Source organism: Arthrobacter sp. 05T45, assembly GCF_056395875.1.
In genome coordinates this window covers 56,447-112,104 of record NZ_JBFTKI010000009.1, presented here as the reverse complement: position 1 = coordinate 112,104, position 55,658 = coordinate 56,447, and the positions used below count along the sequence as shown (strand labels likewise).

The window sequence follows — 55,658 nt, the reverse complement described above, 5'->3', positions numbered from 1 at the left end:
GCCTCGGCGGGGTCGGTGGTTCCGCCTACGGACATCCTGCTGGCCGGAACGGTGGGGTCGATGCCGATAACGGCGGACACCTCCGCTGGATACTTGTTCGCGTAGTACAGCGTGGAAAAGCCGGCGATCGAGTGGCCCATGAGAGTGTAGGGCGCCCTGATGCCGAGCTTTGACAGCACTTCATGAAGTTCTTCGGCGATGTTTTCAACGGTCCTTGGCCGGGCAGTCATGTCGCTTAAGCCGTAGCCGAATCCCTCAACAACCACTGTTCGGAAGCCGCGCATTTCCCGGACCAGGGGGGCAAAATCGAGCCCCGGGGCAGGGGTCCCGAGTCCACTGAGCAGCACGACCGTCGGCCCGGTCTCGCCGGTGCGGGTGACATTGATGGTTCCCTCATTGAGGTGAACCATTTCGCCGTATGCGAACGGGTGGGACTTTTCGATCTGTTCCAGGATGAGATTGGCCGACGTCGAGGCGGCGAGCAAGCCGGCAATGCTCAGCGCCACCACCCCCGCCATGCGATGGCCCCGCCTCCACCGACGCTTGCGGGGCGGATTGTCCAGGACTGGGAGGGTAGGGCGCGGCATCATGGCAAGACTCCAGGACGAAGGAACTGAGGTAGGCGGTGCGACGTCTCCGCGCTGGGACCGGTCCGGTCAGGCACTTTTGCTGACCAAAATAAATTATACAGCGCTGTTTGAGATAAAGTTCTGGTTGATCATGCCCAAGCTTTTTACAACCCCCGCCCACTAGGGTCGGCGGATGACCTAAGCCCGCGTCTCGACTCATGGCCGCAGCCGGAGCGGACATACTCAAGGTCGCGGAGCTCTCCTCCTCTGACCATCAAACCGCGAGGATCGCCATGAGAATTAACTCCGTTCGCTCAGCCGTAACCACCCTGATCCTGACGGCCGGCTGGTTGGCGGTGGGCCTCCCGGCGCCGGCCCAGGCCGCGGGCACTACGTACTTCGTCAGTGCCTCGGGGAGTGACACCAATCCGGGAACCTCCAGCGCTGCGCCGTGGAAGTCACTGTCGAAGGTCAACTCGATCGTCCTCAAGCCCGGCGACACGGTCAGTTTCCGCAGGGGCGACACCTGGGCCGGAGGCATTGTGACCACCCAGAGCGGAACCGAGGCCGCACCCATCACCTTGACCGGCTACGGGACCGGCAATGCCCCGACGATTACCGGCGGCAAGTCTGGAAACTGCATCAGGATCAACGGCAACTTCACCACCGTTGACGGACTTCGGGGCGTCTCCTGCGGCTACGCGGGCATCAGCGTCACCGGCGACCGCAATACGGTCCGGAATTCCAGTGCCTCCAACAACGCTGTCGGCATCAAAGCAGGGACCGGGTCTGACTTCGGGAAATACACCGGCAACGTCCTGACCAGCAACAACGTCATGAACGTCCTGACGCAGGGCACGAACTGCGGGACACCCCAGGCCGTGAACTGCAATGACGACTCGGGCGCTTCCGGCGTGCTGATCAACGGCAACGACAACGAACTTTCCGGCAACACGGTCAGCGGCTCCACTGCGTTTTCCTACGATTACACCCGCGACGGCGGTTCTTTCGAAATCTACAACGGCAGCCGGAACTACATCCATCACAATGTGTCCTTGGACAACAACAACTTCTCCGAGATCGGAAGGTCCTCCGGGACGGCCGACGGCAACACCTACCGCTACAACCTGGTCCGGTCGACCTGTGGTGCCAACTGTGCCCAGGCCAAGGGCTTGATCGCCCGCGGTGCAGGGACGTCCTTCGGGCCGACGAACGGCACAGTCTTCGAATTCAACACCGTGTATCTGAACGGGCCACAGTCCCAGGCCGTTGTCTGCCATGCGGGCTGCCCTGCATCGACCGTGATCCGCGGCAACATCCTGGCGGGCGTCAGGAACTCCTTATGGATCAACGGCTCGGGTTGGACCGAGAACCAGAACGTCCTCAATGGCCCGGTCAACTTCGTACCGAACAGCACGTCCACCACTGCGTCTGCGCGCTTCGTGAACGCACCGGCCGATCTCCGCCTGACCGGCACCAGCCCGGCCATCGACCGCGCCGGAACGAGCCTGTCCGCCGTCGACCTCGCCGGAAGTCCGGTGCCCCAGGACGGGGACTGCAACGGGACGGCCGCTGCCGATTCGGGGGCCTACGAGTTCGACTCGCCCAGCTGCTGACCTACGTTGCGCCCGCATCCGGTCAGCTGGTGCCGGCGTGGCTCCAGCGCTGCTCGATCCGGCCAAATTTCCAGACGGCGAGCGCGATCAGCCAGATGATGACGAAGAGTCCGACGACGATGTACCCGACGTTTTCGAGGTCCAGCGAACCGATGGCGGCCGCGGGCCCCGATTCGAGTCCCAGTTTGTCCGCCACGAGCCCAAGCAGCACGGTGACACCGACCACCAGCGCCACAATCACCGAGAGCACCGTGACTGTGAGGTTGTAGAAGACCTTGCGGACCGGCTTCAGGAACGCCCACCCATAAGCCCGGGACATGAACACGCCGTCGGCGGTGTCGAAAATGCTCATTCCGGCGGCAAACAGCACCGGGAGGACCAGGATGGCGTACCAGGGCAGGGAGAAGGCCGCCGAACCGGCGGCGAGCACGAGCAGGGCTACCTGGGAGGCGGTGTCGAATCCCAGGCCCATCAGCAGGCCGACGGGATAGATGTGCCATGGCGTGGTGATCCGCCGGATGGTTCCGCCGAGGAGCCTTGCCAGGAAGCCCCGGTTGTTGAGCTGGTGCTCAAGCTCAGCCTCGTCCAGTTCCCCGGTCCGCATCCCGCGGAACACCCGGGCGATGCCGACCACCGAAACGAGGTTCATCAGACCGATCAGGATCAGGAACGTTCCAGCCACGACGCTTCCCACCAGTCCCAGCGTCTGCACCAGCGCCGAGTCCCCGTCCCGCACGGTGCCGGCCATGGCCCTCGCGCCGAGGGCCAGGAGCAGCGCCGCGCCGAACACCACGGTGGAATGGCCCAGCGAGAACCAGAAGCCCACCCCCAGCGCGGCCTTTCCCTCGCCGACCAGCTTGCGGGTGGTGTTGTCGATGACGGCGATGTGGTCGGCGTCGAACGCGTGCCGCACCCCCAGCAGAAAGGCGGTAACTCCCAGCCCCACCCCGTACACGCCGGAGCGGCCCAGCGCGAAGTTCTGCGGAGCCACGGCCAGGGTCAGCACACTCCAGCCGACCACGTTGAGCAGGAGGACGAAGCCGGTGATGCCGGCGAGATGGAACTTGTCCCGGCGTTCCCAGCGACTGGACGTCGCCCGAACCGGCTGCGCTACAGGCAACAAGTTGCTCATAATCCGTAAGGGTAGGCGCGGGGGTCGCCGCTGCCAAGACCTCGCGGACTGCGGAACTGCGCGTGGCCGTGTTGCCCCCGTCATCGTCTCCGCGTGCGCCGTTGACACGGCGACGCCCGGCCCTATCCGCCGGTGCGGCCTCCATGCAAGCATGGGGATCACCGATCATGCAAGCACTCCGATCATGCACAGGGAGGGGACTCGATGAAATCCAATGAACTGCTGCTGGATGCCTTCGGCCGGATCCGTGAGACGGTGGCCGCGGCCCTGGCCGGGGTTGATGATGCCACCCTGCTCCGACGGCCCGGAGGCAACGGGAATTCAATGGCCTGGCTCATCTGGCACCTCAGCAGGGTCGAGGACGCGCAAGTCGCCTCCGCCGCGGGCCTGGACCAGGTGTGGACCTCGGAGCGGTTTGCCGCCCGCTTCGGCCTGCCGCTCTCCCAGCGGGACACCGGCTACGGCCATACGAGCGGCCAGGTGGACGCGGTGCAGGCACCGCCGGAACTGTTGCTCGAATACTACGAAGCTGTCCACCGGCAGACCGTGAATTTCCTGGAGCACCTCGGCGACGACGACTTCGACCGCATCGTCGATACCCGCTGGGACCCGCCAGTCACCCTCGGGGTGCGGCTGGTCAGCACGATTACCGACTGCCTCCAGCACGTGGGGCAGGCGGCCTACGCAAGGGGCCTGGACTCCGCGCGCGGGCACGGCTAGGCGGTCCGTGCCATGCAGGCGGCCGAAATTCGCGGACTCTTCCCGGGGCTACAGGAGACCATCTATCTCAACACCGCCTCGATGAACGTCGGCTGCGCACCCGCCCGAGAGGCCTACGAGCTGGCCGTCAAGCGATGGTCCGCCGGCAGGTTCGACTGGATGGATGCCGAGCGGGCAGGGGAGGAGGCACGCACCATGTTCGCGGAGATCGTCGGGGCGACGGCGGGGGAGATCGCGATCGTCCCGGCCGTGAGCTCCGCCGCCGGGATAGTGGCCGCCAACCTGCCGCCGGCGAAGCGCGGCGAGAACGTCGTGGTTGCCGGGAACGAATTCGCCTCGAACTATTACCCCTGGCTCCTGCTCCGTAACCGCGGTTACGAGGTCCGCGCCGTGGCACCGGGCGGTGACGGCGTGACGGCCGAGGAATTTGGCCAGGCGGCCGACGGCGGCACCCGCCTGATCGCCGTGAGTGCCGTCCATTCGGCCAACGGCTACCGGGCGGACCTGGCCGCGCTCAGCCGGGTCGCGGCCCGCTCCGGCGCCTGGTTCTTCGTCGACGCATGCCAGGCCGCGGGCGCGGTGCCCCTGGATGTGGTGCGCGACGGCGTGGATTTCCTGGCCGCCGCGAGCCACAAGTTCCTGCTCGGCTCCCGGGGCATGGGCTACCTCTATGTCCGCAGCGGACTGCTTGACCGGATCCAGCCCGTCGGTCCCGGCTGGAAGGCCGCGCGCAACCCGGCCGGGAGCTTCTACGGACCGGCCATGGACCTCTCACCCACGGCCTCGAAGCTCGACACCTCCTTGGCCTGGTTTCCCGCCCTGGCCGAGCAGGCGGCGCTCGGCATCTTCCGCAGGTTTGGCATCGGGGCCTTGCTCGATCGCAACGCCCGGCTCGCTCTTCACCTTCAGCAGGCCCTGGCGGCGCAGGGCTCCGCGTTCCGGCCGTTCGCCGAGCAGCACCGCTCCACGATCTTCTCCGTGCCGGTGACAGACACTGAGGCGGTCCTGGCGCGGTTCCGCCAGGCCAACGTGGTGGCATCGGTCCGGGAGGGCAGAATCCGGCTGGCGGTACATTTCTACAATCTGGATGAAGAACTCGATCGCGTGGCCGGGCTGATCGGGCGAGGGTGAGCGTCGGCCGTGCCTCCTCACGGAAAACTGGGGCCGCCCCAGCACCGTTACTATTCGCGCCCGTGGTCCTTGTCGTCGCTGGCGTAGGCGAGGCCGATCTGGCGCCGAACTTCGTCCATGGCCTCCATGACCTGAACGCTCTGCCGGGGCGGCAGGATGTCGTTGGCAATGGAGCCGGCCGCAATGAGCCGCTCCATTTCCCGCGCCTGGTATTGCATGCCGCGGCCGGTGACGGGTTCATCGAATCGCTCGACGATGTTTCCGTCGGCGTCGTACCTGGTGAAGGCCGACGGCGTGTACCAGACTGACGGGATCTCGATCCGGCCTTCGGTTCCGATGATCGACGCCTGGTTTGGTCCTGCCGTGTCCAGCGCGCAGTGCAGCACGGCCTGCTGCCCCCCACCGTATTCGAAGATCATCGCGGTCTGCCGGTCAACTCCGGTTTCAGTCATGCTGGCCGCTGCCCGGATCCCGGTCGGCGCCCCGAAGACGTCGAAGGCGAAGGAGACGGGGTAGATGCCCAGGTCCAGGAGCGCTCCGCCGCCCAGCGCCGGGTCGTTGAGGCGGTGCGCCGGATCCTTGGGCAGATTCTGGTTGTGGTCAGCGATCACTGTGCGGACCTCGCCCAGGGCGCCGGACCGAATCAGCTCACGGATGCGGACCATGTGCGGAAGGTAGCGTGTCCACATGGCCTCAAGGGCGATCAGCCCCTTCCTCTCGGCGAGCTCCACAATCTCCCGGGCCTGCCAGGCGTTCATGGCGAAGGGCTTTTCGATCAGCACGTGTTTACCGGCGTCCAGGGCCAACAGCGCATTCTCGTGGTGGAACGGGTGCGGCGTAGAAACGTAGACAACGTCGACGTCCGGGTCGGCCACGAGATCCGCGTAGCTTCCATAGGACGTGGGGATCTGAAACCGGGCCGCGAAATCGGTCGCGGATGCCCTGGTCCTGGAGCCGACAGCCTGGACCACTGAGCCGTTGTCGATCAGGTCCGGCGTTTGCAGCCCGGCGATGAACCCGGTGCCGAGAATTCCCCATCTGGCCCGCGGCGTGGAGGGACCTGCGGTGCCGGGTGTGGCGTGCTCTGACATGCGTTTGGGTTCCCTTCGAACATGCGGTCACGAAAGCATCGGGCGGCTCGTGGAGCGTCCACGGCTTCGCGGGACGTGTTCGTATCCTAATCCCGATGCCGGAACTCATGGTGTGAGCGGACCCCGAAGCACACGCAGGGCCGCGGCGGCGTCACCTTCAATGACGGCGTTCTCTGCCAGGTTGGATCGACCCCAAAGACCCAGATACATCACCGGCAGCGGGGCGGAAATCAAGGCCACGGCGGCGCCAGGTCCCAGTGTCCAGCTGGCGGCCCCTGGCACCTGGAAGGTCACAGCTTTGTCCGGGGGCGGCATCCGGTCCAGTCGCAGCTGCCGCGGCGCGAACATCGCCAGGACCTCATCAACACCGTCGAGCATGAAATTGTCCGCCAGCACGGGGATCTCCAGGCCAAGCGCCTGGCAGGCGTCGACCAGGTGGATGGCATGTTCGTGGGCCTGTCGCCGAAGCCAGAACCGGGCGGTGCGCGGAGGCGGCCCAAAGTTCCAGCATTCGCTCTCCGGATCAAGGCCCGTCATCGTCTCGAGGAAGGGTGCGGTGCCCGCGAGAAACCAGGCCGCGGCGCCCTCGGCCGGCGGTGCAGGTTCCTGGACAAAGGTGCCCGTCCGGACCACCCCGGCTGCCCACCTCTCGATTGAGCCGAGATGCCCGAAGAGCTGCTCGAGCGTCCAGGCGGGGCACGCCGGAACGGCGCCGGCAAGCGTGTCCCGCGGCTGCCGGGCGAGCGCGCCGAGGTGGTCCAGGGAGTGGGCCAGTTCGGCCAGGAATCGATCGGGCGACATGGGAGGAGCCTAACGCGACGCCGGGGCAGTCCGCGGTCCGGGCCGGAGTGCTGCGGCGATTCCGCGCGCCCGGCAAGTAGGCACTCGGGCGCGCCCGCGGACGGTGCAAGTAGCACTCGGAAGAATTCGGGAATCGCACGCGAAAAGTCAAGTAGCCTCCACTCGCGCGCTCATCACCCCCCGCTTCTAGGCTCCAAAGTACTGGGTTAATAAAGTCAATGTAGTGGTCAGAATCGGGTCTCAGCCATGCATGATCAAGCAAAATCTCGGGTGCTGTCCGGCCATTTTCAGGGTCGGCTACGCGGTGGACCGACGGGTGGGGCACCGAATCTCCGGCGGCAGCAGGCGGCCGCGATCCACGCCACTGAGCCCCGACGACGGCCGTGGTCCCGAGGCGCCTGGGCTTCGCTGTTGTCGGCAACACTCGCCCTCGCCACGCTGACCGTCGGCGAGACCGCCGTTGCGGACGTGGGGACCATCGCCAACGATTCGCTGCGGACCGGATGGGACAAGGATGAGCCCGGGCTCTCGCCGTCGGCGGTAGCATCCTCGAACTTCGGCAAACTGTTCTCTGCAACCGTGGACGGGCAGGTCTACGCCCAGCCGCTCGTAGTAGGCAGTACGGTGATTGCCGCGACGGAAAACAATGCCGTGTACGGGCTGGACAGCGCCACGGGTGCGGCAAAGTGGACACGCAAACTCGGGCCAGCGTGGCCGGCGTCGACTGTTCACTGCGGTGACCTCACGCCCAACATTGGAATCACGTCCACTCCGGTCTACGACCCGGCGACGAAAAGCGTCTTCCTGCTAGCGAAAACGAATGACGGGGCCAGCAAGCAGTTCCCGCACTGGTACATGCACTCCCTGGATGCGGCGACCGGCGCGGAGAAACCAGGATTCCCTGTCACAATCCAAGGCACCCCGACAAATGACCCCACCCGCCCGTTCAACCCGATGACGGCGATGCAGCGCCCAGGGCTGCTGCTCTTGAACGGCGTGGTCTACGCAGGGTTCGCCAGCCACTGCGACTACACCCCCTTCGTGGGTTATGTCGTCGGCGTATCGACCGCCGGCCGGCAGACGACGATGTGGGCGACCGAATCGGGCAACGCCAACGCCGAGGGCGGGATCTGGCAATCCGGCGGTGGACTGGTGTCCGACGGTCCGGGTCAAATCCTGCTCACCACGGGGAACGGCATTTCCCCCAAGCCCGGGCCGGGATCGAAGCCCCCCACCACTCTGGCGGAGGCGGTGGTCCGGCTCCGGGTCGGCAGCGACGGCAATCTGAAACCCACCGACTTTTTCAGCCCGGCCGACAACGCGAAGCTGAACCGAAACGACGCCGATCTGGGCTCCGGCGCTCCCGTCGCGATCCCGGACGGCTATGGCACCGCGGCACACCCGCACCTGCTGGCCCAAATCGGTAAAGACGGCACCATGTACCTGCTGGACCGGGACAATTTGGGCGGCATGGCGCAGGGGCCAGGCGGAACCGACGCCGTCCTGGACAAAGCCGGTCCGTACAGCGGAGTGTGGGGAAAGCCCGGGTTTCTCGGGACCACCAACGGTGGCTACCTCTACGTCGTCGAGAGCAACGGGTACCTTCGCGCGTTCAAGATCGTGACGAGCGCTGCGGGCGGTGTCAGCCTTGCCGCCGTCGGGACCTCCGCCGGCATGTTCGGGTTCAGCTCCGGTTCGCCAGTGGTGACGTCCACCGGCAAAGACGGGTCCTCCGCACTTGTCTGGGTGGTCTATGTCAGCGCTGGCACCGGGGCCGATGCGGAACTGCGCGCCTACCGGGCAATCCCGGACAATACGGGAAACCTCAAGGAAGTGTTTAGCGCCCCCCTGGGTATTGGGGCCAAGTTCTCTTCGGTGGCCACTGACAAGGGCCGTGTGTACGTGGGCACCCGGGACGGACACGTCATGGGCTTCGGCGCCCCGACTACATCAGCGGTAGGGGCAAAGGACACCGACCTCGGTATCGCCAAGGTGGGCACCTCCGTGACGGGGAGCGTAACGATCACCGCGTCGCGGGCGGTAACAGTCAGCTCCATCACGACGCGCGCCCCGTTCAAAATCGGAACCGGGCTCATGATGCCCCGGAAGTTGGCCAAGGGCGCGAGCATGACCGTACCAGTCACGTTTGCACCGACTGTTCCGGGCCAGGCCGATGGCACGCTCACGGTCAAAACGGCCGACGGCGAGACCGACCTCCTCGGCGTCCACGGCGTCGGCACGAAGGAGGGCCTGGGTGCGACTCCTGCCGTGGTCCAGTTCACCGACGTCCCGACAAAGACGGTCAGCCGGCAGACGGTCAACATCGTCAACACGGGCACAACCGTTGCCAAGATCACCGGAGTCGCGTTGCCGGCTAACTCCCAGCTCAGGGTCGATCCGGCCACGATTCCGGTCGTGGGCCAGACCATCCAGCCCCTCGCATCGATTGCGGTGTCCATGAGCTTCAGCCCCACATCGGCGGCTCCGGTGACCGATACGGTCGCGGTCTCCAGCGACCGCGGGAAGGTGACCGTCAAGGTGGCCGCGACCGCCGTCTCCGGCGCGGCGCATCTGGAGATGCCGCGCTCACTGGATTTCGGTGACGTCCCCGCCGGGACGTCGGTTACCAGGGCCTTCGAGATAAAGAACACCGGCAACGTCCCGATGACTATCACGAAGGCGAAAGCGCCGCAGGGGGTCTTCTCCACTAAGGATCCGATCTCCGAGGGCTTGAAAATTCCCGCCGGTGAAACCGCCTACCAGACCGTGACCTTCGCGCCGACGGCCGTCGGGCAGGCCGGGACAACAGAAACCTATTATTTGATCACCGCGGATGACGGCCAGGGTGCAAAGAAGGTCATGCTCACCGGGAACGGTACCGATGACCCCATCGCTGCCTACGGGTGGAAGATAGACGCAGGCCGCCCCGGGTCGAGCCTCGGCCGGTCGCTGACCGCGGAGTACGCCGTGGGCGAAGGCAAGTGCCAGGACTACACCAGAGGAGTGATCTGCTGGTCACCCAAGACCGGGGCCCATGCAGTCCTCAATGAGATCTACAAGCGTTACAGGGCCGAGGGCGGCGCCGGAGGTGCCTTCGGCTTCCCGACCACAGACGAGAAAGTGTCGCCGGACACGGTGGGACGGTACAGCGACTTCTCTGGTGCGGGCGGGACTTCGATCTACTATTCGCTGACCACCGGGGCGCACTCGGTGACCGGCGCGATCCGGTCCAAATGGAGGGCCCTGGGCGCGGAGACAGGACCCCTGGGGTATCCGATCACCGACGAGACGCGCAGTCCGGACGGGGTGGGACGGTACAACCACTTCTCCGGTGCCGGCGGGGCATCAATTTACTGGTCTCCGACAACCAGGGCGCACTCGGTGACGGGTGCGGTCCGCGCCAAGTGGGCGTCCCTGGGCTGGGAGACCGGGCTTGGCTATCCGACTTCCGACACTACGGCGTCGGCGGACGGGGTGGGCCACTACAGCCACTTCTCAGGTGCAAGTGGAAACTCGATCTTCTGGTCGCCGACGACGGGGGCGCACTTTGTCTTAGGTGCCATCCGGTCCAAATGGGCGGCACTTGGCTGGGAAACCGGCCCGCTGCGTTACCCGATCACGGACGAGAAGGGCACCCCGGATAAAGTGGGGCGCTACAACCACTTCTCCGGTTCGGCATCGATCTACTGGACGCCGGCTACCCTGGCGCACCCGGTGACCGGTGCGATCCGGTCTAAGTGGGCGTCGCTTGGCTGGGAGACGAGCCGGCTGGGATATCCCACGAGCGACTCGTACACGGTATCCGTCGGCCGGGCAACGGATTTCCAACATGGGCGGCTGACGTGGAACGCAACAATGAAGAAGGTTACCGGCTAGCGGTGCCCGCGTCAGTTCAGGAATTCCCGGACCGATTGGCGCCTGGACCTCACCGGTCTGGGCCCGATCGGTCCGGACCTGTGCGGCCAGACCTAATCGGTCTGGAACCGGGCGACGGCGGAGGCGTAGATTTACGATGCGGGCTGGCCGGATCCCGGCCCTAGTGGGGGCCCGTTAATGGGCCTGTGCATGAAACAGAGCACGAGCTCCGCCACACCGAGGAGTGATCACATGAGCCAATTTATCCAACGCCTACTTGCTGCGTTCAATGACCACGACCTTGAGGCAGCGGCCGCGTTGTTCCATGAGTCGTACAAAAGCGTGCAGCCGGTCCACCCGGGCAGGGCATTTGTGGGACGGGCGCAGATGCACGCGAACTGGGCAGCGATGTTCGCTGGCGTTCCCGATTTCACGCCGAAGTGCTCCGCTCCGTGGACGACGGTAATACCACGTGGAGCGAATGGACCTGGGCCGGCACCCGGACTGATGGGCGGCCCTTCGATGTGCGCGGGGTGACGATTTTCGAGATCGAGGACGGCCTCATTACGAGCGGAAGACTCTACATGCAAGAGATTCAACGAGGGGATGAGGGCATCGCAGAGGCAGTCCAGACGCTGTCGGGGCGCCGGCCTGCCAGGCCCTCGGAACCCGAGGACTGAAATGGCTGGCCTCAGGCGGCTGGGAGAAGGCTGCGCGGGGGTTTGACCGTTGTGGCCTGGTGCCGGGGCTGCGTCGAGGCGTCGTCGTCGTTGTTGGGAAGTGGCGCCGTCGGGCCGGCCTGTGCAGGACCCTTGCCGGACATCTGACTTCGGAGGAGGATGATCGGCACACTGAGGAGGCCCGCCATGACCCAGCTTGGCAAGTTTGAGAAGTACCTGATTGAGGAATTCTTCGACGACTACCGCTCCGGCGCCATGAGCCAGCACACGTTCACGCGCCGGGTGGCGTTCATCACCGGCAGCATGGCGGCGGCCTCGGCAGCGATGCTCCTGGTGGGCTGCACGCCCGAGGAGGTTCCCCGCAGTACCGATCCCATGCCGACGCCGACGTCGTCCGCGCCGGGGTCCGGCACAGCGTCCGCGGGCGCGGTGCCGGGGGCCAAAAGCCCGTTATCGGTCCCGGAACGCGCGGCCGGACTGACGACGGCGAACCTGCAATTCGCATCGGGCGGCACCGACATCAGTGGCTATCTCGCACGGCCCGACCACGGGGCCGCAGGACCGGCCGTGCTGGTCTGCCACGAGAACCGCGGGCTGACACCGCATATCCAGGATGTGGCGCGCCGCTTCGCCAAAGCCGGATACGCGGCTCTGGCCCTGGACCTGCTGAGCAGGGAAGGCGGTACCGCTGGCATGGACCCGGATGCTGTCCCGGGAGCACTGACCCAGGCCGGGGCGCAGCGTCACGTTTCCGACTTCACGGCCGGCTTTGACTACCTGAACGCCCAGGACTTCGTTGATCACGGGCGGATCGCCATGAACGGCTTCTGCTTCGGTGGCGGCATCACGTGGCAGTCGGCGACGGCGATCCCGGGCCTGTTGGCGACCTCGGCGTTCTACGGACCCGCGCCTGACCTGGACAAGGTCCCGGCCATCAAGGCGGCCGTCTTCGGCGTCTACGCCGAACTGGACCAGCGGATCACCGGCGCCATGCCGGCGCTCCGGGATGCTCTGGCCAAAACCGGTGTCCGGAACGAGCTCAAGATCTATCCCGGCGTGGACCACGCCTTCCACAATGACACCGGGCCGCGCTACAACCAGGAGCAGGCCACGGCCGCATGGAACGACACGCTCGCCTGGTTTGGCAAGTATGTGTGAAGGCAAGCTTGTCTGAAGCATGGCCCGGACATGTCCCGACCGGATGGAGACGCGATGTTCGCAAACCGCAGGACCGCGGCGTTGAGCGCTGCAGGCGCCTTGGCCCTTGCCGGGTGTGGTGCCGCACCAGTGTCCAGGGAACGGGCGCCGGCGATAGACCGTGCGGCCGCCGTGACCGCAGGGACGCAGGCCGCCGTCTCCGACGGGACGCAGGCCGCCGTCTCCGACGGGACGCAGGCCGCCGTCTCCGACGGGACGCAGGCCGCCGTCTCCGACGGGACGCAGGCCGCCGTCGTCCGCGGCTGGGGCCCAGTGGTGGCGGGGGACGAATTCAGTTACGCCGGGCCGCCTGACCCCGCGAAATGGAAGGTCTTCAAGGGGCCGGGGCACGCGGGCAAGGGGATCCGGAGTCCGGATGCGCTGGTTGTAGGCGGCGGGGTCTTGACTGTCAGCGGCGACGCCGCGGGCACCACCGGCGGCATGTCCGCCAGGTTTGCCCAACAGCGGTACGGCCGCTGGGAGGCCAGGATGAAAATTGGCCAGCGGGATCTGCAATATCACCCCGTCCTGATCCTGTGGCCGAACAACAACATCTCGTCCACGTGCGCCGAGATTGACTACGCCGAAGGGAGCGCTGACACCGCCCAAATCAAGTTCTTCCTGCACTACGCCTGCGGTGGCCCGAACTTCCAGACCACCGCGGCCAAGACGATCGACACCACACAGTGGCACAACTATGCGCTCGAGTGGACCCCCGCCGGGATCGAGGGATACGTCGACGGGTCAATGTGGTTTGTGGACACGAACCCGGCGCATCAGCCCACGGTAGGCATGCACCAGACGGTGCAACTGGACTGGTTTCCCAACGGGACGCCCACCAAACCCAGCCAGATGCAGGTCGACTGGATCCGCGTTTACAAGTAAGCGTTGCGCTTACTCGCCCGCGGCAAATTCCGGCCGGAACGGGCCGGCAGCCTCCGACGTCCCTTCGCGGTGCCCGTCCAAAGCCTTCAACGCCGCAAGGTGCTCCAGCAGGGCCCGTTCCGGATGTCCGGGATGCGCAGCCAGCTGCTGGCGCAGCAGCTCCCGTGCGCGGGCTTGTTCCGGGGCACTGTCGTCGAGGACGGCGTCAATGATTCTGGCGGCCTGATGTCGGATTCCGGCGGCAGATGCGGCATGTTCCGCACCGGATACCAGGTTCTCGGGATCCTGTTCTTCGAGGCGTCCTGGAGTGGACGACGGCTCCACCGACATGGCTGTTCCTTTGGTCATCGTTCCGGCTGAGTCCGGAACCGGCCTGCCGCCTTCCCCCAAATCCCGGGTACTGTACCCGGGTCCTAAGACGGGCCACCGTGACAAACCTACAGCGACGCCGGGCCGCCAACCCCACACGGGAGCGAAGTTTTCGCCAAGTTTCATACACAAGGCACGGTGACGCTGCCCGCGGAATGCTGACGGCCGCCAGCGCCACGGAGCGTATCCGCTGCAGCGCTTGTGTTGGTCATCTGCCCGAAAAGACGCGGAAATACTCGCCGGGTAGCCTCGCACCAACGAATCCGTTCGAAAGGTAGTACGCCATGCGTGTTGGACTGATCCGGGTGATGACGACGTCGGACCGACGCCTGCTCCACGCCCACGGGAAACTCCTCCAGGAAGCATTCGGATTTACCGTCACATCCCGCTGTATTCCGGACCAGCCGTCCGGCGTCTACGACCAGGCGTCGCTCGAATCTGCGGCCCCCAAGGTCGTCCGCCTGGCGAGGGACATGGCGGGGGACGCTGACGCCCTGATTATCAGCTGCGCCTCCGACCCCGGGCTGGCCGCCACCCGGGCAGCCATGGATATCCCGGTCATCGGAGCGGGCTCCGCAGCCGCGGCCGCGGCTCTGACCTTCGGCGGCCGGATTGGAGTTTTGGGTCTCGGCGCACACGTACCGGGCCCGATCGCGGATGCACTGGGCGAACGCATGCTGTTCATTGACGGGCAGGGAAGGATCGAAACACCCGACGCCTTCCTCATGCCTGCCGGGATTTTCGACGCCCTCGCCGCGGCCCACATGCTGGTTGACGCCGGCGCCGACATGATCGTCCAGGCCAGCACGGGCCTGAGCAGCATCGGCATGGCGGACGTGCTCCGCCGCCGGCTCGGGGTTCCGGTGATCGACGCCGTGACGGCAGCCGGTTCGATGCTGGTCTCAGCGGTAGCCGCCCGGGAACTTCAAGGGGTTTGAGTCCTGCCGCCTGTAGCGGCGCGTCCTCGGCCAACACCAAGGCAGCCCCGCGCCGCAGTACGGCGCGGGGCTGCCTGGCGATTTGCCGGTCCTACTTGTAGACGCGGACCCAGTCGACCTGCATCTGTGAAGGCTTGGTGGCCGACCCGTCGGGGAACCAGTCCAGCTGCAGTGTCTGGTGCATGCCCACGGAGGGCAGGTGCGCGGGGTTCGTGTCGGAGAAGGTCTTGACGCCGTCGATGTAACCGGTGATGCCGGCCGGGGTCCACTCCACTGCGTAGTTGTGCCACTGGGTGGTGTCGATCGTCTTGGCCGCCGTGGTCTGGAAGTTCGAGCCGCCGCAGGCATAGTGCAGGAAGAACTTGATCTGTGCGGTGTTGGTGCTGCCCTCGGCGTAGTCGATCTCGGCGCAGTTGGGGGAGGTGTTGTTGTTGGGCCACAGGATCAGCACGGGGTGGTACTCCGGGTCCCGGGCGCTGGTCCGCATGCGCGTCTCCCACTTGCCGTATTTCTGCTGCGCAAATTTAGCCGACATGCCGCCCGTGGTGCCGGCCGAGTCGCCGCTGACTGTGGCCACGCCATTGGCAACCGACCAGGCCTGCGGGCTCCTGACACCCTTGCCGGCATGTCCGGATCCCTTGAAGACGCTCCACTTGGTGGAGTCGGGGGCGCCGGCCTTGGAGAACTCGTCACCCGCGACAACCGAACCCCAGCCCCGTGCCGTGGCGGCCTGGGAACCGTCGCCGGTCGCGGCGACGGCGGCCTGGGCAGCGACGGGCGCCGTTACCGCCGTCGGCGCCGGAGCGGCTCCCGCTTGGGCGCCAGCCGCAGGCGCGACCGGCGCGGCGGCCCGTGCAGGTGCCGCATCGGTTCCGGGAGCCGCAGGTGCACCGGTGGTGCCGGTGGCAGGCTTGGGGGCCGAGGGGACCGCCGGGTTCGGCGCTGCGGCCACCGAGGCTGTGGCCTTCGCGGCAGGATGCGCGGCCTGGGTTGCCGCCGGGGACGTGGAGCCCGCAGCAGAATGCGCGGCCCCGGTGGCCGGTGAAACGGCTGCGGCGCCCGTCGTGGGACCGGCGCTGCAGCCGGTCAGGGACAGTGCGCCCAGGCTCAGCGCAATCGCTACTTTGTTGAGCTGTGGTGCCGTGGAGCGTGCCTTCGGCCGTGCATCTTTGAACGTTGATTTATTGAACAGCGGTGTTTTCTTGAACAACGGACCCCTCCGGGCTTTCGTGGCTGGCACGCACAACCGACGCTGCCTGGGCGGCGGATAATGCGGGAAGTTTCATCCGGCCCCTGCCGCAAGGCATGGGCGAGCAGACGCCGAACGGCGCAACGGGGCCCTGCAAAGGGGCGGTCCGGGGCCCTGCATTCGGGCCGGGCCTCACGGCCAGCCGCCAACGTTACCGGACCGTTACCTCAGCCCGCAAACCTCCCGGATCCGGGACGTTCCGCATGCCGCCTCCGCCCGGGGTGCCGCGCTACACGCAGCTGGGCTGATACGCCGGGTTGCCCGGGCGGCCGGCCGGCTGACCAAGAGCGTCGGACACGAGGCGCTGGGTGACGGGGTCGTTGGGCGCCTGGTCATGGTCAATCACGTCTGCCGGGCACTTGTCCTGGATGGTGATATTGGTGACCTGCTGGGCCGGGCCGGCGAGGAACTGGCTGGGGTAGGGCGTCACCACCTCGTCGTGCGTCGTGGAGATCACCGTGTAGGCCGGACCAGGAACCGTGTCGCCAATGGAGTTGAGCTCGGTGAGGAATGGTGAACCTGCCTGCTGGTCGGCGCAGGCCTGGCAATTCGACCCTCCCACTGAGGTGGCCGGCGGAACGGCGTCCGGTGTCGGCGTGATGAGCCCGCGGGTTCCGTGGTTGGACGGGGCGATGCCCACAAGGTGGTTCACCTTGTCCGCGCCTCCAAGGAAACCGAGGTAGTAGCGCGGCATCATGCCGCCCTGGCTGTGGCCCACGAGATCAACTTTCCTGGCACCCGTCGAGGCCAGTACCTTGTCGACAAACGGGGCGAGCTGACGGGCTGAGTCTGCCACCGGGCCCGTGGCGTCGACGCCGTTGGTCGCACCGTAGTTCAGCGCGAAAACGCAGTAGCCCTGGCTCCTTAGCGCCGGCGACATCGTCGCCCAGTTCTTCGCCATGTTTTCGAAGGTTCCCGGCACCAGGACCACCGGGTAGGGGTGGGCTGCCGAGGGCTTGCAGGACCAGTCATTCGCGCCGGGCGGCGAAACGTCAACGGTGTCGGCCTGGGCCGCCGGCACACCCATCAGGGATGCGCCGAGCAGCGCCGAGGTCGCAGCTGCCAGCGCCGCGAGTGCTGCGGGCGTTTTCGGGTATGGCACGGATTACCTCTTCGGTTGGACACGTCATCTGTGACGGTCTGTGGAAATGGAAGTGAGGTAGGGGATCAGCCCCGCTGTGATCCGACTCACGTCTCTCAATTCACGCTAGGGAAGGTGCTCCGCGGATCGCTCCAACATGCACGTTTGTGCATGCATTTTTCGACGGCGCTGGTGCCAGTTGGGGTTGCGTGGGGAGACTGCTGCACAGTTGTGCAGGTAGGGGCATGCCTCCCGCCGTCGCCCCCGGTCACCTCACTCTCCGGGCGGAAAATCGTAGGAGGCCTGGATCGTCGCCGGCGCGGTGCCGTAGGACAGGACGATCTCGTCGTGCGCCTTGAACGGTAGGTCCCGGATCCCGGCGTCGAACTTCCGGCCGTTCACGTAAACGGTCCAGCCATCCAGCGAACCCCCGCCGGTGCCGGGGGCGCCGTTGCCACCGAGGACGCCCCACTCCGTCAGGAGCTGCCCGAGTGTGAAGACCTGGCCGGCGGTGGGGGACTCGATGTGGACCACGCCCGTGGTGTCGTGGGTGTGCAGTGCTGAGATGCCGTTGGCCCTGTGGTCAGCTCCGGTGGTGATGCCGATATTGGCCGGCACCGCGATGGGCTTGCCGTCCTTCAGCACGTCCAGATGTGCGTGATAGTGGTCCACGTTGCCCTCCGCCGTCAGCACCGTGAGGCCGGCCTGGGCGATCCGGCCGGGCGCCCCCGTGATGTCTAATGCGAAATCAGGGGCCGGCGCCGCGGATGCCGCAGGTGACTCAGGCGACGGTGCGGTAGATGGCGCAGGGGCAGCGCATCCTGCCACCCCCAGCGTCATGGCGGAAAGTGCGATGGCGAGTGTCAGCTTGGTGTGCATGGCTGCGTAAACCGCTTTCGATCGGAGGCTTGCCAGTTCAGTCTAGGCAGATGGTCTGGGCCCACCTCCCAGGACAGCTTGGCACCGCGTTTCCGCCGCGAGCCGCGAGGGGAAAGAATGGACAGGTGAGTGATGCCGGCGAATTCATCGACCTCTCGCTGCAGCGCGAAGCTTCCTGGCGCCGCGCTGAGCAGCTTCAGGCGCGGCTGGAAACGGAGCCGGCGGGCAGCGGCCTCCGGTTCTACGGCACGTCCGTGGGCGCCGTGCGCGGCACGGTCCGGGATGCCGGCCGCCGCTATCCCGGGCTGTCCCGCGATGAGGTCACTGCGCTGAGTTCCGAACTGTGGGGCTCCGGGCTCGGAGGCTCCGGACGGGGGGCCGCGCCGGTTTTCGAGCGCCGGCTGGCCGCCGTGGTCCTGCTGCAGGCCAACGTGAAGCTCCTGACCAACTCCGACCTCACCCGGCTGGAGGGCTTCATCCGGCAGGCGCGGGTGCGGGACCTTGTGGATCCGCTCGCCGTCGACGTCGTCGGGCCCCTGGTGGACGGACTCGATGTTCTGGCCAGGGTGCGGGCCGACAGCGTGCTGGACCGGTGGGTGCGCGAGCCCGATGCCTGGCTGCGCCGGGCCGCGCTTCTCTCGCCGTTGCTGGCGCTGCGCGCGGGCGCGGGGGACTGGGACAGGTTCCTCCGGCACGCCAACGCGGTGCTCGGCGAGCCGGGCGGGACGTTCGACGCCGACGGCACAGCTGTCCGGGATGCCGTCTCCCGGGTCCTGGCAGAGATGGCAAAGTGGAGGCCGGAGCTGCAATTCACGTCCATTGGAGAATGACGCTCCGAAATTTCGCCGCCGGCTCGGCTTTGGCCCAGGCATTTAGACATCCGGACTGTCAGGCCTTCGGACCCCCCGGATCGCCCTGCCCAACGGCGCTGCCGGAATTTCCGGACTTGCCGCCGGCATTTGCCGGGACCGCGAAAGTCCTCGCCGCCCGTGACCCGGCGACGGCGCCCGCGGCTATGGTGACCAGCGCTCCCACCAGCAGGGCCGCGGCTTCGCCTGGGAGCAGGACCTGAAGCTGCGTGCCGATGCTCGCCGCAGCCACCGGTACGCCAAGCTGGGCCGCCGACAACACCCCCAGCGACAGTGGGAGTCCCAGGAAAGCCAGGTCGGCGTGGGCCAGCAGGGCCCCGGCCCCCAGCAACAGGCCGAGGGCCATCATGTCCGGGTGCCCGGCCAGGTCCCTTAGCGTCAGCGATGCACCCAGCCACACGAAGAAGAGCGGATCCAGGAAGCCGTCGCTGAGCGCGAACAGTTGCCGGGCCAGCCGCCGCGGTTCGCCGACCGCAGCCATCACCAGGCCGAAAGAAAAGCCTGCCATCATCACAGACACATTGCTCCATGTCGCGACACCGGCCAGGGTGAAGAGCACGGCCAGCTGGATCCGTAGCTCCAGGGCAAACTTGCGGCTTTCCGAGAGCCGGTGCACGCGCCGACGGATTCCCTGGCGCTCCAGCCAGCGCAAGCCGACAAAGAGCACTACCGCGCACCCGGTCACCGCGAGGACACCCAGCGCCGCCTGGACTGCGTGGGGCGGATCCACCAGGAGCGGCAACGCCACAATGCAGGCTGTGTCGGCTATTGCCACCTGCGCTGTCATAGCGACGACATCTGGCCCGCCGAGGCGCAGGGAATCGACGATTGGAAGCACCAGGGCGGCCGACGAGGAGGCCAGCAGCACGACGTAGAGGGGAGCATGTCCAGTCCCGAACAGCAGTCCGATGCCGGTTCCGATCACCACCGCTGCCGCTGCGGCCACCATCGCCCGGCGGGAGCCTTTGCCGAGGGCGCCACGGATGTGCGGATCCCGCACGGGAACGTGGGTGCCTGCCACGAACATCATCAGCGCAAACCCGATATTGGCCAGCAGGGTGAACGTCGGGTCCGCGGGGTCCACCAGGGCCAGGCCTGAGCGCCCGATCGCGATGCCGGCCAGCAGCTCACCCAGCATGACAGGCAAGTGCCAGCGCGCCGGCAGGGCCAGCAGGGGGCCAGCCAAGGCGATGACGGCGATCAGCGCCAGCGACAGGAAGGTCACGGTTCGCGGCGGCCGGCCGGCGCCGGGCCTGACCGCCGTTCCACCACCGCATAGGCCTTGCCGTCCAGGAAAGCCCAGTCGTTGACAACCATGTACCCGAGCGCGTCCACCCGGTCATTGAGGATGTGCTCGTCGAAACCCCCGTCGCGCGGTTCCGCGTCCCATGTGCTCACGTGGACGTCCCCGCCGTCGAGGATCAGCAGCTCGGTGTTGACGTCGAAATCCTCTTGGGGCTGAGTGCTCAACTGGCAGATGGCGACACAATGGCTGTTCATTTTCGGGCCTCCGCTTCCGGTGGTGCTGATGGCATCATCCTATGTTCGGAAACGGCGCCGCCCTATGGGCAAATTGCGGCCCGGCATCACGGCTCCGTTACCTGAATGTGACTTTCGGGTGCGGTTCGCGCTACGGTTGATGAGTGCCTGTTGTCTCCGATACGGGCGCTCCCCAGCCGATTGCCTAACTCTGCCGCGGCCCGGGGGTAACTCGCATCAACGTCCGGCAGAGACGGGGAAACCACTTTTGATCTGCTGATATGCAGGTCTTGGGGTGAAGCCGCACAGTGCCCGCAACGACGGGCCCGGGAGTGCGGCCGGGTGCCTCCCATCCGAATCCGACAGCTCACCTCGCAGGCATTGGGAGAGGCTACATTTTTCATGACTTCAGTCAATACTTTTGCGCGCCATGCCGCCGTCCTCGCCGCCGCATCCGGCCTGGTCCTGACCAGCGGAATGGCCGCCAACGCCGCCACCGCCCCCGTGCAGCGTGACTCTGCTCCGGCGTCGAACGTCGACGTCACCGGACAGGTCAGTGCCCCCGTCAGCGCCGATTCAAGCGTCAAGATCAGCTTCGAGCGCCCCGCAGTGGATTCTGTTGCCGCGCCGGTCATCGAACAGCCCGTCGCACCGGCTCCGGCTCCCGCTGCAGCCCCGGCGGCAGCGCCCAAGGCTCCGGCCAAGCCGGTCATCCAGGTGCAGGCCGCTCCGGCAGCAGCTCCGGCAGCAGCGCCGGCCGCGGCGCCCGCGGGCGGACGCAACGCCATCATGCTCTCGGCCGCCTACAGCCAGGTGGGCATCACCCAGGACTGCACCGCCATGGTGGAAAAGGCCCTTGGCGCCGCGGGTAAGCCCGTTGGCGACATCGGTCCCCGCGCGTTCCTTGGCCTTGGAACCGTTGTGGCGACGCCGCAGCCCGGTGACATGGTGGTCCAGTCCGGCCACGTCGGCATCTACGCCGGCAACGGCCAGGTGGTCAGTGGCGGCATGAACGGCAAGAACCAGACCATGGTCCACCCGCTGTCCTGGCTCACCGCGACCGGCGGCGTGACGTTCGTCCGCGCCTAAGCCGCACGGCCCCGACCCGGGGCCAGACAGTCCGGAAAGACCGGCGCTCGAGTTCCCTTGGGGGCAACTCGACCGCCGGTCTTTCCTGTCTCCGCATTCGGGAGTCCGGGATCCCGATGGCATATCTTTCCCCGGCGGATGGACCTCAGGGATTCCCGCTGCCCATGAGCGGAAGCGTCAACTTCATGACGGTTCCCTCGTCGCCCGTCGCGGCCACTTCGACGCTGCCCCCGGCCGCGACAGCAATCTCCCGGACCAGGGCCAGGCCGATGCCAAAGCTCCGCTGTCCCTGTGAGGTGCCGGTGCCGGCCGTCCGCACGAACCGGTCAAAGATCCGGGCCTGATCGACGCCGGTGATTCCGGTCCCGGAGTCCGCCACCGTGATCACGGCGCGCTTCTGCTCGATTGAGGTCGTGATGGACACGCGGCCGCCCGGAGGCGTGTGGGCCAGCGCGTTGTCCGCCAGGGCCAGCACGGCACGCCGCAGCGCATTCTTCTCGATCCGGGCCAGCGGCCGGGCATCGGCAGAGAATTCCAGACGCACCTGGCGCTGCTCTGCCACCTGCTGGAGGCTGCCGGCGACGCTGGCGGCAGCGTCGGCGAGGTCGGCAGGGGGCGCGGAACGGTCCGGGGCCTCCGCGGTTGCCGCGAGGAGCAGTTCGTTGACAATCCCTGTCAGCGTCGCGGCGTCCTCCCGGATCCGGGCCAGGTCGTGGCTTTGCCTGGAGCCGGGCACAGTGTTGCGCTGGGCCAGCTGGATCCTGGTGTCCAGGATGGTCAATGGCGTGCGCAATTCGTGGCTGGCGTCCTGGACAAAACGCCGCTCCCTTGCCAGGGCATCACTGAGGGGACGAATCGCGCTGCGCGCACTGAGCCACCCGACGATTCCGGCCAGCAGGATTCCCGCCACCCCGGCGATGATCATGGCTTCGAGGACGTCCTTGGAATCCAGGTAGGTGTAGGCCGTCCCGGCCCCCGCCGTGCCCGGCACTTCAGGATGGGCCAGTTGGTTCGTGAGGTATAGCGCCGTGGCGGCGAGCAGCCCGAGAACCATGACCGCGCACGCAGCACTGATCCGCACCGCGACCTTGAGGGAAGCCTTGCGCAGGATGGAGTGGTCCGGATTTCCGCCGGCCGGCCGTCCGTCACTCATGGGCTTCGCCGATCTGGTATCCGAGGCCGTGCACCGTGCGGATCACTGCTTTGGAGATCTTCCGGCGCAGGTGATGAACATAGGTATCGATCACGCCGGGCTGTTCCGAGGCGTGGAAGCACGCCGCGAGGAGCTCATCCCGGGTGAAGACGCGGTCCGGTTCCGCGGCCAGGGCAGCCAGCAGCTGGCCTTCCTTTGCGGTCAGTGACACCGTTTGCCCGTAGACGGAACGGACGGAGCGCTGCGTTGGATCCAGTTCCCAGTCCCCGATCGCCACCGGTGCCGGGGCCGGGGGAGTGAAAGTCCGCGTCAGTGCGCGCAGGCGTGCTGCCAGTTCGCCGGCGTCGAACGGCTTGGTCACGTAATCGTTGGCGCCGGCGTCCAGGCCCCTGACTTTTTCGTCGGCATCGCCCAGCGCGGTCAGGATCAGGATGGGCGTGGCAATGCCTTTCGAGCGCAAAGCCGTAATGAGGGCGATGCCGTCCATGCCGGGCAGCCCGCGGTCCACCACCATGATGTCCCAGCTCCCGGTCAGCCCCTGGTGGAGGCCGTCGCGGCCGTTGGTGACCAACTGGACCCGGTAGTCCGGGTCCAGGAGCTCGGCGATGAGCGGTCCCAGGACGGCGTCGTCCTCGACGAGCAGCAGGGACGGAAGGTCAGCGGAGGTCATGTCAGCTATTCTTCCGCGGCCATTTCCTCAGTCCGCAGTCCGGCCCCGGGTTCTTCTGCCGTGTCGCCGGCGGCTTTGTCTGCGGTTGCGGCTGCGCCGCGGGAGTTCCGGCGGCGTTTGAGGAGCTGCACCACCCCCGGCACGACGGAGACGAGCACCATGGCCACGACGATGGCGTCGATGTTCCTGGCGATGATGTCAAAGTGCCCCAGCCAGGTGCCAAGCATCGTCACGGAGGCTGCCCACGCGACGGCGCCGGTGATATTCCACAGGGTGAAGGATTTGTAGTCATAGCGCGCGGTCCCGGCGGTCAGCGGAGCAAACGTCCGGACCATGGGGACGAAGCGGGCCAGCACGACGGCGGCCCCGCCGTGGCGGCGGAAGAAGTCCTCCGTGGTGGTCAGGTGCGCTGTCTTCAGGATCCGGGCGTCGTCCTTGAACCATCGCCGGCCAAATTTCCGTCCGAGCATGTAACCGACCTGGTCCCCGGCGACCGCGGCCGCGGTGACGACGCCGATCAGCACGGGCAACGTCAGTTGCAGCTGCTGGTGCAGAAGTCCTGCTGTGAACAACAGGGAGTCGCCGGGCAGGAAGGGAAAGAGCACGCCCGATTCGATGAAGACCATCACCGCGATCACACCCAGGGCGGCCGGGCCCAACCCGGCGAGCAGGCTTGCGGGGTCCAGCAGGGACAGTGTTGCGGCGGCGTGGACGGCCGGAAGGGCGGCAAAAACGTCCATGGCGGGCATTCTCATTTCTCCTCACTGCCCAGCGGCCGGCTGCCCGAACGGGCCCGAATCCGCTCCGCTATCCGCGGCGCGAGAAGGTTCCACAGTCCCGCGAGCAGGACCACGGCTGCGGTCGAGGCCAGGAACGACGCCGCGACATCAGTGGGGTAGTGAACGCCGATGTACAGCCGTGACCAGGCTACGACGAGGGCCATCACGGCCGCCGCGAGGGCCGTGACCTTGGCCCAGCGGGTTCTACGGGCCAGGAAGTACACTGCGAATCCCAGTGCCACCGCAAAGGACACGTGGCCGCTCGGGAAGCTGTTGGAACCCGTTTCCGGAGCCAGGGGATCGAACAGCAGGGCAGGGCTGGGCCGCTGGCGGGCCACGAGGAGCTTGAAGAATTCACTTGCCACCCAGCCGGATGATGCCACGAGGCCGAAGGCAATCGCCTTGGCCAGGCCGCCGCGGAACAGCCAGATGTACAGCGCCGCGGCGCCGATCAGCGCGAGGCCCGCCACCGGGCCAAACACAACATTCAGCGCCATCGCGACGGCGGTCAGGGCGGCGGCGTGGTGCTGGCTCAGGTCCTGATCGACCCCGAGCTCGGCGGCACTGAAGCCGGGTGTCAGCTGCGCCGCCAGGCCCAATGCCACGACGGCGGCCGACAGCAGGACGCCCAGCACTAACCAGTGGCGGACCTGGGGGAGGGCCCACAGCCGGGGACCCGCGGCGGGGCGCACGGCGTCGGGACGGCTTGGTGCTCCACTTCGGCTGAGTGCTCCAGCATCGCCCAGCGGCGCATCGCTCTTAACAGGGGCAGGTCCAGTCATGGGATCCTCCGGCTCGGGACAAGGGCGCCCGGACAGGCGACGACTCCCACTCTTCCGCCAGCCCGTTAAGAAACGCTTAAGAAAGTGACGCAGCGGGGTGCCGCAAGCCGGGCTGCTCCTCCGTGCCGGCTACGCGGCGTAGCGCAACAGCGCCACCCCGTTGCCGAAGGCGCGCGTCTCCAGCAGCCGGAGCTGGGCTTTGCTGTCCGCAGCCTTGAACATGGGCCGGCCCCGTCCGATCAGGACCGGATGGACGTACAGCCAGTATTCGTCGATCAGCCCGAGCCGCCGGAAGGTGTCGGCCAGGTCTGCCCCGCCGAGGGCCAGGTCCCCGCCCGGCCGCTCTTTCAGGGCCAGCACTTCTTCCGGCACCACATCCCGGACCACGGTGGTGTTCCAGGCGGCAGATGTCAGCGTCCGGGAATACACGATCTTGGGCATGTCCCGCCAGATCCGGGCGAACTCGGCCATCACTGCGCCGGCGGCCGGGTCCTGGTCCGCGGTGGGCCAGAACCCTTCCATCAGCTCGTAAGTGACGCGGCCGTCAAGGAAGGCACCCATGGTGCTGAGCTGTTGGTTGAAATGGCGGTGCAGCTCGTCGTCGACCATGTGCCAGCTGATGTCGCGGTCCGGGCCCTCGAAGAATCCGTCGAGGGACACCTGCATGGCCAGGATGATTTTGCGCATCGCCGCTCCTTACGTTTTCACCAGCGTACGCCGCTGCTTCGGATGGCAGACCCACTTTTTCCCGGAGCCGTGCCCTTGCGCGGGAAGCCGCTTGCGGGAAGAATGCTGGAAGTCTATGGCCCCACCGCGGTCAGTCACCTTCGGGGAAGTATGATGCCTTCGAACGATTCGAACGAAAGCACGGGGCCGGTCCCGAAGCCTGAGGCGGCCCCGCGGCACTACCGCTCCGGCGGGCACCGGGCCAACGACGGTTCCCGGCCCGGTCTGCGGTCCCGCGCCCGGCGTGAGGGGAGGACCCGGCGACAGTATCTGACGGCGGCCGCCGTCGCACTGGCCCTCGTGGCTGCCGGCGTCTATGCAGGCGTCCAGGCGGCGCTACCCGTTGACCCGCCGGCCGCCGCAGCGACGCCGACGGCGCCGGTCACGGATGCCGGCCGGACCGTTCCGCCGGCATCTGACCTGCCCGCAACTGCTTCGCCAGCAACTGCTTCGCCCGCGGCCGGCGCCGTCACGGCGGCCGCCGGGAAGCCCGCTGAGATCCCCGCCGTGCCTGCCGTCGCGGTCCCGGCCATTGACCCGGAACTGGACAGCCAGATCAACGGGATCATCGCGGCCAACAGTGCCTATGCCCTGGGGGTTTCCTTGATCGATGTCTCCGACGGCGTGGTCCACGGCTACGGGATCCAGGACAAGTTTGTGGCCGCCAGCACGGCAAAGATTCTGGCCGCGTCGGCGTATTACCACCTCGTTGAGACCGGCCGCGCCTCGCTGACCGCCCCCATGGGCAACTCGACTGCCGGCACCCAGATCCGCCGGATGGTCCAGCAGAGCAACAACGATTCGTGGGCGCTGATCCTGCGGGCGGTCGGTGCGCGGGGCATCACGGATTACGCCGCCTCGATCGGGATCACCTACGACCGCACGGTCAACCTGCTGACGCCCGCAGAAATGGCCAGGACCCTCCAGTTGCTCTACACGGGACAGCTGCTCAATGCCCGCAACACCGCCCAGCTCCTGTCCTATATGCAGAACACCAACTTTGAGACACTGATCCCGCCGGCGGTTCCGCCCGGGGTAGGGGTTCACCACAAGTACGGGCTGCTGTTCGGAAACCTGCATGACGCGGCCGTCCTGGACAAGGACGGCCGGGCCTTCGTGTTCGTCGTGTACACCCGCGGCAGGAATTACTCCGATATGGGCCCCCGCACCCAGGTCATTCAGCAGCTCACCCGGACCGTGACCGCCGCCCTGTTCTGATGGTTGGGGTTCTGGCGCCGGCCGCTGTTAGACGGACACCGGTCCGGCGGCAGCGCGTTCCTTCTCTTTGGTCTTCCTGGACTTGGCGAACCGGAGATAGAGCGAGGGCACGATGAACAGATTGAGCAAGGTGGAGGTGACCAGGCCGCCCAGGATAACCACGGCCATGGGGTGTTCAATTTCATGGCCCGGGATGTTGCCCATGACAACCAGGGGTACCAGGGCCAGCCCGGTGGCCAGGGTAGTCATGAGGATGGGCGAGAGCCGCTCCGCCGCCCCGCGCATCACCAGGTCGCGGCCGAAGGTTTGGCCTTCATAGGTTTCCAGATGCTGGCAGTGGTTGATCAGCAGGATGCCGTTGCGCGCGGCGATCCCCATCACCGTGAGGAAGCCAACGAGGGACCCGAGGGACAGGACGCCGCCGGTCATGTAGGCGGCTATGACCCCGCCCACCAGGGCTACCGGCAGCGTCAGCAGCGACAGGATGGCCAGCCGCCAGCTGCGGAAGGACGCCTGCAGCAGCAGGAGGATCAGGACAAGGGCCGCCGCGGAGTAGATCATCAGGCGGTTCGTTGCCGCCTCGCGCTCGGTGTATTCGCCGAGAAGCTGCACGCTGTATCCTGCTGGCAGATCCAAGTTCTCCAGCCGCGACTTCAGCTCGCCGGCTACGGTTCCCAAGTCCGCTCCCTGGGCCAGGAAGGATCCCACCTCGACGCGGCGGGATCCGTTGGTGCGATCAATCTGGTTCGGCGTCGCCTGCAGGCTCACGTCCGCGACGTCGGCGAGGCGAACCCGCGCTCCGCTGGGCGTATCGATGGGCAGATCCTCGATGGCGGTGACGGACGAGCGGGTGGCCGGGGTGCTCCAGACCTGGACGTCGTAGGCCCGGCCGTCCCGGAAGACGTCGCCGACTTCCTCGCCTGCCACGAGTGTCGCGGCCGCACGCCGGACATCTCCCGGTTTGAGGCCGTACTTCTGCGCCGCGGCCAGGTCAACCGTCACGGCGATCTGGGGGACTTCCACCTCGAGGGAGACGTGCGGGTTCTGGGTGCCCTGAATCGAGTCCATGATGGTCTTGACCCGTTGGGCCTGTTCCCGTAGCACGTTGAGGTCGTCTCCGTAGACCCGGACCAGGATGGGCTCGCTGGCGCCGGTGATGACCTCTTCAATCCGCTCCTTCAGATAGGTCTGGACGTCACGGTGCAGCCCCGGGTAACCTTTGACCACTTCCTCCACGGCGGCCACCGTCTCGTCGTAGTCGGCGTGGCGGTCGATGCTGATCCAGTGTTCGCCGGCATTGACACCGACGATTTCGTCCGCGGCGAATGCCTGCCCGATGTGCGTGCCGCAGTTCAGGACGCCGGGGACCTTGAGGAATTCCTCACAGCCGCGCTGGGAGATCCTGAACTCTTCCGCGGCAGAGGTTCCCGGTTCCGAGATCCAGTGCATCAGGAAGTCCCGTTCCTTGAACGTGGGGAACAGGGACGAGCCCATCAGGGGAGCGAGGAGCAAGCCCACGACGGCAAGCACGCCAAAGCCTGCGTAGCCGAACCGGGGCCGGTTCATGGCCTTGGACAGGGCGGCGTGGTAGCCGCGTTTGAGCACACGGACCAGCGGCGCATCGCGTTCTTGCAGTTTGGCATTGCCCAGCAGAATCAGGGCAAGGGCCGGCGTCACTGTCAGCGCCACGAACATGGAGGCCAGGACAGCCAAGGTGTAGGAGACGGCCAACGGCCGGAAGAAGACGCCGGTCAGCCCGTCCAGGAAAAAGATCGGTACGGCGGCGACCACAATGATCAGGGTCGCGTAGACGATGGGGCTCCGCATCTCCAGGGAGGCTTTCAAAACCACCGATGCCGCAGATTCGTCACTGCCCTGGGCTCGTCGCTGCCGAAGCCGGCGCATGATGTTCTCGACGTCGATGATCGCATCATCGACCACGACGCCCACGGCTATGACCAGCCCCGCGAGGACCATCGTGTTGATCGCACTGGAGGTGAAATAGAGCACCAGTGCGGCGGTGAGCAGGGACAACGGAATTGCGACGATGCTGATCAGGGCCGTGCGCCACTGGAAGAGGAACGCCACGAGGATCATGACCACCAGCAGGCAGCCCAGCAGCAGCGCGATGCTGAGGTTGGAGATCGCCTCCTCAACGAAGCTGGCCGGGCGGAAGATCGTGGTGTCGAAGTTGATACCGCTCAGGCCCGGCTGCAGCTCGTGGAGGGCCTCCTCCACGCCTTTGGTCACGTCGAGTGTGTTGCCCCAGGGCAGCTTCTCGACGATCAGCATGAGCCCGTGCCCGTTGTTGATCACGGCGTCACCAATGAGCGGCTGATGGTCCTCGACAACCTGGGCAACGTCGCCCAGGTGCAGCGCCACGCCGTCCTTTTCCCGAATGGTCACCTGGGCCAGATCGGCGGGGGTCTGGATCGGCTGGACGTGCCGGACCCCCATCCTCTGGGTGGGACTGTCAATGAAGCCGCCGGTGCCGATGAAGCGTCCGGGCGAGTATTTCAGCAGCCCGGCGTCGAGGGCGCCGGCGGTGACTTCCATGACCTGGTTGAGGGAGACGTTCTGGGCCTTGAGCTTGTCAGGTTCCACCTGGACCTGCAGCATCTGGAGCCGCTCGCCCCAGATGGCCACGTTGGCCACCCCGGGGACCCGCAGCAGCCGGGCCCGGATGGTCCAGTAGGACAGCATGGACATTTCGATGAGCGAATGTTCCGACGATGTCATCCCGATCTTCATCACGCGGCTGGTCGCGGACAGCGGCTGCAGCATCACCGGCGGGGCCGCCCACGTGGGCAGCGCCGCAGTCACCGAAGCCATCCGTTCCGATACGAGCTGACGGGCGTTGAGCAGGTCAGTGCCCTGATGGAAGAGCAGCACGATCGAGGACAGCTGGGGCACGGACTTGGACCGTATCTCGTCCAGACCCGGCATGCCGCTGACCGCGGCCTCGATCGGCACACTGACGAGCTCTTCGACTTCCTGGGCGGTCAACCCGAGGCATGCGGTCTGGATTTCGACGCGCGGCGGGGCGAACTCCGGGAAGACATCCACGGAAGCGGCACCCAACTGCAGGGAACCGAGCAGCATCACGGCGCACGCGAGGGCGACAACAACCGTCTTGAAACGGAGGCTGATCCCGATGAGCCAGCGCATGTCACTCGGCCGTATCGAATTCGGTGCCGAGAAGTTCCTCGGCCCCTGTCGTGACAACCACGGTCCCTGCCGGCGGCCCGTCCGTCAGGACGGCGACGTCGCCATTGATGCGCTGGACGGTGATGGACTGGCGGACGTAGACCTGGGGCTCGGGGTTGGTGTAGACCCATGCGTTGCCCGAGCTGTCGTAGAGTATGGCCCCGTAGGGGACGGTGAGCTTCCCGGTCTTGGGATCTACGGCAACCACAGCTGTCGCGATCCCGACCCGTTCAATGGCGTGCTCGGTGAGGGTGAGCCGGTGAAGGTCCGTGCCGGGGACTTCAGCGATAGCCGCCGGTTCGCCTTCGGACGGTGCGGCCTCCGGCGCCTGGGCGCAACCTGTGGCGGAGAGAGCGGTGAACGCCGTCACGAACAGCGCAAGGATGAAAACCGCGACCTTGTGGCCCCTCGGCGAAAGTGTGGAGTTCACGACGCATCCTGGCTTTCCGTTGGTGCTGCGGTGCCCTGACCGGTCCGCGCGCTGGGTGCTTGCTTCGGCTCGAACCGAAGCAGCACAGCGGGCACAACAAACAGGGTGAAGAAAGTTGTTGTCAGCAGGCCGCCCCAGATGATCACGGCAAGCGGCAGGATAATTTCCGTTCCGACGACGCCGCCCAGAAGGACCAGGGGCAAAAGCGCCAGGGCCGTGATCACGGTCGACAGCAGGATGGGTCCCAGTCTCTCCCTGCTTCCGCGGACCACCAGCGCAGGCCAGGGCGCCGAAGCATCTGTTGCCCGTAAATCCCGGACCTGGCCCGTCAGCAGGAGTGTGCCGCGCACGGCGATCCCCAGCACAGCGGCGAAGGCGACCAGGGCCACCAGCGAGTTGACCCCGCCCGTAGCCTGGGCGGCCAGCACACCGCCGGACATTGCCAGGATCAGGCCCAGGAAGAGCGGGCCGGCGAGCCGCCAGCTCCCCGTCGCCGTCTGCAGCAGAACCAGGATGCCGGCCGCGGCAACCGCCGCGAGCAGCCAGAGCCACTGGTAATTGTTCTGCTGCTGGGCGTATTGGGTGAGGATCTCGGCGTGATAGGAAATCGGGAACTGCATCTGCTGCAGGGCCGTGTTGATGTCTCCTTCGATGTCGCCCAGCGGACGGCCCTGGATGTCGGCCTTCACATCGATGCGCCGCGAGGTGTCGTCGTGCAGGATCACGGACTCGTTCCCGACCATGGTCACCTGCGCGACGTCGCCGAGGCGGGCGTGCCCGCCGTTGGGGGTGTCAATGATCAGGTTGCGGACGCTGTCCAGGCTGCTGCGGGTGGCCGCATTCCCCTTCACGATGACAGAGAAGACCTTCTGCTGTTCGTACAGGTTGCCGACTTCGATGCCTTGCAGCAGGGCGGCAGCCGCGCGCCGTACATCACCGGGGACGACGCCGGCTTTTTGGGCCGCGGCGAGGTCCACTCTGACCTCGGCGATCGGCTGTTCGGGGGGCAGGTCGACGTGGGGATTAACGACGCCGGCTGTGTGCTCCAGGATTGTTTGGACCTCCGCCGCCTTCTGCCGCAGGACTGTCGGGTCCAGGCCAAAGACCCGGACGGCAAAGCCGCTATCGGCTTCTTCGCGGATCCGGTCGATGCGTTGTTGCGGGTAGGTGGAAATTTTGCTGGTCAGGCCCGCGTAGCCTGCGATCACGCGGTCGACGGCGGCGGCCGTGTCCGGGTAGGACGCGTCCGGGGCCACGGTCACCCACAGCTCGCCGGAGCTGACGTCACCGACCTGATCCGAAGTGATCGCGCGCCCGACGTGTCCTCCGACATTGGCCACGCCCGGGACGGTGCGCAGTTCTACGGCAGCAGCCTCGGTGATCCGGCTCATTTCCTGGTCCGAGGTGCCTGCTATCGCGCTCCAGTGCACCACCAGCGTCTTGTCCGCCAGCACCGGCACCACAGGACGGGTCCCGGCCAGCTGGGGTGCGAGCGCCAGTCCGGCCACCGCCAGCACCGCCGCGGCTGCGAATACCCACCGCGTCTTTTGCGTCAGCCGCGTCACGGTCCGGCCGTAGGCGCCTTGCAGCCGCGCCAGGGAACGCCGTTGCGGCGCCTTGGAACCGACCGGAAGGACGAACGCCAGTGCCGCCGTGACCGTGAGCGCCACGATCATCGAGACAACCAGGGCCAGCAGATAGCTCTGGACCAAGGGTCCGAACAGGGCGCCGTTCTCACCGGAAATAAAGAGCGCGGGCATGACGGCCAGCGCCATAATCAGCAGCGAGTAGAGCATTGGCGTGCGGGCTGCCCGCAGGGCGCCCGGGATCACGGAGTCGCGTCGGCGCTGGTCCTGTGACAGGTCCTGGCCGGCCTCCGTCCCGCCGTCGGCAGTTTCGTGGCCGGACCTGGCCGCGGCGCTGCGTGCCCGCGCGATGCCGTTCAGGTCTTCCGCGACGTCGCCTACGATGACGGCCAGGGCAAGCACCATGCCGGCCAGGACCATGGTGTTCATCCCGGTGCCACGCAGATCGAGCACCAGCGCTGCCGCGGTCAGCGAGACGGGAATCGTGATCAGGGTGATCAGGGCCGTACGCCAGGAACGGAAGAAAGCGCCAAACAGGGCAACGATCAGCAGCAGCGCGATCAGCGCAGCGACGCCGAGCGTCCCGACCTCTTCGTCGATAAAGGAGGCCTGTCGGTAGACGCTGGTATCGATCACGACTCCGGGCAAGCCGGGCTGGAGCTCCCGGAGGACCTCGTCAACGCCCCGGGTCACGTCCATCGTGTTGGTCTCCGGGAACTTTTCGATGACCAGCAGCAACTCGGCTTCATTGCTGAGCAGGGCGTCGCCGATCAGAGGCTGGTGGTCGGTTGCCACCGTTGCCACGTCTTTGAGCAGGAGATTGCCGGCCGGACCTTGGACAGGAACCTGGCCCAGGTCTTCCGGCGTGGTGATAGGCAGGACATGCTGGACGCCGATCCGCTGGTGGCCCGTCTCGAAGAAACCGCCGGTGCCCGGTGTGGATGCTTCCAGGTAGCTAAGTGGCGAAACCCAGACGGAGTTGCCGGTCGTCTTGATGATTTCGTCCAGCGTGACGCCCTTGGCTTCGAGCTGTGCCGGGTCCACCAGGACTTGAAGCTGCTGGTCGCGCTGGCCCCAGATCGCCACGTTCGCGACGCCGGGAACGGCAAGGAGTCCGGGCTTCATGGTCCAGCGGGCCAGGACGGACATGTCGATGGCGGACATGTTTTTGGACGTTAGCCGGACCATCATGACCCGGCTGGTCGAGGACAGCGGCTGCATGAGCACTGGAGCCGCCGAAACATTCGGCAGTGCACGCGCCTGGGTCAGCCGTTCCGAGACGAGCTGGCGTGCCCGCAAAATGTCGGTCCCCGGCTTGAAAACCATCTGGATCGACGAAAGGCCGGGCACGGATTTGGACCGGATGGCTTCAACCCAGGCCACCCCGTTCAGCAGGTCGGCCTCCATGGGCGAGGTGACGAGTTGCTCAACCTCGGCGGCCGAGAGTCCCAGGGCTTCAGTCTGGATCTCTACCTGCGGCGGGGCGAATTCCGGAAAGGCGTCCACGGACATGCCCGGCAGATTGGTGAGCCCGAGGGCCAGGATTCCTGCCGCGGCGGCCAGGACCAAGAGCCGGAACTGCAGCGTCCAGCGCACGATTGCATTCATCATGGCCGGTACCCCGCTGGCTCCACCGTGGTGCACGGGCTGGCGGGATTACGTCCGCGTCGGCGTCGCCGGTGTCCCGGGCCGTCGGGGTGGGCGGAGGGAGGGGGCGGGTCGTGGCGCGGTCCTGCCGCGAAACCGATCACCGGGAAAAGGGTGCTGACTGCTTTTCCTGCTTGGCCAACTGCACATTTACCATTCACGGCGCGGCTCCTCAACCTCAGGCCATAGCGCCCCCCAGCCGATAAGAGCCATAATGATCTTCGGGCACACAGGCGTCAATAGGGATACAGGTGACCGCCATGAAGGCAACCGCAGGGGACCGCATCATCATCCGGGGGACGACGGTCGAGTCCACGGACCGGCACGGTCTGATCCTTGAAGTGAAGGGTGCTGACGGTGCGCCGCCGTACCTGGTCCGGTTCGACGACGGCCACGAAACGATCATGTTTCCCGGCGGGGATTTCGCCGTCGAAAAGGCCGCGGGCGGGCCCTAAGGCCGTAGACGCGCCCTAGAAACTCGACGAACTCCCGGACCCGGAAAAGCTTCCGCCGCTGGACCCGTACCCGGTGGTGGCGCCGCCGCCGCGCGCGCTGCTGACGCTGCTGACGCCGCTGCTGAAGCCGGTGTTGAAGCTCGGGACCGAGAAGAAGTAGTAGGACGGGTACACCGTTCCGAGGATGCTTGGCTCGTACGTGCGGCCGTATTTTGCCTTCGTTCCCGCCTGCGCGCTGTCCATTTCCTCGCGCATGAGCCCGGCTTCCTTCTCATTGCGGGCAAAGGCCTGGATCAGGGTGTCGGCGTGATTTTTCAACAGCTCCGAGAGGTGGGTCCGGGCGTCACGCAACCTGTCCAGCGCCGATTCCGGTGTGATGGAGCCGTCCGCCAGTTCCGTCGACCAGCGCTCCATGTCGCGCCGGCTTTCATCGCGGAAGGACAGCAGTGCCAGCGCCGTCCCTGAGGTTCCCTCGGCCCGGCGCTGGCTGAGCAGGTCTTCCACGCCGTCCAGATCGTTGCGGAACGGCGCGAGCTGGCGGTCCCAGGCGGCAGGCCAGGACGAGCCCCGGTTGAGCAGGGCATTGGTATCGGCGATCACGTCGTCCAGGGCGTCGAGTTCGGCCGCGGCGTCGGCGTAACTCCGGACCAGTTTGAGGTTGGGCCGGCGGCTCAGGTCCCTGCTGCTGAGGGCGTGTACCTGGGTGGAAAGTTCGGTGGCCGTACCGTAGCGGTTCAGGAACGTGCGGTGCTTTTCCAGCACCGTGCTCCCGTACCGGGAGGACTCGGGAATGGTGCTGGCGTTGAGCTCGGTCACCTGCAGGTCCATGCTGACATTGGCGTAGCTGGCGTCGCCCCGGGCCAGTTCCTTCCGGCTGGACACCCGGGTCCGCCACCGCACGATCAGCCAGGCCGCGGCTCCGCAGACCGCGGCGGCCACCGCCGCCCAGGCTGTGACGAGGAAGGCTGTGGAACGGTACCACGGCTGATTGATGAGTTCGGCGCCGCGGCGGATCCCGGCAATGGTGCCCTCGGTCCACTGCGCATCGCGAAGCAGCTCTTTGGCGGCGTTCTGGATGTCCTCGCGCTGTTCGGGCGAGACCTTCCGGTCCTCACCCATGTACGTCCCCACATGCCGGCCCACCGGATCCAGGGCGAAGATGAACAGTCCGTCTGCCCACTTCTGCCCGTCGGCACTGATCCATTCGGGATGTTCGGTGCGGGCGAACCGCAGGACTTCTTCGTTCAGATTGTCGGCGGCAGTGCCGTTATAGGTGTAGACCGCAACTTTGGTGGGCTCATAAAAGTCGGTGGCCTGAACCGCCGGCAACAGCGTCCGCTGGTCCAACACCCCGGCGCGGTCTTCAATGACGACGGCGGTCGGCGTCGTGGCGAGCGCGGCCGGGGCCCCGCCGAGAAGGCCGGCCATCAGCACAACAGCAGCGGCGAGGGCTTTGCGCATGATTCCCATTTTCCGAGCGTAGTGGCTGGCTTTGGCTGCGTCGACGCGGACGCCGCGGAAAGGGGACGAAAGACATCGTGACCGTGCGCTGGACGGCGTCCATACTTGCGCCATGAGGCCGCCGCCTGAAGGACTGCCGGAGGAACCCCGCCCGGAGGAGCCCGGCCCGGAGGATCCCCGCCCGGAGGATCCCGGCCCGGAAAAGCCGGGGGAGGCGGGGGAGCCGCGCCGCACCAGGGCTGACCGGACCCTGCTGGCCATCATGGCCGCGATCGCGGTGATCGTCATCATCGCGCTGGCAGTGGTCTTCACCCGCGGGGAGCCCGCGCCCCTGGCCGAGTCAACGCCCGCCGGCGTCGCACAGCGCTACGCCGCCGCCGTCATTGCCGGGGATGAGACGGCCGCCTCCACCTACCTGACGCCGGCCGCCCGGAGCAAGTGCACAACCGGGTCACGCCCCTCGGCCCGGAACCTGCGAGTCACGCTGGTGTCCACCACCGAGCGGCCGGAATCCGCGGACGTGAGGGTGCTCATCACCGTGTCCGAGCCGGGCGGTCCCTTCGGCAGCGCCGAATACCAGGTGGAGGACGCGTTCGACCTCGTTCGGGCGGGCAACGGCTGGCTGATCGACACCGTGCCCTGGCCCCTGGCAGTGTGCACCGGCGAGGCGAAGCAATGAGCGCCCAAGGGACAGTGCGCCGGCTCATCACCTACGCGTTGCTGTTCGCACTGGTGGTGACCACCGCCGTCGGGCTCAGCGGACTGCTGGGCCGCCTGCTGGTGGCGGGGACAGAACTGGCCCCGGACGACGTCGCCGGGCTCGCGCGCTCGCTGGCGTTCGCCCTGATTGGCGGCCCGCTCGCGGCCCTCTTGTGGTGGGCGGTTTGGCGGCGGCTCGAGGACCCGGAGGAGCGGTCCGCCATCGGCTGGGGTCTCTACCTGGCAGGCGCCTACCTGCTCGCCCTGCTCATCGCGGCCACCAACGTGCTGAACACTCTGTCCTCGCTGATCGGCGGGCAGGGCCTTCAGTGGCGGCTGTCCCTGGCCACAGGTCTGGTGTGGGCTGCGGTCTGGGCCTGGCACCGGTGGATGTGGCGTGACCCCCGGAAGAATCCGACAGTCCTCTCCGGTGTCCCTACGGTGCTCGGCTCGGTGCTGGGGCTCGTGCTGGGCGTGGGCGGCGCCGTCGCAGCCTTATCCACCTTGCTGGATGCCGCCCTGCGGGGAGCCGCGACGGAGGTGTCGGTGGGCAAACCGTGGTGGGTGTCGGCGCTGCAATCCCTGGTCTGGGCCGTCGGCGGAACCATTATCTGGTGGTGGCATTGGAATCACGACGGCGGCCGGAGGCTGCGGACCGGGCTGGCCGACGTCGCGCTCATCACGGTCGGGGTGCTTGGCGCCGGCGTTCTGACCTTGGGCGGAGCCGGGGTGGCGCTCTTCGTGGTGCTTCGCCTGCTGTTTGACCGTTCCGAACCGCAGGAGCTCCTGCTGGAGCCCCTCGCGCCGGCTGTGTCCGCGGCCGCCATCGGCTGCCTCGTCTGGGTCTACCACCGCAATGTCGCGCGCGGGCGCTCAGAGGCCACGCTTCAGGGCGGCAGGCTGGTGACCTCCGGCGTCGCCCTGGTCGCGGCAGCGTCCGGGATAGGCGTGATCGTCAACTCGGTCCTCGCCATGACTGCGACGCCGCTGGCCGGCTCCGGGGCGCGGACGCTGCTGCTTGCGGGAATCAGCTCGCTCCTGGTTGGCGGCCCGGTCTGGTGGCTTGCGTGGCGGCGCGTGGAGCAGGCGGCGGCGGCCGGCGCCGGCCTGAACGCGCGCCGGATCTACCTGGTGGCCGTGTTCGGCCTGAGCGCCGTGGTGGCGGTGGTCACGCTGCTGGTGATCGGGTTCCGGATGTTCGAGTTCGTCCTGGGCGAGGTCAGCGGGGGAAGCCTCGTGGACCGGATCCGCGCACCCCTGGGGCTCCTGGTCGCCACGGGACTCGTGTTCGGGTACCACTTTGCCGTGTGGCGGCAGGACCGTGCCGTGCTCGCCGCGGCCGGTCCGGTCCGTCCGCGAACCATCGGCCACGTGTTCCTCGTGGCGGGATCCGACCCCGCACCGCTGCGGCGCGTCATCGGTGAGGTCACCGGGGCCGGCGTCACGGTGTGGAAACGGGCCGACGGCGGTGCCGGCGCTGCCGGTGCTGCCGGTGCTGGCGTTGCCGGTGGGGACGTCGCGGGCGATGCCGGGGCCCAGGAGAAGCGGTTGGCGGCCGCACTGGAGGTGTGGCGGCGCCCCGGGTTCTGGTCGTTGCCGATCAGCACGGGGGAATTGACGTCATCCCGCTGCAGGGCTGACCGGCCTGTCCTGAGCCTGGTCGGGCCGGGCAACCGAAGGACTCTGGTCAGCCGGTTGCGGCGGGGCTAATCTGATCCGTGCCGGCTCCCCGGCCGGCCACAACAACGGAGAAATCAGGGATGCAGCATGGCTGGCAAGTATGAGGTCTACAAAGACAAGTCCGGCGGATTCCGGTTCCGGCTTAAGGCCTCCAACGGCGAGGTGATCGCCTCCTCGGAGAGCTACAAGACCAAGGCGAGTGCCATGGGCGGGGTCGAGTCCGTCAAGAAGAACGCGGCCTCGCCGGTGGTCGATCTGACGGAGGCAGCCGCTGAGAAGGGGTGAACCCGCAGGGCACGCGCCCGGTTGGGCCGGTCACCGCCTAGGATTGCCGCATGTCTACTTATGAAGTTACCCGCAGCGCAGTCATTCCAGCCCCGGCGCAGGAGATCTTTCCGCTGGTCAACAGCTTCCACGAATGGACCAAATGGTCCCCTTGGGAGGCCGTTGATCCGGCCATGGAACGGAGCTACTCCGGCAGCGAATCCGGCGTCGGTGCCAAGTACACCTGGAGCGGAAACCGCAAGGCCGGCTCCGGCACCATGGAAATCGTGGACACGGCCGAGCCGCGCGACATCAAGATCCGTCTGGAATTCACCAAGCCCTTCAAAGCGGTCAACCCCACCTCCTTCACGTTCACGCCCTCCGGTGACGGCACACAGGTCACCTGGACGATGACCGGGGAGAACAAAGGCATCGGCAAAGTGTTCGCCCTGTTCATGAACATGGACAAAATGGTCGGCGCCGACTTCGAAAAGGGCCTGGCCTCGCTGGCCGGCGCCGTGAAACAGCGACAGGCCTGAGTCGGGACGCCGCCGGGCCGCCCCGGCGGCCCGTCATTCCCGGCACGTTGGCCGGTGAACTGCTGCCGTTCAGGTCTGCCCGGCGCTCCGGACCAGTTCCGGGTGATGAATCCGGGCGACCTCGGGGTGGGCCCGCAGCCAGCCTTTGAGCACGTTTGCGCCGTAGGACGCGAGCATCGGATTGTCCGGATCATCGGTGACCCCCCGGGACCGGGCCGCGAGTGCGGGCGGCAGGGGCACTGGCTCAATGACGGCATCGAGCCGGGGCGAGAAGAAGAAGGGGACCGTGTAGCGGTCGACGCCGGCCGGGGGCGCCTCGACGCGGTGGATGGTGGCGGCCAGGTAACCCTGAGTCGCGACTTCGAGCATTTCGCCCAGGTTGATGACCAGGGCCCCCGGAACGGGTTCGACCGGAATCCAGCTGTCCGTGCCCGGCGGGAGTACCTGCAGGCCGCCGACCTGGTCCTGGAGCAACAAGGTGACAAAGCCGTAGTCCGCGTGCGCGCCGACACCCTGCGGACCGGCATCAGCGACGACGCCGCCGACGTAGTGGACCAACTTGGCCATCCAGGCCGGTGAGTCCCGGAAGGGTTCATCGAAGTATCCTTCGGGCAGTTCCAGCGACACGGCGATGGCGCTGAGCAATTCGGCCCCGACGCCGGACATCCGTTCCGCCCAGGCCATGCACACGGTGCGCAGCTCGGGCAGCGCCCGGTCCGGCAGCAGGTTCGGCCCTTGGACCAGCCAGTACGGCTGATCCGGCGGGTAGTCCTCCACGGCGGGACGCTCCGGTCCAAAATCCAGCTGCTCCCGCGCGTCCGGCCGCCCCTGGGTGATTTCGTGGCCCAGCCGCGTGTAACCGCGGAAATGCGGCGAGAGCCGGTTGTCCAGTTCCAGCCGTGATGCAAGCGGAAGCTCGAAGAAGCGCCGCGTGACGTCGAAGAGCTCTTCCACCTCGGCGGCAGAGGCCCCGTAACCGGTCAGCTGGAAGAAGCCCACCCGGTGCGTGGCGTCGCGCAGTGCATCAATAAACGCCGGGTCAAACCTGCCGTCGCGCCCCCTGGCGGTACTCAGGTCCAGGAGCGGAATGGAATCCGATGGTGCGCCCATGAGTGCAAAGTACCACCACAGCATTCGCTACTGAACTCATTCCCAGCAACTGTGCAGGGTCCTCGCGGGTTTTCTTGACCGCGGTGTGAAAGAGTGCAGACACTGAAGCCGCCAAATCCACGCTGACAGGTCAATCAGAAAGCCGGAATCCATGAGCCGGACTGCCACGAAAAATCATCGACGAATCGCCGCGCGGCTGCTTGTTGCAGCAGTCCTGGTGGCGTCGGCAGCGGCGTGCGAGCCGGGGCCGCCGGGCGCCAGCCCGGGTCCCACTGCCGGGGGCACCGCCACCGCGGGGGCGGCGTCGAAGCCCGGGCACGTGTTCGTCATCAATCTCGAGAACAAGGGCTACAACAAGGTGTGGGGCGCAGGCTCGGAGGCCCCCTACCTGTCGCAGACGCTCCGCAGCCAGGGCGTCCTGCTTTCCAAGTACTACGGGATCGCCCACAATTCGAACCCGAACTACCTGGCCCAGATCTCCGGCCAGCCGTCCAATGCCATGACGAGGGAGGACTGCCCCACCTACGCCGCGTTTGAGCTGACGGGGACGGGTGCGCTCGGCCTGGCGGAGGGCGCCGGCTGCGTCTATCCGGCCTCGGTCCCCACGGTCGCCGGGCAGCTCAGTGCCGCAGGCAAGACCTGGAAGGGTTACATGGAAGACATGGGCACGCCGTGCCGTCATCCCGAACTCGGCGGGCAGGACACCAGCCAGGGCGCCAAGGTGGGTGACCAGTACGCAACGCGGCACAACCCGTTCGTGTATTTCCAGGCCATCACCTCGTCACCGGACTGCCAGAGCAACGTGGTGGACTTCAGCGAACTCCGCGGCGACCTCCGGTCTGTAGCCACCACCCCGAACCTGTCCTACATTTCGCCCAATCTTTGCAATGACGGCCACGACAACCCCTGCGTCGACGGCAGCGCAGGCGGACTGGCCGCCGCCGACACTTGGCTGAGCCAGCAGGTCCCGGCCATCCTGGATTCCCCGGCCTTCCGGCAGGACGGGATGCTGGTGATCACCTTCGACGAGTCCGAGGGCAAGACCGTTGGGCCCTCAGGGCTGCTGCCCGGAGGGACGGCCGGCGGCAGGATTGGTGCGCTGGTCCTCTCGCCGCTCACCAAGGGCGGCACGACGTCGGACCGGCCCTACAACCACTTCAGCCTCCTGGCCAGCATCGAAGACGCCTTCTCGCTCCCGCGCCTCGGGTACGCCGGGGCGCCGGGACTGGACAGTTTCGGCGGAGACGTATTTAACGCCGGGTCCTAGCGCGCGTCACCGCTGGACGCCTGCGTTGTAGACGTCGAGTCCGAAGCGGTTCAGTCCAGAGGCTCCCGCGTAGCCCAGGTATGGCAGGCCGAAGGTGTCTTCGATGCTGGCGAGCAGGCTGTAATGGTTATAGGGAGTGGTGGACCAGGTGCCGCCCTTGACGAAGGGTGAGATCACCAGTGCGCCGACGCGGCCGCCGCCGGGGCCGGTGATGCCCGGCTCGGGTGAGTTGGGTCCGGCGGTTTCGCCGCAGCAGGCGGCGGCATCCGACTGCGGCCCGTCGGACTCGTCGAAGGTGACCACCAGGACGCCGTCCTGTTTGAACGCCGGGGACGAGGTGATGGCCGGCACCCACTGCTTGAGCCACTCGTCGGCGCTGGCCAGGCCACCCGGCTGTCCGTCCACGCACGGGGCGTCGTGGCCGTCGTGGCAGAGGTTCGGCGTAATCATGGACAGATTGGGGGTCGTGGCGGTTGACGCGAGGTCTGTCTTCAGGGCGCTGAGGTCGACGTCGTTCTTGGCGCAGTCCGGGGAGCCGGTGATCCCGGCGAAGTAGACGAAAGGGTTGTGACGCGCCGCGTACTGGTCCCCGACCTTGGCCTTCTGAGTGTCGTCCACCGCGCCGAGGGCAGGATGCCGGCAGGGCGTTCCCATGTCTTCCATGTAGCCCTTCCACGTCTTGCCTGCGGCCGTCAGTTGGCCGGCCACCGTGGGCACGCTGGCCGGGAAGACACAGCCGTCTCCGACCGCCTGGCCGGGACTGGCCGTGCCACTTCCGACAAACGGTGAGTAGGTCTGGCAGTCGGCCTGCATTTGGGGGTTGGGGCCTTGGCCGGAAATCTGGGCGACGTAATTCGGCTGAGAATTGTGGGCCGTGCCGAAGTACTGGTTCAGCAGCACCCCCTGGCCCCTGAGCGTCTGGGACAGGTATGGGGCGGCCGACGCCGGGCCCCACGTCCCGTCGTAACCCTTGTTTTCCAGGTTGATGATGAAGACATGTTTGGCGCCGGGCAGGTAGCCCTGGCCCGAGGTGGCTGTCGGAGCGCTGGCTGTGGCAGCCGGCTGGGCCGGTCCGCAGCCGATCGCCGCCGCCGCCAGCAGGACGATGGCCGCGGCGGAGGCCCGCAGAGCTGGCCTGCGGCCCCGCCGGAGGGGCCCGGGGGCCGCCGTCGTGGTTTCTGTGGTGGTGGGGTTCACGGGAGTTTCCATCCGTCGGCGAGTGCTTTCTGTTTGAGTCCGGACCATTCCTCGGCCGGCGGCGGCCCCACGGGGGTGCAGGCCGGGCCGGCCACGAAGGGCGGGACCAGGTAGGTGGGAGCGGTCAGGTTTGCCGGTGCGCCGAAGTCCAGGACTTCGGCGATGTTGCGGGCCGCGCTGTCCCGGGGCGTCAGCGGAGGCAGGTTCCACCGCCATTCGATGGCCTTCAGTACGGACGTGTGATCGTAGATGTCGTGGGCGACGTACCGGCGTCGGGCGGGCGGGGAGATGACCACGGACGGCACCCGGAAACCCCTCAGCGCCGTCGCGGCGCTCATGTCCGGGGCCGTACCGGGGGCGACGTGGTCGTAAAAGCCGCCCCACTCGTCATAGTTGATCACCAGCAGCGTCTTGGCCCACCCCGGGCCGGTGGTGACGGCGTTGTAGACCTCGGCGAGAAATGTCTCCCCGGAGCGGATGTCCGCGTGCGGGTGGTCATCGCCGGATGTTCCCGATCCCTCGTCGGTGAACCGCGGATCCACGAAGGACACCGCGGGCAGGCTGCCGGCGCCGGCGTCAGAGAGGAATTCGGAGTAGTGGTGCGAGATCCCGAGGTACTTCGTGCCCCAGAGCGCGGTGAACGGGATATCGCCGTAGTAGTACTTTCCGTCCACCCCGGCGGCGGCCAGCCGGTCCCAGATGGTCGGGAGCGTGGATGTCACGGTGGAGTTGTGCAGCCGGTCGGTGGCCGCCGCGTGCTGGTAGAACCTGTTCGGGTAGGTTTCGGCCATCGTGGCGGCAAAGTACCGGTCGCAGACCGTCCAGTCCGGGCCGGCCTGCCGCCAGAAATCGAGGTCGGCGGCGTCGTAATAGCCGACGGCGAACCCGTCGTTTTCCCCGGCCAGGAGCCAACCGTTGTTCTTGCCGCCGTTGTACTGGATCCGGCCGCCCTCGTACGAGTGGTCCGGGTCCGGGTGGCCGCAGCCCTGGAAGTCCGTCAGGTGGTGCGTGGTGTGCGGAGTCCCATAGCGGTCCGTGTAGCTCAGGCCGGCCTGCTGGCCGTCTGAACCGGGCAGCCAGCCCAGGAAGTGGTCGAAGGAACGGTTTTCCATCATCAACACGATGATGTGGTCAATGCCGGATGCGGCGGCCGGGGGCAGGGCGGCAGTGGCGGCTTCCGCTGCCCGCCAGCTGTTGCCGGCGGCGAGCGCTGTGGCTGCGGCCGTTCCGGCGGCGGTCAGGAAGGTGCGTCTTGAGAAGTTCACGCCCAGCAGTAGATCACAGGCAGATTACGAGAAGCCTGCTTTCGATGCCCGTTTCACCGGGTGTTCACCGGGTGTTTGTACCCCCGGACCGGCCGCTAAGGCTCCGCGGGTCCTGAACCGTTGGGGGGCGCCTCCTGGCCGTATTCGGCCGTGATCAGGATGGGAAGGTGGTCCGACGCGCCTCGGGCCAGGGTTTCCACGCTTTCGATCTCCAGCCCCTGGGAAGTGGCAAAATCGAAATGGCCCTTGAAGACCTTGTACCGGGTGTAGGTGCGTCGGTCACTCATCGTGAGGTCGTAGCCGGCGTCCTTCATCTGCGCTGTCAGGGACTTGGTGAAGAACGGATAGTTGAAGTCGCCCACCATCAGGGACATCAGCCCACCGCCCATGCTGAGCAGCTCGGCGTGGGCGGCATGGATCTGGTTCCGGCGCAGTGAGTTCGATGCCGTCAGCGGTGCCGCGTGGAAGGACGCGATGACGAGTTCGTGGTCGGTCTCGTTGTCGGTCACACGCGTACCGATGAGCCGCTCGTGCGCGGGGGAGAGGACACGGTCGTGCATGGACTTCTTAAGGGCGAAGGTCTTGGTCTCGTAGGCCGTGAAACGGCTCATGCGGTAATAGATCGCCAGGCCCAGCCGGTTGCCCTTGGTGGAATCGGCCAAGTGCAGATCCCCGATGGTCTCCGGCAGATCGTCCGTATCGCACTCCTGGAGGCACAAAGCATCAATCTCGAAATCACGTGCCAGATCGACCAGCTCGCCGCTGGCCGCGTGCTTGCGGAGGTTGTAGCTGATGACTCTAAGCAGGGGGAGCACCTCTTCGGTGAATAGTCGTTAAAACCTCACCCGAGTCTACCCAGTCCGAGCGGATCGGTTGGGAACAAGCGCAACGCGCGTCCGGGGTCCGCGCCGGATCGGAGCCGGAAACACAGCGGCCGGGAACACTGAAAGCGCAGCAGGATAGTGTGTTCTGGAATCACCAGCCATGCGAAAGGGCGGACGTTGACTGCTGCACTACCGGAACTTGCCGAGGGCGATTCCTACTACGAGGTCCTGGGGGACGGGCGGTTCCGCTCCACCATCCACGCCCAAGGCGCCTGGAACGAACACGAGCAGCACATGGCCCCCGCGTCCGGCATCATGGCCGACCGCCTGGCCCGGCATGAGCCCCGCGAAGACATGCGCATGGCGCGGCTCAGCTACGAAATCCTCGGGCTGATCCCCGGCGGTGAGTTCGAGATCGTGACCTCCACCCTGCGCCCGGGACGGACCATCGAACTGGTGCAGGCCGAGCTCGTTTCCGGCGGGCGCACGGCCATTCGCGCCACGGCCTGGCGGATGATCACCTCTGACACGTCCGCCATCGCGGCCTTCGAGGATCCCAGGATTCCGGCGCCGGAGGACTGCGAGCCGTACGACGCCGCGGCCGTCTGGCCCGGCGGCTACATCGCCTCACTGCACATGCGGATCGCCGAGGGCCACCGGGCGGGCTCGGGAACCGTCTGGCTCCGCACCGACTACCCGCTGACAGACCGGGCGGACAGCGGCGACCTCGCCCGGCTGGTCGGCCTCGTGGACACGGCGAACGGCATCGCCGCCCGGGTCCCGCCGGGCAAGGGCAGCTACGCCTTCCCCAACCTGGACCTGCAGATCCACATGTACCGGCAGCCGGAGGGGGAGTGGCTGGGGCTGGACAACGAAGTCACGTTCGGTACGGACGGGATCGGGCTCACCTCCACGGTGCTGCATGACCTCACAGGCCCGTTCGGACGCGCGGAACAGATCCTGACGCTGCGCAGGTCCTAGTTCTAGTGGAAGACGAGCCAGCCGGCCAACGTGGCCAGCGCCGTCAACACGGCACCCCAAAGGATGTCCACGACGATCAGCTGCCACGGCCACGTCTTGAGCGTGGCGGCATTTGTCAGATCGTAGGTGGCGTAGCCAAACACGCCCAGCGCGGCACCGTAGCCCACAGCGCTGAGCCAGCTGCCGCCGTCGAGCGCTGGCGTCAGGGCAAAGAACACGATCCCGGCAATGTAGATCACGTAGAACACCACCGCGTAACCTAGATTGGGCTTGTCGGCCATCAGGTCACCGATCTGGCGGCGGTAGAACGGGTTCATCGTCTTGAGCCAGATGGCGTCGATGATGGCGAATGCGGCGGCTACGACGAGGAATTGCAGAATGACCATAAGGGAGCATAACAACATGCCGCAGGCGCCAGCCGGGTCCCGGACACTGACGGTGGTGCGGCAGCAGGAATCACTTGGCGCCGCGGCCGACCTCGACTTCGCGCTCGGGCTCCTCCAGAAGGTCAAAACCGGCTCGCTGGGTCCCACCTTGCGGCTGTACCGGCCGGTTCCCACGGTCGCCTTCGGCCAGCGCGACACGCACCTGCCAGGCTTCGAGGCCGCTGCCAACGCCTGCCGGCAGCTGGGCTTCGAGCCGCTGGTCCGCAAGGCCGGAGGCCGCGCGGCGGCGTACCACGAGCGAACCCTCGTCATCGACCACCTGGAACCCGATGCGGACGCGATTGCCGGGGCCAAGGGGAGGTTTTCGCGTTTCGGCGAACTGCTCGCCGGGGCACTGCGCGACGCCGGGGTGGATGCCGGCGTCGGTGAGATCCCGGGGGAGTACTGCCCCGGGGAGTTCAGCGTGCACGGCAGCGACCCGGAGGTCCCCGAGCACCGGATCAAGCTGGTCGGCACCGCCCAGCGGGTGGTCGCCGGCGGCTGGCTCTTCAGCTCCGTGATCGTGGTGGCGGACTCCGCCCCGATCCGCGCGGTCCTGGAGGCCAGCTACGCCGCCCTCGGCCTCGAATGGGACCCCGCGACGGCGGGCGCGGCCGATGACCTGGTGCCGGGCCTGGACGTCGATGCGGTCGAGGCCGCGGTGATCGCCGCCTACGGACGCTACGCCCCGCTCAGCCACGCGGAGTTCTCGAGCCTGCTCTGAGCCTCATCTAGCGGTGACCCCGCCGGACGGCGTCCCTCGGCCGGCGCAAGGACGCTGCCCAGGTTGCGGTACTTCGCCAGGCGCCGGGGGAGCAGTTCGTCGACTCCTGCCTTGGAGAGCGCGGCGAGTTCGTATTCAATGGCGCGGCCGAGGCGACTGCAGAAGGCCAGGGCCTCGTCGGCGGCGTTGGGGCGTTCGTCCACGATGTGTTCCACGAGTCCGTTGGCGTGCAGCGACGAGACGTTGACGCCCTGGGCCTCGGACATGGCCGCGGCGAAGCCGGTGCTCCGATGGACGATCGCGCTCGCGCCTTCCGGCGGCAACGGCGACAGCCACGCGTGCTGCGCGGCGATGGTGCGGTCCGCGGGCAGGAGGGCCAGTGCCCCGCCGCCGGCCCCCTGCCCGAGCAGCACGGACACCGTGGGTGCGTTAATCCCAATGAGGTCGTGCAGAGAGCGGGCGATCTCGCCGGCCAGGCCGCCTTCCTCGGCTTCCTGGGACAGGGCGGCGCCGGCGGTGTCGATGACGGTGACCAGCGGCAGCCCGAGCTCCTCGGCTAGGCGCATGCCGCGCCGGGCCTCCCGGAGGGACGCCGGCCCCATCGCCGTCTGTCCCAATGCCGTCTGTCCCATGCCTGTCGGCCGCGTGGCCCGGGGCCGGGTGTGGCCGATCACGACGCAGGATTCCCGGCCGAAACGGGCCAGGGCCAGCTGGAGGCCGGGGTCCTTTTCGCCCTGGCCGGTGCCGTAGAGCGGAAGCACGTCCCGGGCCCCGTGCGCCAGCAGCTGCCGGACATCCGGCCGGCGGGGGTCGCGGGAAATACCGATCGACTCCCAGGCGCCGGCGCCGGACGGCTTCACGGACAGTGTTGCGGGCGCGGCGACCGGCGGGCGGGGGCCGGTGACCAGGATGCCCAAGGCGCGGTCGACGACGTCAGACAGCTGCCAGGGCGGGACCACCGCATCAATCAGCCCCTTGTCGAAAAGGTTCTCCGCCGTCTGGACGTTCTCCGGGAATGGGGTGGCGTGGAGGGCCTCGTAAACCCGGGGTCCGAGGAAGCCGAGCAGGGCGCCGGGCTCGGCGGCGGTGATATGGCCGAGGGACCCCCATGAGGCCATGACGCCTCCCGTGGTGGGATGACGCAGGTAGACCAGATAGGGCAGACCGGCCTTGCGGTGGGTGCGGACGGCGGCGCTGATCTTGACCATGGAGAGGAACGCGACGGTCCCTTCCTGCATGCGGGTCCCGCCCGACGCCGGACCGGCCAGGAGGGGCAGGCCCTCGCGGGTGGCCCGTTCGACGGCGGTGACGATCCGTTCCGCGGCGGCCTGGCCGATGGAGCCGGCGAGGAACCGGAACTCGCTGACGATCACGGCCACCCGGCGGCCGCGGATCAGGCCTTCGCCGGTAAGGACGGATTCGTCCACGCCGGTCCTGGCCCGGGCGGCGGCCAGTTCCTGCCGGTACTCGGGGCCGGGATCGGGGTCCAGCACGGGCGCGTCCCAGCTGCGGTAGGACCCGGGATCGAGGACCGCGGTGATGAGTTCGGTGGCGTCCAGGTGCCGGACCTTCTGCCCGGTCAGCATGCCCGGGGGCCTTCCTGGCCGGTGACTGTGGCCGCGCCCGCTGGGGTGCCGGGTGTCAGCCCCAGCCACCGCCGGATCTGCTCCCCGTCCTGGTCCAGCAGCGGCGGCGCGGTGTGGGACGTCAACGTGGTTTCGGTGGTGCCGGCGGCGCTGAAGAACCGCAGCGGCGGGCCGGGCAGGCTCACGGTGCCGAGGATTTTGTGCTCGACGTCGACCACCAGACGCTGCGAGTGGACCTGTTCCCATTCGTAGACTTCGTCCAGGGTTCTGACCTTGCCGGCCGGGATGCCGGCGTCGTTGAGTTTGGTGAGCAGCGGCTCGGCCTCGAAATCGGAGAACACCCGCTCCACTTCTTCGATGACTTTCTCGCGGTTGCGCACGCGGTCCGCATTGGTGGCGAACTCCGGCCGCGCGGCGTCGATCCCGAACGTCGAGGCGAACGTTTTCCAGAGCTTTTCGCTTCCCACGCTGATCTGCACCCTGCCCTGCCGGCAGTGGAACAGTCCGTAGGGGGCAATGGACGGGTGCTGGTTGCCCTGCGCCTTCGGCACTTCGCCCGCAACCGTGGCCCGGGTGCCCTGGAAGGCATGGACCCCGATCAGGGCCGCGAGCAATGAGGTGCGGACGATCTGGCCCTGGCCGGTCCGCTCACGCTGGAGCAGCGCCGCGAGGGTGCCGAACGCCCCGTACATGCCGGAGAGGAGGTCGGCGATGGGAACCCCGACCCGCTGCGGATCGTCCGGCCCGGATCCGGTCAGGGACATCAGCCCGGCCTCGCCCTGGAGGATCTGGTCGTAGCCGCTGCGCTGGGATTCGGGCCCGTCGTGCCCGAATCCTGTGATGGAGAGGACCACCAGCGCCGGATTCAGGGCGTGCATCTGCGCGGCGGAGAATCCGAGCCGGTCCAGGACGCCGGGACGGAAGTTCTCGATGACCACGTCGGCGCGTTCCAGCAGCTCACGCAGCACTGCCCGCCCGTCGTCGCTCTTCAAGTCCAGGGCAATGGATTCCTTGTTGCGGTTGCAGGAGAGGAAATACGTGGCCTGCGGATCATCCTCGGGGCCCACGAACGGCGGCCCCCAGCCGCGGGTGTCGTCGCCGGTACCGGGGTTCTCCACCTTGATCACCCGCGCGCCGAGGTCAGCCAGCATCATCCCGGCATGCGGGCCGGCGAGCGCGCGGCTCAGGTCCACTACGAGATAGCCGGTGAGGGGGCCTTCGGCGTCGGGCATGGGTTCGGTGCTCATGGACGTGTTCCTTCTTTGGTCGGTCGTGGCGGGCGCGCGGTGGGCTTGCGCGGTTGGTTGATTTGTCGGCTGCATCCAGCGGTCACATCCAGCCCGGGACTACCATGACCAGCCAGGCGACGGCCGGTCCGACGGCGACGACGATGCCGCTGTAGGCCAGGATCTGCTTGTAGAACCTGTCCTTGTCCACGTCCTCGGGCGCGTTGGCCAGGACCAGGGCGCCGTTGGTGGAGAACGGGGACACATCCACGATCGTGGAGGCCACGGCCAGGGCGGCGATCACGCCGACGGCGCCGACCTCGCCGGTGGCCAGGAACGGCACCGCCAGTGGAATGAGGGCCGCGAGGATGGCAGTGGAGGAGGCGAAGGCCGAGACGATGGCACCGATGTAGCAGATCAGCAGGGCGGCGAGCAGGGGCATGCCGAGATCCGCCACTCCGCCGGACACGAATGCGATGGTGCCGGCTTCTTCGAGGACGCCCACGAACGTGAGCATGCCGCAGATGAGCAGGACCGTGGACCAGCTGATCTTGTTGACGGCGCCCTTCTGCGCGGCGGGAGACACGAGGGCGAGGACGATCGCGATGGTGATTGAAACAAAGCCGACGTCCACCTTGAATCCGAGCGAGATGACGGCCAGGGCGATCAGGCCAAGGATGGTGATGAGCTGGGCCATGGATGCACGGGCGCCGCCGGCCGGAGGTGCGACGGCCGGGGCGGGACCGGCAGCCGAGGATGTGCCGGAGCCTGAGGTGCCCTTGGCCGAGACGCCGGCGGCGGAGATGTCGGATCCGGACCCCTGCAGCGTGACGCCGGCCGCGCGGGCACCCACGCTGACGGACAGGCGCTTTTCTGCGGCCTGTTCCACCAGCCGCCCGCCCGGGGTGGACAGCAGTTTGCCGCCGCCGAGGACGACAAACAGCACCAGCGCGATGGCCAGGTTGAAGAGGAAACTCGCCAGGAAAATCGCCATCGGGTTGGCGTCCAGCTCTGTCCTGGCAATGATGCTGTTGACGGTGACGCCATAAACGGCGATGGGGGAGAAGCCGCCGGCCTGCGCGCCGTGGATCACCATCATGCCCATCATGAGCGGATTGATTTTGTGTTTGGCGGCGAAGCTGAGGGCGATCGGCGCGATGATGGCCACGGCGGCCGGGGAGAGGGCGCCGACGGCGGTAATCACCGCGGTGATGGCGAACATGACCCACGGGATCAGGGCAACCTTGCTGCCGACCAGCCGAACGGCGCCCCGGACCAGCAGGTCGATGGTGCCGTTGTTTTGCGCGATGGCGAACAGGTAGGTAACCCCGACGATGGTCAGGAACAGGCCGCCGGGGAAGTTGGCAAGGATCTCGTTGGTGGACATCCCCAGCACCACGGAGCCCAGCAGGAAGGCGCCGACGAAGGCCAAGGCACCCATGTTGAGCGGCAGCACCGTGGCCAGAAGGAACATCACCGCCAGGATGATGATGGACAGGACGGGAGCGGACATCGTTGTTCCTCCGGATCGAAGTGGTTCGTGACTGGCTTAGTGGCCTAGCCTCCTAGACACTAGGTGTCTTTGTCAATAGTTCTCCGGTAGTCTTAGGGGTCAGGACAGGCTGGAAGGACGCGCATGGCAAAGCAGGCGGCAACGCATCAGATTTCCCGCGTTTCGCGGCCCCGGCTTTACGAGCAGCTGGTGGAGCAGATCATGGACTTCATCGAGTCCGCCGAGCTGGGCCCCGGGGACACGTTGCCGGCCGAGCGGGAACTTGCCGAGCGGTTGGGGGTTTCCCGTGCCACCCTGGCGCAGGCCCTGGTGGCCCTCGAGGTGCTTGGCGTGATCGACGTCCAGCACGGCACCGGAGCGGTGCTGGTCTACCGGCCGAACGTTCCCTCCGTGATCAAAGGCCTCCGCGAACACCGGAGCCGTCTGCCCGAGATCGTTGAGGCGCGGAGCACGCTGGAGGTCAAGCTGGCCGAACTGGCCGCGGCCCGCCGCACGGAGCAGGACATGGACGCGATCGATCACGCCCTCGAAGCCATGGCGGCAGAGGTCGCCTCGGGAGACCGCGGCGCACGCGGCGACGAGCTGTTCCACCAGGCCGTCACCGCCGCGGCCCACTCGGCAGTCCTCGCCCAGCTCATGACCTTCATTGCCGGCATGGTCCTGGAAACGCGCCTCGAATCGCTCGCACAGCCCGGCCGGCCGGAGCAGTCGCTCGCCTCCCACCGCAAGATCGCCGACGCGATCCGGTCCCGGGACTCGGCGGCCGCCGCGGCGGCGATGCTGGAGCACATTGATCTTGTCTCCGACGTTGCCCTCCTGAAGAACAGCTAGACCGGAATAGACGTGAACCTTTCCTTCGATCCGCCGTGTGGCCCGATCACCGGATGGCGCGACGGCGCCGTCGTGCGTGCCGCCGGCATTCCCTACGCCACCGCGGAACGCTTTCAGCCGCCCGCGCCGGCACCCGACTGGGCCGAGACGCTCGAGGCGACATCCCTGTCTCCGGCGTGCCCGCAGGCGCCGGTGCCCTTCCTGGATGACGTGCTCGGCACCCGCTACGGCGAACTTCCGGGCAGCGAGGATTGCCAGCGCCTGACCATCACCCTGCCTGCCGATCTCCACGACGGTGAACGGTTGCCGGTAATGGTGTGGCTGCACGGCGGGTCCTACACGTCCGGTTCCGGGGATCTGGCGATCTTCGACCCCGCAGCGCTGGTTGCCGAAACCCGGGTGATCGTCGTTTCGGTGACCTACCGGCTGGGCCTCTTCGGATATTTGTCCACCAGCACCGGCCGTCCCGCCAACCTGGGCCTGCTCGACCAGATCGAGGCGTTCCGGTGGGTGCAGCGCAACATCGCGTCCTTCGGCGGCGATCCGGGCCGCGTCACCGCGTTCGGGCAATCCGCAGGGGGCGACGCCGTCGCGCACCTCATGGCGACCCCTGACGCGGCGTCGCTCTTCCAGCGCGCCATCATTCAAAGTGCGCCGCTGGGCATTACCCGGGGGCGGGAAAGGACGACCGCCGCCATGGGGGTGGCGGCGGAGGCGGTTACCGCCGCGACTCCGGCGATGGACGTCGTAGCTATTGAAGAGGACGTGGCGCGGGCGGCGAGGAAGTTCGGTCTGATGGCTGCCATGCCGTTCGGGATCCAGTACGGGCACTCACCCCTGCCCGAGGAATCCGGGCTTGACCGGGCCTGGAATGCCGCTGCCCCGGCGATCGACATCCTGATCGGCTACACAGCGGAGGAAGCCCGGCTGTTTCTGCCGCGCAGCCCGCGCCTGGGCCGGGTGGCGAGGATTCCCGTGGTCGGCAGCGCGGTGCTCAAGGCAGTCACCTGGGTGGTCACGGAATTGGTGTACGGCAAAGCGGCCAGACAGTTTGCCAGGCGGCATGTACGTGCGGGCGGCCGGGCCCACAGCTACGTCCTGTCCTGGCGCGCACCGGGAAATCTCTATGGCGCCGCGCACACGGTCGACCTGCCCCTGCTCTTCGGCCACCAGCGCACGTGGGAAGGTGCCGGACTCCTGGCGGGGGCGACGTGGGACGAGATCAACGCCCATGGCCGGGCGATGCGGGCGCTGTGGGCACAGTTCGCCTACGGGGAAGGCCTCGGATCCCGGGGAGAGATTCCCGGCTCGCTTCGGTACCGCTCGGTCTGAACTCCCGAGGCCTTGCCCGGCGTGCGCTTCACCCCCGCTGGATCAGGACCGCAGCGATCACCCAGAGGAGCGCCGCGCCGCCCGTGGCGAGAACCGGGCGGTTCCACGTCGTGGTCACTGTTCCGCCGGAGGAGTGGAGTCCAGCGGCGCGGGCGTCGTGCCACGCCTGGGCGATCCTGTCACGGCCGGTGACTACCTCCGGCTGCCGGATGCGCTCATTGCCGGGGAGCATGCTGTGTGGCCGGCTCTTCAGATCGCTGACATGCTGAAAGCCGGAGTCGAACGAGCCCGGCGGGGTCGGAGCGCCCCAGCTGACGTACTTCTTGCCCGCGGCCCTGACGGTGACGGCATAGCGGACCTCGACGTCCTCAACCGTATCGAACGGTATCCGGTGGTCGCGCAGTCCGTTGATCAACACAAACCCGCCGCTCTCAACGCGGAGGCACGGGCGCCACTGGACTGCATAGACGAACCAGGACACCAGAACCAGCCAGGGTGCGGCGTCCATCGCGGCACTGGGTTCTCCGCTGGCCGCCAGCCAGTACAGTGTGCCGGCAGCACCGGCCCATACGGTTGCGGCAACGGGCCGGCCCGACGCCGAACGGTGCGTCCGGGCTCGCCGCGCGGACCGCTGAGTGGACGCTGGGCAGTCCGGCCGCGGCAGGTGCACGTTCTCTTTTGACGCTTTCAATGGTCCCCCTCCATCGCCCGGGCCGTCGCCGGGTTGAGAGCAATGTAGCGCACGCCGTGTCCGGATCGGTGGTCAAGGGTGAAGCCCGGATACTCGGGAAAGTCGCCCACACGATCGGGGGTGAAGCCGAGTGCCCCGTAAAAGCCGATGGCGGAGGGACTTGCCTGCCAGTCCAGGATCATTGGCTGTGGCCTGGCCCGTGACCAATCGAAGATGAAGTTCATAAGGGCCCGGCCGGTGCCGGCCAGACGCGTGTCGGGGTCTACAAAGACGTCATGGACCCGGCCCGTCGTGAAGTCAGCCCGCAGGCCCGGCCCGAAATCCTGAGCGAGGCCGTAGCCGAGCAGCCTGGTGCGTGCCGGAGCCACAGGGAGGCACCATGAGGCGTCGGCAAGGAACCGGGCGAAACGGCTATGGAAGACCTCGGGCGGAACCTCCTGTGCGGCTGGAGTGAAGGCGATGGACAACCGGCGCACCTCCGCCGCGTCTTCCGGCCTCGCTGCGCGCACCACCAGCCTCTCGAACGTCACAGGCCGCCCCTTCCTTTGAATCATCGCCGACATTCGATCAATCCTGTGGACGGAAATGGGGTCGTGGCTCTGCCGCTTCAGCGGCCGTGGCCTCCGCGCGAAGCTGTGCGATCCGCAGCTTCAGGTACGTGTTCAGCCGGAATACGGTTCGCGCCAGGACAAATACCGCCGCCACCGGAAAGGCCCAGTAAAGAGCCGCAATAAGCAGACCAAGGTCCAATTTCAAACCCCCAGAGTTGATGCCGCGTTTGCGGCTCAGCGCAGCATAGATGCTGCAGCGACTATTGACATAGTCAATTTCAGCTGCGGTGACCCGGCCGAAATACGGGAGTGCTTACTCAGTGAGCTCGGCCAGAACTTCGGCCGCGTCCGTATTGCCGGCGGATGCCAGACGCCGAAGCTCGTCCAGATCTTCCTTCTCAGCGGCGAGTTCAACCAGCTGATCCTCAGCGTCGCGGCTGCCGCCGTCGGCAAGTTGCCGCAGCTCCTCGAAATCTTCCCGCTCCGCGGCCAGCTCGATGAGCTCGCCGATGGCGTCGTTGTCACCGCGGGCAGCCCGCTCACGGAGAATGGAAAGTTCAGAATCTGACATGGCGTGGCCTTCCAAGAAAACGGTTCTGCTGGACTCTTCTGGCCCGAGGAGGGATTTGACCTCATCGCGATCGGGGGAGAGGCATACAGGGGGTGAGTGCAGGCTACCGCGCCAAAGGAATCGGCCGAAAGCCTCTGTTCCTGTTTCCAACCGGTCGCTGGGTGGGATAGCACCTGTTTCCTTGTTCGAAGATGCCGTCCGGAAGCCGCAGCTTTGAAACGAATAGACTGCCAGGATGCTGACCGGACAAGCAAAAAATCTGGTGATCAATCCGGCGACAGCCGCTGATACCGATCACTTCGCAGCCGACGCGCCATGGGCCAGAGCCGATGAATGGCGCCCCGGGGGATCATCGCTGGTGGCAAAGTTCGGTGCAGAGCCAGTGGGGATCGCTGTCTCAGCCACCAACCGCGTCCATCCAACTCGGGACACGGTCAACGTTTTCGTGCGTGAGCAATACCGGCGGCAGGGTATCGGTTCGGCACTGGTGAAATCCATTCAAAGGCGTCGTTGGATGCCACTGTCCGTCAAAGCCCATCCGGGCACGGTTGCGCACGAGTTTTACAGATCGCTGGGAGCTGTGCGCTATCAAATGTGTCCGCCCGAGCAGATCGATACCGCGAGCATTGAAGTGCTCC

51 protein-coding genes, 1 pseudogene and 1 riboswitch (2 of these 53 running past the window's edge) are annotated in these 55,658 nt (G+C 67.0%); of the genes and pseudogenes, 22 read left to right on the top strand and 30 right to left on the bottom strand.

Annotated features, from left to right (window positions below; all coding sequences use genetic code 11):
• Positions 1-506: the 5' portion of an alpha/beta fold hydrolase gene (locus AC1DGD_RS11485; protein ID WP_476856864.1), read on the bottom strand. 427 nt of this gene lie to the left of the window's left edge; the window shows 506 of its 933 coding nt (coding positions 1-506); it begins with the start codon at positions 504-506; its stop codon lies off the left edge, out of view.
• Between the two features lie 356 nt (positions 507-862).
• Here AC1DGD_RS11485 and AC1DGD_RS11480 point away from each other — a divergent pair, with 356 nt between their 5' ends.
• Positions 863-2,185 carry a right-handed parallel beta-helix repeat-containing protein gene (locus AC1DGD_RS11480; RefSeq protein ID WP_476856863.1) on the top strand — a complete coding sequence of 441 codons (1,323 nt, stop codon included), beginning with the start codon at positions 863-865 and terminating at the stop codon, positions 2,183-2,185.
• 22 nt (positions 2,186-2,207) lie between these two features.
• Here AC1DGD_RS11480 and nicT read toward each other — a convergent pair whose 3' ends face one another.
• Positions 2,208-3,317, bottom strand: coding sequence for a Nickel transporter NicT (gene nicT, locus AC1DGD_RS11475; protein ID WP_476856862.1), 1,110 nt, complete (start codon positions 3,315-3,317; stop codon positions 2,208-2,210).
• Between the two features lie 204 nt (positions 3,318-3,521).
• On the opposite strand from nicT, the gene AC1DGD_RS11470 reads away from it, so the two are divergent.
• Positions 3,522-4,037 (top strand): mycothiol transferase, encoded by a 516-nt coding sequence (locus AC1DGD_RS11470; protein WP_476856861.1) that lies wholly within the window; start codon positions 3,522-3,524, stop codon positions 4,035-4,037.
• A gap of 12 nt (positions 4,038-4,049) precedes the next feature.
• Positions 4,050-5,168 carry an aminotransferase class V-fold PLP-dependent enzyme gene (locus AC1DGD_RS11465; protein WP_476850061.1) on the top strand — a complete coding sequence of 373 codons (1,119 nt, stop codon included), beginning with the start codon at positions 4,050-4,052 and terminating at the stop codon, positions 5,166-5,168.
• Between the two features lie 50 nt (positions 5,169-5,218).
• Here AC1DGD_RS11465 and AC1DGD_RS11460 read toward each other — a convergent pair whose 3' ends face one another.
• Positions 5,219-6,259, bottom strand: coding sequence for a Gfo/Idh/MocA family protein (locus AC1DGD_RS11460; RefSeq protein ID WP_476856860.1), 1,041 nt, complete (start codon positions 6,257-6,259; stop codon positions 5,219-5,221).
• Between the two features lie 105 nt (positions 6,260-6,364).
• A complete protein-coding gene (locus tag AC1DGD_RS11455; RefSeq protein WP_476856859.1) occupies positions 6,365-7,060 on the bottom strand; it encodes a maleylpyruvate isomerase family mycothiol-dependent enzyme in 696 nt (231 codons plus the stop codon).
• Positions 7,061-7,471: 411 nt separating this feature from the next.
• Between AC1DGD_RS11455 and AC1DGD_RS11450 the strand changes: the two genes are divergently transcribed.
• From AC1DGD_RS11450 to AC1DGD_RS11435, 4 genes and pseudogenes are all read left to right on the top strand, one after another.
• Positions 7,472-10,936, top strand: a complete 3,465-nt coding sequence (locus AC1DGD_RS11450; RefSeq protein WP_476856858.1) for an Ig-like domain-containing protein — start codon at positions 7,472-7,474, stop codon at positions 10,934-10,936.
• A 177-nt stretch (positions 10,937-11,113) separates the two neighbouring features.
• Positions 11,114-11,595, top strand: a pseudogene (locus AC1DGD_RS11445) (nuclear transport factor 2 family protein).
• Positions 11,596-11,781: 186 nt separating this feature from the next.
• Positions 11,782-12,753 carry a dienelactone hydrolase family protein gene (locus AC1DGD_RS11440; RefSeq protein ID WP_476856857.1) on the top strand — a complete coding sequence of 324 codons (972 nt, stop codon included), beginning with the start codon at positions 11,782-11,784 and terminating at the stop codon, positions 12,751-12,753.
• Positions 12,754-12,807: 54 nt separating this feature from the next.
• Positions 12,808-13,677, top strand: a complete 870-nt coding sequence (locus AC1DGD_RS11435; protein ID WP_476856856.1) for a glycoside hydrolase family 16 protein — start codon at positions 12,808-12,810, stop codon at positions 13,675-13,677.
• A 9-nt stretch (positions 13,678-13,686) separates the two neighbouring features.
• Here the strand turns inward: AC1DGD_RS11435 and AC1DGD_RS11430 are convergent, their stop codons facing one another.
• Positions 13,687-14,025 carry a hypothetical protein gene (locus AC1DGD_RS11430; protein ID WP_476856855.1) on the bottom strand — a complete coding sequence of 113 codons (339 nt, stop codon included), beginning with the start codon at positions 14,023-14,025 and terminating at the stop codon, positions 13,687-13,689.
• Between the two features lie 305 nt (positions 14,026-14,330).
• Between AC1DGD_RS11430 and AC1DGD_RS11425 the strand changes: the two genes are divergently transcribed.
• Complete coding sequence (locus AC1DGD_RS11425) at positions 14,331-14,984, top strand: aspartate/glutamate racemase family protein (protein ID WP_476856854.1); 654 nt, start codon at positions 14,331-14,333, stop codon at positions 14,982-14,984.
• 91 nt (positions 14,985-15,075) lie between these two features.
• On the opposite strand, the gene AC1DGD_RS11420 is transcribed toward AC1DGD_RS11425, so the two are convergent.
• From AC1DGD_RS11420 to AC1DGD_RS11410, 3 genes are all read right to left on the bottom strand, one after another.
• Positions 15,076-16,194 carry a glycoside hydrolase family 16 protein gene (locus tag AC1DGD_RS11420; protein ID WP_476856853.1) on the bottom strand — a complete coding sequence of 373 codons (1,119 nt, stop codon included), beginning with the start codon at positions 16,192-16,194 and terminating at the stop codon, positions 15,076-15,078.
• 268 nt (positions 16,195-16,462) lie between these two features.
• Positions 16,463-17,260, bottom strand: a complete 798-nt coding sequence (locus AC1DGD_RS11415; RefSeq protein ID WP_476856880.1) for an esterase/lipase family protein — start codon at positions 17,258-17,260, stop codon at positions 16,463-16,465.
• 327 nt (positions 17,261-17,587) lie between these two features.
• A complete protein-coding gene (locus AC1DGD_RS11410; RefSeq protein ID WP_230009212.1) occupies positions 17,588-18,193 on the bottom strand; it encodes a hypothetical protein in 606 nt (201 codons plus the stop codon).
• 125 nt (positions 18,194-18,318) lie between these two features.
• Between AC1DGD_RS11410 and AC1DGD_RS11405 the strand changes: the two genes are divergently transcribed.
• Positions 18,319-19,023 carry a DNA alkylation repair protein gene (locus tag AC1DGD_RS11405; RefSeq protein WP_476856852.1) on the top strand — a complete coding sequence of 235 codons (705 nt, stop codon included), beginning with the start codon at positions 18,319-18,321 and terminating at the stop codon, positions 19,021-19,023.
• A gap of 58 nt (positions 19,024-19,081) precedes the next feature.
• Here the strand turns inward: AC1DGD_RS11405 and AC1DGD_RS11400 are convergent, their stop codons facing one another.
• Both AC1DGD_RS11400 and AC1DGD_RS11395 read right to left on the bottom strand, forming a co-directional pair.
• Positions 19,082-20,287: a cation:proton antiporter gene (locus AC1DGD_RS11400; protein WP_476856851.1), complete on the bottom strand. Its 1,206-nt coding sequence runs from the start codon at positions 20,285-20,287 to the stop codon at positions 19,082-19,084.
• A complete protein-coding gene (locus tag AC1DGD_RS11395; protein ID WP_223916806.1) occupies positions 20,284-20,532 on the bottom strand; it encodes a hypothetical protein in 249 nt (82 codons plus the stop codon). Before AC1DGD_RS11395 ends, AC1DGD_RS11400 begins: the two co-directional genes overlap by 4 nt.
• Positions 20,533-20,733: 201 nt before the next feature.
• Positions 20,734-20,936: riboswitch (cyclic di-AMP (ydaO/yuaA leader) on the top strand.
• A 7-nt stretch (positions 20,937-20,943) separates the two neighbouring features.
• On the opposite strand from AC1DGD_RS11395, the gene AC1DGD_RS11390 reads away from it, so the two are divergent.
• The gene (locus tag AC1DGD_RS11390; RefSeq protein WP_476850047.1) at positions 20,944-21,630 is read left to right on the top strand and encodes a hypothetical protein; all 687 of its coding nucleotides are present in this window, start codon (positions 20,944-20,946) and stop codon (positions 21,628-21,630) included.
• A 145-nt stretch (positions 21,631-21,775) separates the two neighbouring features.
• Here AC1DGD_RS11390 and AC1DGD_RS11385 read toward each other — a convergent pair whose 3' ends face one another.
• The 5 genes from AC1DGD_RS11385 to AC1DGD_RS11365 all read right to left on the bottom strand — a co-directional run bounded on the left by AC1DGD_RS11385 (position 21,776) and on the right by AC1DGD_RS11365 (position 25,701).
• Positions 21,776-22,783, bottom strand: coding sequence for a sensor histidine kinase (locus tag AC1DGD_RS11385; protein WP_476856850.1), 1,008 nt, complete (start codon positions 22,781-22,783; stop codon positions 21,776-21,778).
• Positions 22,776-23,453, bottom strand: a complete 678-nt coding sequence (locus tag AC1DGD_RS11380) for a response regulator transcription factor (protein ID WP_476856849.1) — start codon at positions 23,451-23,453, stop codon at positions 22,776-22,778. Before AC1DGD_RS11380 ends, AC1DGD_RS11385 begins: the two co-directional genes overlap by 8 nt.
• Positions 23,454-23,458: 5 nt before the next feature.
• A complete protein-coding gene (locus tag AC1DGD_RS11375; protein WP_476856879.1) occupies positions 23,459-24,202 on the bottom strand; it encodes a DedA family protein in 744 nt (247 codons plus the stop codon).
• A 2-nt stretch (positions 24,203-24,204) separates the two neighbouring features.
• A complete protein-coding gene (locus AC1DGD_RS11370; protein ID WP_476856848.1) occupies positions 24,205-25,014 on the bottom strand; it encodes a phosphatase PAP2 family protein in 810 nt (269 codons plus the stop codon).
• A 129-nt stretch (positions 25,015-25,143) separates the two neighbouring features.
• The gene (locus tag AC1DGD_RS11365) at positions 25,144-25,701 is read right to left on the bottom strand and encodes a dihydrofolate reductase family protein (protein ID WP_476856847.1); all 558 of its coding nucleotides are present in this window, start codon (positions 25,699-25,701) and stop codon (positions 25,144-25,146) included.
• Positions 25,702-25,854: 153 nt separating this feature from the next.
• Between AC1DGD_RS11365 and AC1DGD_RS11360 the strand changes: the two genes are divergently transcribed.
• Positions 25,855-26,958 carry a serine hydrolase gene (locus tag AC1DGD_RS11360; protein ID WP_476856846.1) on the top strand — a complete coding sequence of 368 codons (1,104 nt, stop codon included), beginning with the start codon at positions 25,855-25,857 and terminating at the stop codon, positions 26,956-26,958.
• A 27-nt stretch (positions 26,959-26,985) separates the two neighbouring features.
• Here the strand turns inward: AC1DGD_RS11360 and AC1DGD_RS11355 are convergent, their stop codons facing one another.
• From AC1DGD_RS11355 to AC1DGD_RS11345, 3 genes are read right to left on the bottom strand one after another with little or no spacing between them, the layout of a single operon-like run.
• Positions 26,986-30,126, bottom strand: a complete 3,141-nt coding sequence (locus tag AC1DGD_RS11355; protein ID WP_476856845.1) for an efflux RND transporter permease subunit — start codon at positions 30,124-30,126, stop codon at positions 26,986-26,988.
• 1 nt (position 30,127) lies between these two features.
• Positions 30,128-30,595: a hypothetical protein gene (locus tag AC1DGD_RS11350; RefSeq protein WP_476850040.1), complete on the bottom strand. Its 468-nt coding sequence runs from the start codon at positions 30,593-30,595 to the stop codon at positions 30,128-30,130.
• A complete protein-coding gene (locus tag AC1DGD_RS11345; RefSeq protein WP_476856844.1) occupies positions 30,592-33,792 on the bottom strand; it encodes an efflux RND transporter permease subunit in 3,201 nt (1,066 codons plus the stop codon). Before AC1DGD_RS11345 ends, AC1DGD_RS11350 begins: the two co-directional genes overlap by 4 nt.
• Positions 33,793-34,088: 296 nt before the next feature.
• On the opposite strand from AC1DGD_RS11345, the gene AC1DGD_RS11340 reads away from it, so the two are divergent.
• The gene (locus AC1DGD_RS11340) at positions 34,089-34,283 is read left to right on the top strand and encodes a DUF1918 domain-containing protein (RefSeq protein WP_476850038.1); all 195 of its coding nucleotides are present in this window, start codon (positions 34,089-34,091) and stop codon (positions 34,281-34,283) included.
• 15 nt (positions 34,284-34,298) lie between these two features.
• On the opposite strand, the gene AC1DGD_RS11335 is transcribed toward AC1DGD_RS11340, so the two are convergent.
• Positions 34,299-35,753, bottom strand: a complete 1,455-nt coding sequence (locus tag AC1DGD_RS11335; protein WP_476856843.1) for a DUF5129 domain-containing protein — start codon at positions 35,751-35,753, stop codon at positions 34,299-34,301.
• 103 nt (positions 35,754-35,856) lie between these two features.
• Between AC1DGD_RS11335 and AC1DGD_RS11330 the strand changes: the two genes are divergently transcribed.
• From AC1DGD_RS11330 to AC1DGD_RS11315, 4 genes are read left to right on the top strand one after another with little or no spacing between them, the layout of a single operon-like run.
• Positions 35,857-36,423 carry an LpqB family beta-propeller domain-containing protein gene (locus tag AC1DGD_RS11330; protein ID WP_476856842.1) on the top strand — a complete coding sequence of 189 codons (567 nt, stop codon included), beginning with the start codon at positions 35,857-35,859 and terminating at the stop codon, positions 36,421-36,423.
• Entirely contained in the window at positions 36,420-38,153 is a 1,734-nt protein-coding gene (locus AC1DGD_RS11325) for a DUF5671 domain-containing protein (protein ID WP_476856841.1), read from the top strand. Before AC1DGD_RS11330 ends, AC1DGD_RS11325 begins: the two co-directional genes overlap by 4 nt.
• Positions 38,154-38,210: 57 nt before the next feature.
• Positions 38,211-38,408 (top strand): YegP family protein, encoded by a 198-nt coding sequence (locus AC1DGD_RS11320; RefSeq protein ID WP_223916785.1) that lies wholly within the window; start codon positions 38,211-38,213, stop codon positions 38,406-38,408.
• Positions 38,409-38,458: 50 nt separating this feature from the next.
• Entirely contained in the window at positions 38,459-38,926 is a 468-nt protein-coding gene (locus tag AC1DGD_RS11315; protein WP_476850034.1) for an SRPBCC family protein, read from the top strand.
• 69 nt (positions 38,927-38,995) lie between these two features.
• On the opposite strand, the gene AC1DGD_RS11310 is transcribed toward AC1DGD_RS11315, so the two are convergent.
• The gene (locus AC1DGD_RS11310) at positions 38,996-40,036 is read right to left on the bottom strand and encodes an isopenicillin N synthase family dioxygenase (protein WP_476856840.1); all 1,041 of its coding nucleotides are present in this window, start codon (positions 40,034-40,036) and stop codon (positions 38,996-38,998) included.
• A 151-nt stretch (positions 40,037-40,187) separates the two neighbouring features.
• On the opposite strand from AC1DGD_RS11310, the gene AC1DGD_RS11305 reads away from it, so the two are divergent.
• Positions 40,188-41,303 carry an alkaline phosphatase family protein gene (locus AC1DGD_RS11305; protein ID WP_476856839.1) on the top strand — a complete coding sequence of 372 codons (1,116 nt, stop codon included), beginning with the start codon at positions 40,188-40,190 and terminating at the stop codon, positions 41,301-41,303.
• 6 nt (positions 41,304-41,309) lie between these two features.
• Here AC1DGD_RS11305 and AC1DGD_RS11300 read toward each other — a convergent pair whose 3' ends face one another.
• The 3 genes from AC1DGD_RS11300 to AC1DGD_RS11290 all read right to left on the bottom strand — a co-directional run bounded on the left by AC1DGD_RS11300 (position 41,310) and on the right by AC1DGD_RS11290 (position 44,571).
• Positions 41,310-42,500, bottom strand: coding sequence for an alkaline phosphatase family protein (locus tag AC1DGD_RS11300; RefSeq protein ID WP_476856838.1), 1,191 nt, complete (start codon positions 42,498-42,500; stop codon positions 41,310-41,312).
• The gene (locus AC1DGD_RS11295; protein WP_476856837.1) at positions 42,497-43,765 is read right to left on the bottom strand and encodes an alkaline phosphatase family protein; all 1,269 of its coding nucleotides are present in this window, start codon (positions 43,763-43,765) and stop codon (positions 42,497-42,499) included. The genes AC1DGD_RS11300 and AC1DGD_RS11295 overlap by 4 nt, the downstream gene beginning before the upstream one ends.
• Before the next feature lie 95 nt (positions 43,766-43,860).
• The gene (locus tag AC1DGD_RS11290; RefSeq protein WP_476850153.1) at positions 43,861-44,571 is read right to left on the bottom strand and encodes an endonuclease/exonuclease/phosphatase family protein; all 711 of its coding nucleotides are present in this window, start codon (positions 44,569-44,571) and stop codon (positions 43,861-43,863) included.
• Between the two features lie 195 nt (positions 44,572-44,766).
• On the opposite strand from AC1DGD_RS11290, the gene AC1DGD_RS11285 reads away from it, so the two are divergent.
• On the top strand, positions 44,767-45,570 hold the full coding sequence (locus AC1DGD_RS11285; protein WP_476856836.1) for a thioesterase family protein: 804 nt from the start codon (positions 44,767-44,769) through the stop codon (positions 45,568-45,570).
• A 2-nt stretch (positions 45,571-45,572) separates the two neighbouring features.
• Here AC1DGD_RS11285 and AC1DGD_RS11280 read toward each other — a convergent pair whose 3' ends face one another.
• The gene (locus AC1DGD_RS11280; protein WP_230010036.1) at positions 45,573-45,956 is read right to left on the bottom strand and encodes a DUF2177 family protein; all 384 of its coding nucleotides are present in this window, start codon (positions 45,954-45,956) and stop codon (positions 45,573-45,575) included.
• Between the two features lie 16 nt (positions 45,957-45,972).
• Between AC1DGD_RS11280 and AC1DGD_RS11275 the strand changes: the two genes are divergently transcribed.
• Positions 45,973-46,719 carry a lipoate--protein ligase family protein gene (locus tag AC1DGD_RS11275; protein WP_476856835.1) on the top strand — a complete coding sequence of 249 codons (747 nt, stop codon included), beginning with the start codon at positions 45,973-45,975 and terminating at the stop codon, positions 46,717-46,719.
• Here the strand turns inward: AC1DGD_RS11275 and AC1DGD_RS11270 are convergent.
• The 3 genes from AC1DGD_RS11270 to AC1DGD_RS11260 form a co-directional block, all read right to left on the bottom strand.
• The gene (locus AC1DGD_RS11270) at positions 46,677-48,305 is read right to left on the bottom strand and encodes a carboxyl transferase domain-containing protein (RefSeq protein WP_476856834.1); all 1,629 of its coding nucleotides are present in this window, start codon (positions 48,303-48,305) and stop codon (positions 46,677-46,679) included. The two genes, AC1DGD_RS11275 and AC1DGD_RS11270, sit on opposite strands and share 43 nt — an antisense overlap.
• Entirely contained in the window at positions 48,299-49,552 is a 1,254-nt protein-coding gene (locus tag AC1DGD_RS11265; RefSeq protein ID WP_476856833.1) for a CaiB/BaiF CoA transferase family protein, read from the bottom strand. The genes AC1DGD_RS11270 and AC1DGD_RS11265 overlap by 7 nt, the downstream gene beginning before the upstream one ends.
• Positions 49,553-49,634: 82 nt before the next feature.
• Positions 49,635-51,044 carry an SLC13 family permease gene (locus tag AC1DGD_RS11260; RefSeq protein WP_476856832.1) on the bottom strand — a complete coding sequence of 470 codons (1,410 nt, stop codon included), beginning with the start codon at positions 51,042-51,044 and terminating at the stop codon, positions 49,635-49,637.
• A 123-nt stretch (positions 51,045-51,167) separates the two neighbouring features.
• On the opposite strand from AC1DGD_RS11260, the gene AC1DGD_RS11255 reads away from it, so the two are divergent.
• Positions 51,168-51,875, top strand: coding sequence for a FadR/GntR family transcriptional regulator (locus AC1DGD_RS11255; RefSeq protein ID WP_476856831.1), 708 nt, complete (start codon positions 51,168-51,170; stop codon positions 51,873-51,875).
• A gap of 12 nt (positions 51,876-51,887) precedes the next feature.
• Positions 51,888-53,207: a carboxylesterase family protein gene (locus AC1DGD_RS11250; RefSeq protein WP_476856830.1), complete on the top strand. Its 1,320-nt coding sequence runs from the start codon at positions 51,888-51,890 to the stop codon at positions 53,205-53,207.
• Between the two features lie 28 nt (positions 53,208-53,235).
• Here the strand turns inward: AC1DGD_RS11250 and AC1DGD_RS11245 are convergent, their stop codons facing one another.
• From AC1DGD_RS11245 to AC1DGD_RS11235, 3 genes are all read right to left on the bottom strand, one after another.
• The gene (locus AC1DGD_RS11245) at positions 53,236-53,715 is read right to left on the bottom strand and encodes a hypothetical protein (RefSeq protein WP_476856829.1); all 480 of its coding nucleotides are present in this window, start codon (positions 53,713-53,715) and stop codon (positions 53,236-53,238) included.
• Positions 53,716-53,894: 179 nt separating this feature from the next.
• Positions 53,895-54,461 carry an N-acetyltransferase family protein gene (locus AC1DGD_RS11240; RefSeq protein ID WP_476856828.1) on the bottom strand — a complete coding sequence of 189 codons (567 nt, stop codon included), beginning with the start codon at positions 54,459-54,461 and terminating at the stop codon, positions 53,895-53,897.
• A 301-nt stretch (positions 54,462-54,762) separates the two neighbouring features.
• Positions 54,763-55,020, bottom strand: a complete 258-nt coding sequence (locus AC1DGD_RS11235) for a DUF1387 domain-containing protein (protein WP_230008836.1) — start codon at positions 55,018-55,020, stop codon at positions 54,763-54,765.
• A 235-nt stretch (positions 55,021-55,255) separates the two neighbouring features.
• Between AC1DGD_RS11235 and AC1DGD_RS11230 the strand changes: the two genes are divergently transcribed.
• Positions 55,256-55,658, top strand: the 5' portion of a protein-coding gene (locus AC1DGD_RS11230) for a GNAT family N-acetyltransferase (RefSeq protein ID WP_476856827.1). Its footprint extends 524 nt past the window's final position; only the first 403 of its 927 coding nucleotides appear in the window; it begins with the start codon at positions 55,256-55,258; its stop codon lies off the right edge, out of view.

Excerpts from the sequence above, each read along its gene's own strand:
- AC1DGD_RS11270 (WP_476856834.1), bottom strand. The coding sequence starts at position 48,305 with ATGCTGACCGGGCAGAAGGTCCGGCACCTGGACGCCACCGAACTCATC.
- AC1DGD_RS11385 (WP_476856850.1), bottom strand. The coding sequence starts at position 22,783 with ATGAGTGACGGACGGCCGGCCGGCGGAAATCCGGACCACTCCATCCTG.
- AC1DGD_RS11470 (WP_476856861.1), top strand. The coding sequence starts at position 3,522 with ATGAAATCCAATGAACTGCTGCTGGATGCCTTCGGCCGGATCCGTGAG.
- AC1DGD_RS11320 (WP_223916785.1), top strand. The coding sequence starts at position 38,211 with ATGGCTGGCAAGTATGAGGTCTACAAAGACAAGTCCGGCGGATTCCGG.
- AC1DGD_RS11435 (WP_476856856.1), top strand. The coding sequence starts at position 12,808 with ATGTTCGCAAACCGCAGGACCGCGGCGTTGAGCGCTGCAGGCGCCTTG.
- AC1DGD_RS11245 (WP_476856829.1), bottom strand. The coding sequence starts at position 53,715 with ATGGACGCCGCACCCTGGCTGGTTCTGGTGTCCTGGTTCGTCTATGCA.
- AC1DGD_RS11255 (WP_476856831.1), top strand. The coding sequence starts at position 51,168 with ATGGCAAAGCAGGCGGCAACGCATCAGATTTCCCGCGTTTCGCGGCCC.
- AC1DGD_RS11340 (WP_476850038.1), top strand. The coding sequence starts at position 34,089 with ATGAAGGCAACCGCAGGGGACCGCATCATCATCCGGGGGACGACGGTC.
- AC1DGD_RS11370 (WP_476856848.1), bottom strand. The coding sequence starts at position 25,014 with ATGACTGGACCTGCCCCTGTTAAGAGCGATGCGCCGCTGGGCGATGCT.
- AC1DGD_RS11315 (WP_476850034.1), top strand. The coding sequence starts at position 38,459 with ATGTCTACTTATGAAGTTACCCGCAGCGCAGTCATTCCAGCCCCGGCG.
- AC1DGD_RS11480 (WP_476856863.1), top strand. The coding sequence starts at position 863 with ATGAGAATTAACTCCGTTCGCTCAGCCGTAACCACCCTGATCCTGACG.
- AC1DGD_RS11425 (WP_476856854.1), top strand. The coding sequence starts at position 14,331 with ATGCGTGTTGGACTGATCCGGGTGATGACGACGTCGGACCGACGCCTG.
- AC1DGD_RS11440 (WP_476856857.1), top strand. The coding sequence starts at position 11,782 with ATGACCCAGCTTGGCAAGTTTGAGAAGTACCTGATTGAGGAATTCTTC.
- AC1DGD_RS11310 (WP_476856840.1), bottom strand. The coding sequence starts at position 40,036 with ATGGGCGCACCATCGGATTCCATTCCGCTCCTGGACCTGAGTACCGCC.
- AC1DGD_RS11305 (WP_476856839.1), top strand. The coding sequence starts at position 40,188 with ATGAGCCGGACTGCCACGAAAAATCATCGACGAATCGCCGCGCGGCTG.
- AC1DGD_RS11365 (WP_476856847.1), bottom strand. The coding sequence starts at position 25,701 with ATGCGCAAAATCATCCTGGCCATGCAGGTGTCCCTCGACGGATTCTTC.
- AC1DGD_RS11380 (WP_476856849.1), bottom strand. The coding sequence starts at position 23,453 with ATGACCTCCGCTGACCTTCCGTCCCTGCTGCTCGTCGAGGACGACGCC.
- AC1DGD_RS11260 (WP_476856832.1), bottom strand. The coding sequence starts at position 51,044 with ATGTCCGCTCCCGTCCTGTCCATCATCATCCTGGCGGTGATGTTCCTT.
- AC1DGD_RS11345 (WP_476856844.1), bottom strand. The coding sequence starts at position 33,792 with ATGATGAATGCAATCGTGCGCTGGACGCTGCAGTTCCGGCTCTTGGTC.
- AC1DGD_RS11240 (WP_476856828.1), bottom strand. The coding sequence starts at position 54,461 with ATGTCGGCGATGATTCAAAGGAAGGGGCGGCCTGTGACGTTCGAGAGG.
- AC1DGD_RS11330 (WP_476856842.1), top strand. The coding sequence starts at position 35,857 with ATGAGGCCGCCGCCTGAAGGACTGCCGGAGGAACCCCGCCCGGAGGAG.
- AC1DGD_RS11360 (WP_476856846.1), top strand. The coding sequence starts at position 25,855 with ATGCCTTCGAACGATTCGAACGAAAGCACGGGGCCGGTCCCGAAGCCT.
- AC1DGD_RS11410 (WP_230009212.1), bottom strand. The coding sequence starts at position 18,193 with ATGCACACCAAGCTGACACTCGCCATCGCACTTTCCGCCATGACGCTG.
- AC1DGD_RS11335 (WP_476856843.1), bottom strand. The coding sequence starts at position 35,753 with ATGGGAATCATGCGCAAAGCCCTCGCCGCTGCTGTTGTGCTGATGGCC.
- AC1DGD_RS11235 (WP_230008836.1), bottom strand. The coding sequence starts at position 55,020 with ATGTCAGATTCTGAACTTTCCATTCTCCGTGAGCGGGCTGCCCGCGGT.
- AC1DGD_RS11325 (WP_476856841.1), top strand. The coding sequence starts at position 36,420 with ATGAGCGCCCAAGGGACAGTGCGCCGGCTCATCACCTACGCGTTGCTG.
- AC1DGD_RS11460 (WP_476856860.1), bottom strand. The coding sequence starts at position 6,259 with ATGTCAGAGCACGCCACACCCGGCACCGCAGGTCCCTCCACGCCGCGG.
- AC1DGD_RS11455 (WP_476856859.1), bottom strand. The coding sequence starts at position 7,060 with ATGTCGCCCGATCGATTCCTGGCCGAACTGGCCCACTCCCTGGACCAC.
- AC1DGD_RS11265 (WP_476856833.1), bottom strand. The coding sequence starts at position 49,552 with ATGAGCACCGAACCCATGCCCGACGCCGAAGGCCCCCTCACCGGCTAT.
- nicT (WP_476856862.1), bottom strand. The coding sequence starts at position 3,317 with ATGAGCAACTTGTTGCCTGTAGCGCAGCCGGTTCGGGCGACGTCCAGT.
- AC1DGD_RS11275 (WP_476856835.1), top strand. The coding sequence starts at position 45,973 with ATGCCGCAGGCGCCAGCCGGGTCCCGGACACTGACGGTGGTGCGGCAG.
- AC1DGD_RS11375 (WP_476856879.1), bottom strand. The coding sequence starts at position 24,202 with ATGCCCGCCATGGACGTTTTTGCCGCCCTTCCGGCCGTCCACGCCGCC.
- AC1DGD_RS11465 (WP_476850061.1), top strand. The coding sequence starts at position 4,050 with ATGCAGGCGGCCGAAATTCGCGGACTCTTCCCGGGGCTACAGGAGACC.
- AC1DGD_RS11390 (WP_476850047.1), top strand. The coding sequence starts at position 20,944 with ATGACTTCAGTCAATACTTTTGCGCGCCATGCCGCCGTCCTCGCCGCC.
- AC1DGD_RS11355 (WP_476856845.1), bottom strand. The coding sequence starts at position 30,126 with ATGCGCTGGCTCATCGGGATCAGCCTCCGTTTCAAGACGGTTGTTGTC.
- AC1DGD_RS11280 (WP_230010036.1), bottom strand. The coding sequence starts at position 45,956 with ATGGTCATTCTGCAATTCCTCGTCGTAGCCGCCGCATTCGCCATCATC.
- AC1DGD_RS11430 (WP_476856855.1), bottom strand. The coding sequence starts at position 14,025 with ATGACCAAAGGAACAGCCATGTCGGTGGAGCCGTCGTCCACTCCAGGA.
- AC1DGD_RS11415 (WP_476856880.1), bottom strand. The coding sequence starts at position 17,260 with ATGGGTGTGCCGGCGGCCCAGGCCGACACCGTTGACGTTTCGCCGCCC.